This is a genomic window from Pseudomonas sp. MWU13-2862, from assembly GCF_023242495.1.
Taxonomy (GTDB): Bacteria; Pseudomonadota; Gammaproteobacteria; order Pseudomonadales; family Pseudomonadaceae; genus Aquipseudomonas; species Aquipseudomonas gingeri_D.
On the sequence record NZ_JALMEZ010000007.1, the window covers coordinates 230,687 to 286,723 of the forward strand.

Sequence of the window (56,037 nt, forward strand, 5' to 3'; positions counted from 1 at the left end):
CTCACATAAATGGATGAGTGAAATCCAATTATGCCATCTAGTCCGGTAATAGAGAGCAATCCATACTGCGTCGCAACTGGCCCGGGAGCGCGTTTGCATTGATTGCCGTCCCGGGATTTATCCGATCATTTTTCAGGAGCGTTCCCCATGCCGGCAAGTACCGCTATTGCCCGTACCCCGCAGCGGCGGGCCATTCTTCATCGGACCCACGGCAGTACCCACGGGGCGATTACGCGCCTGGTAAGTCCCGGCGACCTGGGCGCGTGGCTCAAACCGTTCGTCTTTCTCGATCGTTTCAGCTTCCAGACGAAAGCCGGTCAGCCGGGGTTTGGCATGCACCCGCATTCCGGCATCGCCACGTTGAGCTATTTGAGCGAAGGCGAGTTTTTCTATGAAGACAGCACCGGCGAAAAAGGCCGCTTGCTGGCCGGTGGTGTTGAATGGATGCAGGCCGGCAATGGTGTCTGGCACACCGGTTCGATCGTGCCTGAGGTCAGCCATGTGCGCGGCTTTCAGCTCTGGGTGGCGTTGCCGGCGGCCGATGAGAATGCTCCGGCACGCAGCCAGTACCTGACCCCGTCGCAGGTGCCACAGGAAGGACCGGCGCGGGTGCTGCTGGGGCGCTACGGTGCGGCGCAAAGCCTGATCGCGGCCCCCGCCCCGATGAACTACCTGGCCGTACACTTGAAAGACGGTGAACGCTGGACCTACACACCACCGGCCGGTCACAGCGTGGGTTGGCTGGCGGTCGATATCGGCCAGCTTGACGCCGGTGACGCTGGCGGGCCGCTCGGCGAGGGTGAATTGGCGATTTTCGAGGAGCGCGAGGAGGTCATCGATCTCGTGGCCCGGGGTGATACCACCTTCGTGCTAGGCTCAGCGTACAAGCATCCCCATGAACTGGTGCTGGGCAATTATTCGGTGCATACCAGCGCCGCGGCGCTGGCCCGGGGCGAGGCCGAGATTCTCCATATCGGTCGACGTCTGCGTGAGGAGGGGCGTCTGTAACCGATCGGGTACACGGCTTTCTGCTCTCTGTCAGACACTGGTCGCATTTTTCTGGATATTATTCGGTGCCCGCGCAATGATTAGCGGCAAAAGGCCATCTTCCCCGGCCGACTGAACGACTCGGATTGACGACAACAGGTACTGATGAAAAAACTCACGACAGTCGAGCAGATGTTGTTGCGTGATCGCGAAGAAGAGGAGCGGCTGGCCGCCCTGCATGCCTTCGACCTGATGGATGTTGCCCGCGAAGAGTGTTTCGAGCGGATCTGCCGGTTGGTCGCCTCGCGCTTTCAAGCGCCGGTGGCGATCGTCAGCCTGATCGACAAGGACCGCCAGTGGTTCCTCGCCACCACCGGCTTTTCCGCTCAGCAAGCGCCCGAGCTGGAGTTGTCGTTCTGTGCCCACACGATCCGCCAAAGCGGCGTGTTCGTGGTCGACAACGCCTGCCTGGACCCGCGTTTTGCCGACTTCCCCCTGGTCCAGGGCGACGGTGCGCTGACGTTTTATGCCGGCGCGCCCCTGCGTACCGACGGCGGCTATGCCATCGGCAGCGTGTGTATCCTCGATACGGTAGCCCACGACCTGACGCCGGAAGACCACGCGGCCCTGGAAGATTTCGCCGCGCTGATCATGCAGTTGATCGAGCGCCAGCACCTGCTCAAGCGTGTGGATGCGGTCAGCGGCCTGCCCAACCGTACGCAGTTTCTCTCCGACCTGCAGGGCTTGATCCAGGCCGGCGAGATCCGCAAGAGGGTTCTGGTGACGGTCGATGCCCTGGACACCGATTGGGCGCACCGTTTGACCGTGGCGGAGGGCATGGTGCCCTTCGAAGCGGTGCTGCGGGATATGGCCTCGCGGATCCAGGCGTTTATCGGCACCGGGATCAAGATCTATCACGTGATGGTCAAGGGCTTTGCCTTCACCATGCAGATGGACGCCGTCGAGGCGCGGGGCTTTTTACCGCGGCTGGTGGATTGGCTGCGCCGGGCGCCCATCAGCGAGAATCTGCCGATGGTACCCACGGTCTGCGCGGGGTTGCTGGAGTTCGAGGGGGGCTCGGAAACGGCCCGGGAGCTGCTGCGCAAGGGCTTGTTCGCCCTGGAGACCGCCCGGCAGAAAGCCCAGCCCTATGCCTATTACAACCATCAGGACGACGTTACCTTCCGCCGTCTGTTCAGCCTGTTGCCGGATATCACGCCGGCCCTGAAGGCCGATGATGTGTTCCTGGTCTATCAACCGCGCTTCTCGTTGCGCGATGGCGCGCACCTGAGTGCCGAGGCGCTGATTCGCTGGAACCATCGGTTACATGGCTTTATTTCGCCGGCGGAGTTCATTCCGATTGTCGAGAAAAGCTCGCTGATCCATTCGGTGACGGATTGGGTGATCGAGCGGGTTGTGACGCTGATTGCCAACACCGGTTATGCCCGGGACAAGAAAATATCCCTCAACCTGTCCTCGCGGGATTTTTACGGGCGCAATGTCGCCGATGTCATTGCCCAGCGCTGTGGGGCCCATGGGGTCGACCCGGCAATGCTCGAGGTTGAAATCACCGAAGGCGAGTGGCTGCGTTCCAGCGCCGGGGTGATCGAGCAACTTCAGCAACTGAGGGATATGGGCGTCGATGTGGCCATCGACGACTTCGGTACCGGCTACAGCAACTTCTCTTATCTGCACAAGATCCCGGCCAATATCCTCAAGCTCGATCAGTCGATGATTTTCGACCTGGAGCACAGTGCCCAGCATCAGCGGGTGGCCAAGTCGATCATCGGCGTGGCCCGCGACCTGGGCTACCGGACGGTGGCCGAGGGCGTGGAAAGTTTCGGCTGCCTGGAAATACTCAAGCACTTCGGCTGTGACGAGGCCCAAGGCTACTTTCTTTCCAGGCCGGTCGAAGAGGCACTGTATTTCCAGCAGGCGGCACTGGATCGGTTCCCCCTGAAGACGGGCTGAGGCCCGCCTTCAAACGCCCCGTGGCAGGCGTCCGGAGACAAAGTGACTGACATCGTTGAAACCCGGGGTGGACGCATGCCCCGGAGTCACCAGCGAGTCGACGAAGGCTTCGTCCTCGGCGCTGATCTTCACCGTCAGTGCCTTGGTGTAGCTGTCCCATTGCTCCTCGGTGCGCGGGCCGACAATCGCCGAGCTGACCGCCGTATTGTTCAGCACCCAGGCAATCGCGAACTCCACCAGGCCGACGCCACGCTGTTGGGTATACGCCTGCAACTGCTGGGCAATGCGCAATGATTCCACCCGCCATTCGGTCTCGAGGATGCGCTTGTCCTGGCGTCCGGCCCGGCTGTTGGCATCCGGCGCGACATCCGGGGCGTATTTGCCGCTGAGCACGCCACGGGCCAGCGGGCTGTAGGGCACCACGCCGAGGCCGTAGGCGGCAGCGGCGGTGATCTGCTCGGTCTCGGCCTGGCGGTTGACGATGTTGTACAGCGGTTGGCTGATCACCGGCTTGTCCACCCCCAGGCGCTCGGCCACGCGGATCACTTCGGCAATCCGCCAGCCGCGATAGTTGGACAGGCCCCAGTGGCGAATCTTGCCCTGGCGCAACAGGTCGCCGATGGCCGATATGGTGACCTCCAGCGGGGTGCTGTGGTCTTCGCGGTGCAGGTAGTAGATATCCAGGTAGTCGGTGCCCAGGCGCCCGAGGCTGGCTTCGATGGCATTGAACAGGTGCTTGCGGCTCAGGCCGCTGCGGTTCGGCTTGCCGTCCACCGGGCCGAAACCGGCCTTGGTCGCGAGGATCCACTCATGGCGATGGCGGGCAATCGCTTCGCCGACGATTTCCTCGGAGCGCCCGCCGGTGTAGACGTCGGCGGTGTCGATAAAGTTGATGCCCTGGTCCCAGGCCTTGTCGATGATGCGCAAGGAGGTTTCGGTGTCGGTTTGTTCACCGAACATCATGCTGCCCAGTGTCAAGGTGCTGACTTGCAATCCGGAATGGCCGAGGGTGCGGTAACTCATGAACAACATCCTTTTGCACGAAAGAGAAGGTGTTCATCAGATACCAGAATGCCGCTGTTGAGCAATCCCTCAATCAACTCACCGATATCCGACAGCCTTGTCAGGGGAAACTGCGCAAAAGTTTCACGTAGTCCGGTGCTCTCCAGGGAACGGGCACGGCAATGTCAACTACTTGACCGTTCGTCGGAACTGTCAATTCTGACAGGTTGTTACAGTAGCCCGAACTAAAGTCATATATAGCCAAGAGACCCGCTTGTCCGGCGGGTACAGTTGTAAAGGCCATCAGGACATAACCCCGTTCAATATGGAGAGAGATGATGCTTAATTCGAAACGTCTTAAGGCGCTGGCCATGGCGATCGTCGTTGCCCAGGCGGGAGTGGTCCCGATGGTGATGGCGCAGGCGCAGGTTGCGCCAACGACTCAGACCCAGAAGGTCACTTCCGAGAAGGCTGATATGCAGTTGGCAGCCAAGAAAAAGCACCACAAAAAGAAACACCACAAGAAAGCCATGACCTCCACGACTCAAAGCGTGAGTGTGAACGCTACCGCCTGATTTTATTCATTGGGGGGAGCGACGAGCCCGAGGGCGACAGTAATGTCGAGCCTCGGGCTTTTTTATGGCCGCTGTTTCACGCCGCCCGCAAGGTGCGGGTCATGCGCAGGGCCAGCAGGCTGCCGGCGACGATCACCGCGGCCAGCACATACAGGGCCGCATCGGTGGAGCCGCTGGCATCCTTGACCCAGCCCACCAGGTACGGGCTGAGGAAACCGGCCATCTGGCCCATGGAGTTGATCAACGCCAGGCCACCGGCGGCCGCGCCGGCGCTGAGCAGGGCGGTGGGCACCGGCCAGAACATCGGCAGGCCGGTGAGGGCACCCATGGTCGCAATCGTCAGGCCGAGAATGGCAATGGCCGGCGAAGTGGCGAAATTGACCGCGATCAACAGGCCGACGGCACCCATCAACATAGGTACCGCCAGGTGCCAGCGACGCTCCTTGCGCAGGTCGGCGGAGCGGCCCACCAGCAACATGAACACTGCCGCCAGCAGGTAGGGAATCGCACTGAGCCAGCCTATGACCAGGTTGTCGCTGAAACCCAGGTTCTTGATAATCGACGGCAACCAGAAGTTGATGGCGTAGACGCCGCTCTGGATGCAGAAATAGATCAGGCCAAAGGCCCAGATCGCCGGGTTCTTGAACACTTCACCCAGGGAGTCGCTGACAGCCTTGGGTTTGTTCGCGGCATCCTCGGCCTGGTCGTCTTCGAGTACGGCGCGTTCCTCGGTAGTCAGCCACTTGGCGTTGGCGAATTTGTCCGCCAGCAGGAAAAACGCCGCGATGCCCAGGGCAATGGTCGGGATCCCCTGCAACAGGAACATCCACTGCCAGCCGGCAAGGCCGCCCTGACCGGCGGCAAAGTGGTTGAGGATCCAGCCGGAGAAAGGACTGCCGAGCAGGCCCGAGACCGGGATCGCCGACATGAACAGGGCCATGATCCGCCCACGGCGGAAGCTCGGGAACCACTGCGAGAGGTACAGCACCACGCCGGGGAAGAAGCCGGCTTCGGCGGCCCCGGTGAACAGGCGCAAGGTATAGAACTGGATCGGCGTGCTGACGAACAGCAGGCAGGTCGACAACACGCCCCAGGTGATCATCATCAGGGCAATCCAGCGCCGCGGACCGAAGCGACTCAGCGCCAGGTTGCTCGGCACGCCGCAGAGCACGTAGCCGATAAAGAAAATCCCGGCCCCGAGGCCGTAGATGGTTTCGCTGAATTTCAACGCGTCGAGCATCTGCAGCTTGGCAAATCCAACATTGACCCGGTCGAGGTAGTTGAACAGGTAGCAGATGAAGATAAAGGGGATCAGGCGCAGGGTGATGCGCTTGTATACGGCGTTTTTCAAGTCAGCGGTGGCCTGGGATATTGCGGCGCTCTGTGACATGGCGGTCTCTCTTTATTATGATTTTTTGCGAGGCAAGGGTAACTTGATCGCCCTGTGAGTCTCGGTCACCCCGGTCTTGCTGTCTTTGTGCCAGTGCACAGGGTTTGCCGGTGTACCCTGTGCTGCTGAACAAACGTTCGTTGATCCCCCTGAACCAAGGACCCTACCGCTATGTTCGAACTGGACCATGACCTTGCGCAGGATATCGTCGATCGTACGATGGCCATTCTGCCGTACAACGTCAATGTCATGGACAGCCAGGGCCTGATCCTGGGCAGCGGCGAGCCGGGGCGGATCAATACCCGCCACGAGGGTGCGCAGTTGGTCTTGGCCAATGGCCGGGTGGTGGTGATCGACGAGCAGGCGGCCAAGTGCCTGAAGGGCGTGCAGCCAGGGATCAACCTGCCGCTGATGCACGATGAGCGGCTGATCGGCGTGCTGGGCATTACCGGTGAGCCGGAGCAATTGCGTACTTACGCCGAGCTGGTGCGCATGACCGCCGAAATGCTGGTCGGCCAGCGCCATCAGCAGGCTGAACAGCAGTGGCGGCGCCAGCGCTGTGATGATCTGCTGGCCTTGTTGCTCAGTGACGAGGGCGATTCGCCGCGTTTGATCGACGAGGCCCGGCAGATGGGGCTCAAGCCGCAGTTGTCACGGATTCCCTATCTGTTCGAGCTGGACCCGGGGCAGAGTGCCGAAGCGCTGATGGCCTGGTTGCAGTCGCGTTATCCCGACAGTTGGTGCGTGAGTGGGTCGACCGCCTCGCTGCTGTGGTGTCGGCCGGCGACGGCGATCCTCGACGATCAGCGTCTGCTGGAGAAGCTCGACAGCCTGGGTTGGAAGATCGCCCGAGTCGCCGCGGGTGGGCAGGCTGACGGTTTGCAGGGTTTGCGCCGCTGCTATCGTCGGGTCGGTGATTTGCTTGCTTATGGCCGGGAGGTCTTGCCCCACAGTCGTTTGTTGCACCTCAATCGCTATCGCCTGCCGGTGATGCTCTGGCGGCATCGCAGCGACGATGCGCTGGAAGAGTTGCTCAAGCCGCTGCGCAAGGTGATCGCCAAGGACAGCAACGGCCAGTTGCTCGCCACCTTGCGCAGTTGGTGCGAGCATGACGGTCAGAGCCAGGGCTGTGCCGAGGCGCTGGGGATTCACCGCAACAGCCTGCGCTATCGGATGGAGCGGATTGCCGAGATCAGTGGTGTCGACCCGCTGCGCCTGGACGGGATGCTGGCGTTGTACCTGGGGGTGCAATTGTTGCCCCACAGCGAATCGCCGGTGCCGGCCGCTGGGGGCGCTTTGTAGGAATGAACAATAAAGCCCTCCCGGGCTTGTGCAGCAGACCGGCGTCATTCCCTGTTTCAACTGGCAGCATGGACGCCACAAGAACTGGAGATCGTCCCCATGAAAATCATCATCGCCCCCGATTCGTTCAAGGACAGCCTCAGCGCCGAAGGTGTGGCCCGAGCGATTGCCGAAGGCCTGGCCCAGGTACTGCCCGAGGCGCAGCTGATTGAATGCCCGATGGCGGATGGCGGCGAGGGGACGGTGGCGGCGGTGTTGGCCGTGTGCAACGGCGAGTTGCGCCAGCAGCGGGTGCACGGCCCCCTGGGCACGCCGGTGGACGCGCATTGGGGCTGGTTGCCGGCCAGCGCCACGGCGATTATCGAGATGGCCGAGGCCAGCGGTTTGCAGCTGGTTCCGAGCGAACAGCGCAATGCCTGCATCACCAGCACCTTCGGCACCGGCGAGTTGATCCGCGCGGCCCTGGATGCCGGTGCGCAACGGATCATCCTGGCGATTGGCGGCAGTGCCACCAACGACGCCGGTGCCGGTGCCTTGCAGGCCTTGGGTGTAGGGCTGTTCGATGCCCGGGGACAGGTGGTGCAAGCGGGTGGCCTGGCCTTGGCCGGTGTCGCGCGGGTGACCCTTGAGGGGCTGGACCCGCGTCTCGACCGGGTGCGTTTCGAGATCGCCGCCGATGTAAACAATCCCTTGTGCGGCGAGCAGGGCGCTTCGGCGATCTTCGGCCCGCAGAAAGGCGCGACACCGGCCCAGGTGCGTGAACTGGACGCGGCCCTCGGGCATTTTGCCGATCTGTGCGCGCAGGTGCAGGGCCAGGATGTGCGTGATGAGCCGGGCAGCGGTGCGGCGGGCGGCTTGGGCTTTGCCGCCAAGGCCTTCTTCGGGGCGTGCTTTCGTCCCGGTGTGGAGGTGGTGGCGGAACTGGTGGGGCTGGCCGAGGCGGTGCGCGGCGCTGATCTGGTGATTACCGGCGAAGGTCGCTTCGACGCCCAGACCCTGCGCGGCAAGACCCCGTTCGGCGTGGCGCGGATTGCCCGGGAGCAGGGCGTGCCGGTGGTCGTGCTGGCAGGGACCCTCGGTGAAGGTTATGAGCAGATGTACGCCCATGGGGTCGACGCGGCCTTTGCCCTGGTGTCCGGGCCGATGAGCCTGGAGCAGGCCTGTCGTGACGCGCCACGGCTGTTGAGCGCGCGAGCCGGGGACATTGCCCGGGTCTGGAAGCTGGCGGCAGGGCCTGTCCGTGAAGAATGATAATGCGCGGTGTCTCCTCGGGCCATTCAGGGCTAAGCTTGCGATCAGTCCAGGTTTCGGACTTGTCTGCCCGGAGATGTTCAATGGCTCGTGCCCGCCCGCAACTGATCAGCGCAAAGCTTGCAAAACTGCACCCCACCCAAGTCACCGTCGGCCTGCAAGAGGTCGCCCTCAAGCAAGCCCAATGGCAGACCCTCAAGCGCAAGGAGCGCGAAGCCGCCCTCGATAATCACTGGTTTCCCTGCGTCCTCGGGCCTGAAGGCCGGCACTACATCGTCGATCACCACCACTTCGGCCTGGCGCTGATGCAGGAGGAGGTGAAGAAGGTCTCATTGGTGGTGCTCAAGGACCTCTCGTTCGTCGAACCCGCCAGCTTCTGGACCATCATGGACTTCCACCAGTGGGTCCATCCCTACGATGCCAAGGGCATTCGCCGCGGTTACGACAAAGTGCCCGGGTCTATCGGCGAACTGCAGGACGACCCCTATCGCAGCCTTGCCGGCGCCTTGCGCCGGGTCGGTGGGTTCGCCAAGGATGTCACGCCCTTCAGCGAGTTTCTCTGGGCCGACTTCTTCCGCACGCGGATCACCGTCGCTGAACTCAATGCGTCGAGCGAGCACCTGCAGGCAACCGCCCTCAAGCTGGCTCGCAGTCAGGCCGCGCGTTATCTGCCGGGTTGGAGTGGTCCGATCGATGCCTGAGCCGTCCGCACTGCCCACCCCGATGCCCGCCGCGCAACCGAAACGCGGCTGGGCGGATCTGATTGCCGGGCTGTCGATTGCCGGTTTGCTGTTACCCGAAGCGGTCGCCTATTCGAGCATCGCCAACGTGCCACCCCAGGCCGGGGTTATCGCGTTGTTTGCCGGGCTGTTCTGCTACGGCCTGTTCGGCACCAGCCGTTACGCCATCGTCTCCGCCACCTCCTCGTCGGCCGCGGTGCTGGCGGCGGCGACGGTCTCGGTGGCGGGGCCCGACATGGCGCTGCGCCTGACCATGGCCATCGGCCTGGTGATGATCACCGGCCTGATGTTCCTGCTCGCCGGTTTGTTCAAGCTGGGCAGCGTCACGTCCTTCATCGCCAAGCCGGTGCTACGCGGTTTTGCCTTCGGCCTGGCGGTGACCATCATCCTCAAGCAGGTCGCGAGCATCGTCCATGTGAGTCCCGCCCACAGCGACCTGATCCGCTTCGTGCCCGAATTGCTCAGCCAGTTGCCGCGCTGGAACTGGGCCGGGGTCGCGGTGGCGGTGGTCGCCCTGGTGCTGCTCTCGGTACTGGGCCGTTACCGGCGCCTGCCGGGCGGCTTGCTGGTGGTGATGCTCGGTGTGGCTGCCGGCAAATGGCTGGATTTGCCCGGCTATGGCGTCGACCTGATCGGTGTGATCGACCTGCAACTGACGGTGCCGTCGCTGCCGCGCCTGGCGTTCTCCGACTGGCTGAAGCTGGTGGAACTGGGCTTTGCCATGGTGATGATCCTCTACGCCGAGTCCTATGGTTCCATCAGCGCCTTTGCCCTCAAGCACGGCGATCGGGTGAACTCCAACCGCGACCTGCTGGTACTGGGCGGCGCCAACCTGTTGTCCGGCCTGTTCCATGGCATGCCCGCCGGTGCCGGCTACTCGGCGACCTCGGCCAATGATGCGGCGGGTGCCACCTCACGGTTGGCCGGGGTGGTCGCGGCGTTGGCGGTGCTGGTGATCGTGCTGACCCTGTTGCCGCTGATCGCCCTGACGCCGGAGCCGGTGCTGGCGGCCATCGTTATTCATGCGTTGACCCGGGCCCTGAGCCTGGAGCCCTTGCATCGCTACTTCGTCTGGCGCCGCGACCGTGTCCTGGCGATCTGCGCGGTGGCCGCGGTGCTGCTGCTCGGGGTGCTGGACGGTCTGCTGGCGGCGGTGGCGATCAGCCTGATGCTGATGTTGAGGCAGATGTCTTCAGCCTCGGTCCAGGTGCTCGGGCATATTGCCGAGGGCCATGATTTCGTCGACTGCCAGCTGCATCCCCAGGCACGGGAAGTCCCCGGGGTGCTGATCGTGCGCCCGGGCGAGCCGTTGTTCTTCGCCAACGCCGAACGCATCCTTGGCAGCGTCTCGCGGCGGGTTCGCGAGCAAGGTGAGGCCGTGCATTCGGTGATTCTCAGCCTGGAGGAGTCACCGGACCTGGACGGCACCAGCCTCGAAGCCCTGCAGGACTTCATCAAGCGTTTCCCGACCGAGGGCAAGCGGCTGCTGATCGCACGCTTGAAGCACGAGGCGCATCAGGCCCTGCTGGCGCTACCGACCGAGACGCTGGCACAGGTGACACTCAGTGACTTGAGCGTGTATGCGGTTGTGCAGGAGGTCAATCAGCCACAAGGTACGGGTGTCGCGAGCTGATCTTTGCGGGTTGGGTTGGAGGCCCTGTGCGCCCGCGCAGGGCCTCCAACCTGTTGGCTCAGGCCGCCAATGCCATCGAGTCGATGAGTTTCACCCCGGCGGTTTCCATCTCTCCCAGCGCACGCTGCAGTGAGCCGTCCAGGTCGATGGCCCGGCAGGCGTCGACGATCAGCAGGGTGCTGAAGCCCGCCGTCCGTGCATCCAGGGCCGACCAGGCGACGCAGTAGTCCAACGCCAGGCCGACCAGATAGACCGTATCGATACCGCGTTCCTTCAGATAACCGGAAAGGCCGGTGGGCGTACGCCGATCGGCTTCGACGAAGGCCGAGTAACTGTCGATCTCGCGGTTGCAGCCCTTGCGCACAATCAATTGCGCATGGGGCAGGTCCAGGTCCGCATGCAGCTGCGCGCCGTGGCTGCCTTGCACGCAGTGGTCCGGCCAGAGGGTTTGCGTGCCATAGGGTAGTTGCACGCTGTCGAAGGGCGCATGGCCCGGATGGCTGCTGGCGAACGAGACATGGCCGCGGGGATGCCAGTCCTGGGCGATGACCACATTGCGAAAGCGGGCGCCCAGGCGGTTGATCAGCGGCACGATCTCGTCGCCGCCCTGGACCGCCAGTTGGCCGCCGGGAATGAAGTCATTCTGCATATCGATCACGACCAGGGCGCAACGCGGGTCGTTCAGGGGCGGCAGGTTGTGAGACGGGGACATGGGACCTCCTTGGAAATTGGGTTCGGCCTCGAACAGTCTAGTCGTTGTGCTTGCGCCAGGCGCCGCCTCGGACCGTCGGTGGTCGGCCGCGAAGCGGGTAGGTTATTGGCCTGGCAGGCGCCCGGCCACATCGCCTGGTTCAACTGGCGAAACGCTGCCTGAGCAGGTCGGCCATATCGTTCAGCTCCGCCACCGAGTTGCGCCCGATCAACATGTAGGCATAGGTCGGCCCGGACCAGAACACCACATTCATGCCATGGCGCACTTCCTGGGCCATGGCCCGGGTCCCGGTTTTCGAGTGGGTGATGCACAACGCCAGCGGCCCATGTTGCGGGTCCAGGTAGTTGATCTGGGCAATCGGTACATGTTCGTACTCGAGCATCTGCGCGCGTTTGAGTTGCACAACCGGCAGTTGCACCTGGGCGGGGTCAAGCGCCAGCCCGAGGTACTGCTGGACACTTTGCAACTGGGCCCGGTGAGTTGCGTCGTCGCCGGGCAGGTTCTCCAGGGTCTGTGCCGTGTACAGCGCCATATAGTCGGCCACCAGCCCACGCCAGCTGATTTCGCCCGACGGCGCGGGTGTCTGCCAGACCTGGAACAGTCGATCCGCGGCAATCCCCGCGACCATGAAGCTGGCGGCCACGGCGAGGAAACGGCGTCGACTCATCGGCGTCGCGGCCTTTTTTTCTGTCGGCAGGCTGTGCAGCATGGTCTCCAGTCGAGCCTGGGGCGCCTGTTCGAGCAGTTCGTCATAGGCTTGCTGGAACGGCAGTTCGCTGCGCATCAGCCACTCGAGACGCTCGGCCACGCTTTCGTCACGGGCCAGAGCGGCTTCGATCCGGCTGCGCTCCTCGGCGTCCACTTCGTCGTCGAGAAAGGCCACCAACTGTTCATCGGTCGGGGTGTGGTGCGAGTGTTGGTCAGTCATCGCCGTTCTCCGCTGTTGGCGCTGGGCACGGCACGCAGGGGCGGATGTTCCGCCAACTTCACCCGTGCGGCGGCCAGCCGGCTCATGACCGTTCCGATGGGCACTTCGAGGATCTGGGCCACTTCCTTGTAGGACAGACCTTCGACATAGGCGAGAAATACGGTTTCGCGCTGGGCGTCGGGCAGGGCGTCGACGCGCCGGATCACCTGGGAGGCCAGTACGTGGGTCTGCGCCACCTGTTCGCCGTCGAAGCTCAAGGCTTCGTCGGCATCCACCAAGCCCTGGCCGCGGCGAACCCGTTGGGAGCGCACTTCATTGAGCCAGATCGAATGCAGGATACTCAGCAGCCAGCGGTCCATACGCGTGCCCGAGACGAACTGATCGCCTCGCTCCAGGGCGCGGACGCAGGTGGCCTGCACCAGGTCTTCGGCGATATGGCGTTGCCGGGACAGCACCAGCGCGTAACGCCACAGGCGCGGCAGGTGCTGTCCCATCTCGGTGCGTATTTCCTTGTCGCTGGCGATGACAACCTCCGTCTTTAACGGTGATCAGCTGGGAATCGGGTGCGCGATGGCGTCGGCCAGGTCTTCATATTCTTCGCAACCGGTGCCGCAGAGCGACTTGATGCTCTGCAACTGCACCTGGGCCAGGTCGAGGCGGCCCTTGATCACGTAGGCTTCACCGAGGTATTCGCGGACCTGGGCGTAGTTCGGGTCCAGCTCCAGGGCCTGCAGGTAGTAGCCGATGCCTTCGTCGGTACGGCCCAGTTTACGGGTGGCGTAACCGCGATAGTTCAGGGCCTTGGCGGTATTGGGCTGCTTGAGGGTGTCGAGCAGGTCCAGGGCGGCTTGATAGTCCCCGTTCTTGGCCAGGCGGTAAGCGTAGTCGGTGCGGTCTTCGTCTGGGGTCAGGCTGCTGACAAACGGCACGCAGGCCTTTTTGGCTTTGTTCCACACCTGCCCCTTGGGGCAGGTCGGCGGCATCGATTCCGGTTTTTCGCCCGAGGCGAATGCCGGCGTGCTCAACAGGGTCGCGGCCATGCAACTGGCCATCAGGAAAGGAACCGCGAAGGTGGCTTTGATGCTCATCGGTAATGCTCCGGTATCTGTTGGCTAGTAAACACTGATGCGTCGGGTTTTATTCGTGGCCACTGAAATTTATTTGCGACGCGTCGATCGCAATGCTTGTTATGGATTGAACACCTGATGTTGGGAATTTATTCAAGGCTGCAGAAAAAAATCGCCCATCAGGCGATTTTTTGCAAAGGCGATCATCCCCACCCGAGGCGGGAATGATCGAGGGAGAGGTTACAACCCCAGGTCGGAGAGACCTGGATGATCGTCCGGACGCCGCCCCAGCGGCCAATGGAACTTGCGCTCCTCGGCCTTGATCGGCATGTCGTTGATGCAGGCATGCCGGTTGGACATCAGGCCGTTCTGGTCGAATTCCCAGTTTTCGTTGCCGTAGGAACGGAACCAGTTGCCCGAGTCGTCATGCCACTCATAGGCATAACGTACGGCGATACGGTTGTCGGTAAAGGCCCAGAGTTCCTTGATCAGGCGGTAATCCAGTTCCTTGGCCCATTTGCGGGTCAGGAACGCCTTGGCTTCCTCACGGTTGTGGGCGAACTCGGCACGGTTACGCCATTGGGTGTCCAGGGTGTAGGCCAGGGACACGCGCTGCGGGTCACGGGAGTTCCAGCCGTCTTCGGCGAGGCGGATCTTCTGGATCGCCGATTCACGGGTGAAGGGGGGAAGCGGCGGGCGAACGTCAGCGTCAGATGACATGGCAATGTCTCCAATTGAGTAGGGTTCAGACAAGTTGTCGCGCTTGGGTCAAACGGTCGGTGGCCCGCCAGCCACTCGCTCATCCGGAGCGTAATGGCGGTTCGGGGCACGACTCAGAGCGCCAATAACGTTCGCGCCATGCATTGCGCATTATCGGCTGCACCGGGGTCGCCCATGACAAGTGCAACGGTAATGGCGCCGTCGATCAGGATCAGCAACTGTTTGCCAGTGGCCAGGGGATCGGCGATGCCATGTGCTTCACAGAGCTCGACCACATAGTCGAGCAACTTCTGTTTATGTTCCCGGGCCAATTGCCGCACCGGGTCCTGGGGGTCGCCGGTTTCGCCGGCGGTGTTGATAAAGGCGCAGCCGCGAAAGCCTTCGCTGGCGAACCAGCCGCCGAGCACGCTGAACAGGGCCAGCAGGCGGGCACCGGAGCTTTCGGCCTGGTCGACTTCGCCGCGGTACCACTGCATCCAGCGGATATCCCGGCGGCGCAAGGCTTCCAGGGTCAGATCGTCCTTGGTGCCGAAGTACTTGTAGAGGCTTTTACGTGCCACCCCGGAAGTGCGCACCAGAAGATCGATGCCGGTGGCATGGATGCCACCTTGATAGATCAACTGCTCGGCGGTATCCAGCAGGTTTTCGCGGGTCTGGTTCGGAGTGATTTCGTTCATGGGAAAGAGAGTAGAACGATCGTTCTCCATGGTCAATCGTCTTTTTCAAATAAATCCATGGCGGGTGACAGGAGGACGGGCAGGGGGCGCATCGGGGAACGACTCCAGGTTGGCAGCAAAGCCCTCTTCGAAGGCGCGTCCGAGAGCGGCGCATGGTGTAGACTCAGCGATCCTTCGCATTCGACCCTAGCGAGCCCTATGCCGTCGCTCTTCAAACGCTCCCTGTTGCCCAAACTGCGCAGCTTCCCGCTGGCTGCCGAGGCCTTGACCATCCTGCCTTCGGCCGCCGAGTTCCGGCGTTGCCTGCTGGAGAAGATCGCCGGTGCCCGGCAGCGCATCACGCTGGTGGCGTTGTACCTGCAGGAAGACGAAGCCGGCCAGGAAATCCTCGATGCCCTGCATGCGGCCAAGTCGGCCCATCCGCAGCTGGAGATTGTCGTCGTGGTCGACTGGCTACGGGCCCAGCGCGGTTTGATCGGTGCCGGCAAGCAGCCGGGCAACAGCGCCTGGTACCAGGCGCAAACCCGCGACCACACCACTGAAGTGCCGATCTACGGGGTGCCGGTGCAGACCCGCGAACTGTTCGGCGTGCTCCACCTCAAGGGTTTCGTGATCGACGACTGCGTGATCTACAGCGGCGCCAGCCTGAACAACGTCTATCTGCACAAGTTCGACAAATACCGCTTCGACCGTTACCACGTGCTGCAAAACGCCGCGCTGGCCGACTCGATGCAGGGGTTGATACGCAACGAGCTGCTGGCCTCCCGGGCGGTGCGCCGTCTCGATGTGCCGGAACTGCCGACGACCCGCAGCCTGCGCGGCGACATCGGCGATTTGCGCAGCCGCTTGAAGAAAGCCGGCTATGACACCACGGCCGGCAGTGAGCCGACCTTCGGCCTGTCGGTCAGCCCGGTGATGGGCCTGGGCAAGAACAACCCGCTGAACCGCCTGGTCTGCGAACTGATCGCCTCCAGCCAGCAGCAACTGACTATCTGCACGCCCTATTTCAACATGCCGCTGGCGGTGACCCGGGAAATCAACCGGGCCCTGGAGCGTGGGGTGAAGATCGATATCATCGTCGGCGACAAGACCGCCAACGACTTCTATATCCCGCCGAGCCAGCCGTTCAAGGTGATCGCCGCCTTGCCCTATCTCTACGAGATCAGCCTGCGGCGTTTCGCCAAGCGTCACCAGCCGGTGATCGACAGCAGGCAGTTGAACCTGCACCTGTGGCGTGACGGTGACAACACCTATCACCTCAAGGGCATGTGGGTCGACGAGCGTTATACCTTGCTGACGGGGAACAACCTCAATCCACGGGCGTTCCGGCTGGATCTGGAGAATGCCTTGCTGATCGACGATCCACGTCGCGAGTTGTGCGAGGTGCGGGCCAAGGAGTTGGCGCTGATCATGGAAAACACCCAGCGGATCGACAGCTTCAAGAGCCTGGAAACCCTGGTGGACTATCCGGAAGCGGTGGGCAAGTTCCTGCGGCGGGTCAGTCGGGTGCGGATCGAGCGGTTGTTGTATCGGATGTTGTAAAGCGCGGATGAGGTCATCCCGGGCGATCGCAATCCCCCGGGATAACCACCGGCCTCAGTTCAGGCCCAGCTTGCCACGCAGGGTGGACAGGTCTTCAGCCAGGGTCGTGACCGGACCCACCAGGGCCTTGCGGTCGGCATCCTTGACCTTGTCATAGGTTTCGAAACCACCATCCTTGGTCTTGTACTTGGCCAGGATCTTGTCCACGGCGGCGAAGTTCTTGTCCACCTTGGCGGCGAAAGCCTTGTCCTGCTTCTCGATCTGCGGACGGAACAGGTCGACGATTTTCTTCGCGCCGTCGATGTTGCCCTGGAAGTCATACAGGTCGGTGTGGCTGTAACGGTCTTCTTCACCGGAGATCTTGGTCGCGGCGACTTCTTCCAGCAGCGCGGCGGCACCGCCGACGACTTTCTCAGGAGGGAAGGTCAGGCCGGCAACGCGGGTCTGCAGGTCCTTGACGTCCTTGTTCAGGCCGTCGGCCAGGGCGCCCAGGCCGTCGGTGGTGTTTTCCGAGAACAGGCTGTATTCGATGCGGTGGAAGCCGGTGAAGTCTTCAGCCTTCACGCCTTTTTCATGGTCGTTGACGCGGGAGTCGATGGCGCCGTCCAGGTCATTGAACAGCTCGGCGATCGGCTCGATCTTCTCGTAGTGCACGCGAGTCGGTGCGTAGAGCTTCTTGGCGGTGGCCAGGTCGCCTTTTTTCACCGCGTCGGTGAACTGCTGGGTCTTGCTGACCAGATCATCGATCTCCGCGGTCACATAGATCTTGTAGTCGGACACCGGGCCCACCAGATCCAGCGGCGCGGTGGCCGCGAAAGCCGAAAGCGGCGTGTGGAGCAAGCCAAGGGCCAACAACAAAGCAAGAGGCGACTTCTTCATGGGGCGTTTCCTGGTGAGTTAAGGATTAAGCGGTGGTTTTTTGTTTTGCAGCTGAAAGCAGTGAGCGACCGATAAAGTCCTGATCGCCCGTGACCCCCGGCAAGGTGAAGAAATAACCGCCGCCGATAGGCTTGAGGTATTCCTCCAGGGGCTCGCCGTTGAGCCGGGTTTGTACGGCGATAAAGCCTTGCGCCAGGTCCGCCTGGTAGCAGATGAACAGCAGGCCCATTTCCAGCTGGCCGTTCTTGCTCACGCCATTGGAGTAGTTGAATGGGCGACGCAGGATCAGGTTGCGTTGGGTTTCGGTGGTGCGCGGGTTGGCCAGGCGGATATGCGCATCGAGCTTGGTCAGCTTGCCTTCCGGGTCCTTGCTGTAGTCGGGGATATCGCTTTCCTTCTGGCCGCCCATGGGCGCGCCTGTCGCCTTGACCCGGCCGATGATGCTTTGCTGTTCCTGCAACGGCGTGCGGTCCCAGCGCTCCACCAGGTTGCGGATGATCCGCACCGCCTGGTAGCTGCCGGCCACGGCCCAGGCCGGTTCGTTGGCCCCGGGCTGGACCCAGACGATACGGTCCATGGCGCTGCCATCGTTGGAGTCCGGGTTGGCCGAACCGTCACGGAAACCGAGGAAGTTGCGTGCGCTCTGGGCCGGTTCGCCGGCCTTGAGCGGTGCCTGGGCCGGTACCGTGCCTTCCTGTTTCCAGCGCACCAGCAGCAGGTCCGGGGTGTTCTTGACGATATCGCGCAGGGCGTGAATGTTGGTGTCCGGGGTGTTCGAGCAGAACTGGATGCTCAGGTCGCCGTGGCACAGTTCCGCTTGCAGCGCGTCGTTGGGGAAGCCGACCATGCGGATCAGGTGCTTGGGCTTGACGCCGGCCAGGCCGTAACGCTCGTCGAACAGCGACTCGCCCACCGCGACGGTGATGGTCAGGTTGTCCGGGGTGACCACCGGGCCGAGAATCCCGGAATCCAGGGGCGGCAGTTTTTCATCGACCTGTTTCACCGGGCCGCCGCTCATCAGGAACGCGATGCGCTTGTTCAGGGTGCGGAACAGGCGTTCGAGTTCCTCGCTGTCGCTGGCCAGGACGTCGAAGGAGACGATCATGCCGGCGGCCGGACGCGGGGTGACGATCCCGGTCTGGTGCTTGCCGTGGAAGTCGTGGCGGTCCTCGGTCTTGTCGCTGCTCGGGGCTTCGGTGACCTGGGCCTGGCTGGCGGCCATGGCCGGGCAGCTCAGGGCGCTGCCGGCGAGAGCGGCGCCGGCCACCCCCATGCCCAGCAGGACGCGACGGCGCTGGGCGGAGAATTCGGCGTTGTTGTGTTCTGAATCGCTCATGTTCGTATCGTCTGCTTGGTTACAGGCCGGAAAGGCCGAGGGCGGGATCGATTCCATCGAGTGCATCGGCCAGGTCCTTGGCCTTGTTGCTGATCTGCTGGCGTTGCACGGCACTTACGGTGTCGTAGGTGACATAGCCGTCGGCGTTGCGCAGGCCGTTGAATTCGGCGTCGAGGGCCGTGGCGGCGCTGTCGATCTTCACCAATAGCTCGCCGGACGACTTGAGCAGCAGCGGTCGCATCAGGTCGATGACCTTTTGTGCGGCTTGCAGGTTGGCGGCGAAGCCGTCCAGGTCGACGTGGCTGTAGCGCTCTTCTTCGCCGCCGCTGGCGCGGGTATCGGCCATGCTGCGCAGGCTGCGCACGACGATGCTGACCAATTGTTCCGGCGGCAGCGATTGGGCCAGCAGTTGCTGCTTGAGGTTGGCGACATCGGCTTGCAGGTGCTGGGCGACCGGCACCAGGCCGTCGACGCTGCGTTGCTGGAACAGACCGTACTCGATGCGGTGGAAGCCGCCGAAGCCGGGGTCCTGTTCGCGTTTTTCGTAATAGTCGGCGCGGGCATTGATCGCGTTATCCAGTTCGGCGAGCCGCTGGGCGGCCGGGGCCAGGCGCTGATAGGCGGCACGGGCCGGGGCATAGAGCACCTGGGCCTGGGTCAGGTCACCGGCGGCAATCGCCTGTTCCAGTGCATCGACGGCCTTGATCAGTGCGTTGCCCTGGCTGCTCAGGTAGACGCGGAACTCCGACAACAGCCCGATAAAGGCGGTCATTGACGGACGCGCCTTGGCCGCGGCCTCGGAAGCCGCCGTAGGCGTGACGTGCAGGGTGCCGCGCGGATTGCTCAGCAGGCCGCAGGTAATGGCGTAGTCGCCGGGTTGCAGGTTGGCATTGATCACCTGGCTCAGGCCCGGGGCGATGTTCTCGCGCTCCTCGAGCACCAGTACGCCGTCGAGGATCTCCCACTCGACCGCGCGTTGCGAACTGTTGAGGATGCGGAAGCTGTTCTGCCCAGCCGGCACGCTCAGGGCATTTGGCTCGCAGCCGTGGGCCTGGATGGTCACGGTGATTTCGTTGTGATGGGCCTGGCGTTTGCTCGCGGCCAGTTGCGAGGCGTAATAGAACAGTCCACCGGCCGCGATCATCACGATCACCGAGCCGGCTACCGCCCAGCGCAGGGCCTGGGGCGGTTTGCCAGTTGCAGGGTTGGACATGGGTAACCTTACTGGTTGGGAACGGAAGAAGTGTGCTTGGGTGCCGGTGCCGTGCTCGGCAGGAAGAACAGCACCAGGGTGAACGCCAGGTACAGCAGGTAGGCGCCGAGGACGCTGACCGTCGGCGCATCCTGGTAACCGAACATGCCGGCCAGGACCGAGCCCGCCGGGCCGTCCATCGGCAGCGTGGCGCTGATATCGAAGACCACGGTTTGCAGGTGGTTCCACAGGCCGGCTTCATGCAGGGCCTGGACCGAATTGGCGAGGATGCCGGCGGCGACCACCAGGATGAACAGGCCGGTCCAGCGGAAGAACAGACCCAGGTTCAGGCGCATGCTGCCGCTGTAGATGGCGAAACCGATGAAAATCGCCAGGATCAGGCCGAGCAGGGCGCCGATGGGCGCGCCCGGACCGTCACTCTGCTGGAACACCGCCAGCAGGAAGAACACGGTTTCCAGGCCTTCGCGGGCCACGGCGAAAAACACCATGGCAATCAGCGCCCAGACCTGATGTTTGGAACCGGCGAGTGCCTGGTCGAGGGATTCGTGCAGCGCGTGCTTGATGGAGCGGGCGACCTTGCGCATCCAGAACACCATCGAACTGAGGATGCCGACGGCGACCAGCCCGACCAGGCCTTCGAAGAGTTCCTGCTGTTTCTGCGGGAACTCGGCACTGACCAGCTCCAGGCCACCACCGACCAGCAGGGCAAGGGCGGCGGCGAGAAACACGCCGATCCACACCGCCGGCATCCACTGACCCCGGCCGGTCTGCTTGAGGTAACTGGCGATAATGCCAACGATAAGCGCGGCTTCAATGCCTTCGCGCAGCATGATCAGGAAGGGAACCAGCATTCGGCAACGCACCACTGTTAGAGAAGATGGTAATTTGTAACATAATGATACTCATTACTAAACAGTTTTGATTACCAATTGCTGAATGGTGTCTGAACGAGAGGGGTAGAAGAGGGAATGCCGTGTATGCAGCAAGTGATTGCTGTCCAGCGGTCGTGCCCTATGTCAGAGCAGGAGTTGACGCGACTCCGTGGGCCGGGCTTGTCTGCGGAAGCGATTGCCTGGCGCCGCAGTCTATGGTGAATGGCCGTTTGCAGCGGCTCGCGGGCAAGCCCTGCTCCTACAGGCCTATGTCGGACACAAGCTTTGTATTCGACGTCGCACTGTAGGAGCAGGGCTTGCCCGCGAAGCTTGTGGCGTCTTCAAGGCCACCTTTGCAGGCGGAATCAGTTATTGAAGTTACAGGCGTCCGACAGCTTGAGGTAGCTGACGTTCTCGGGCCTGCCGGCAGTGTCGATGAACTTCATATCGGCGGTAACCACTTTGCAGTCCTGGCTCGGTTGCTCGGTCATCGAGGTGACCTTGGCGATGTTCAGGGGCATGCCGTAGTGATAAGGCACGGGTTGTCTGGTGCTGGAGGTGTCGGCCTGGGCCAGGCCGGCGAAGGTCGAGAGGGCCAGGGCACCCATCACCAACAGGGTTCGTAGTTTCATGGTGTTTCTCCTGAGCGGCTTGAGCGTTCACCCCGGCACCACGAGTGGCGCGGGGTATGCCGCGGAGGGCGTCAGGGCAAGCCTGCGCGAGCGCGGTCAATTTCACTTTCCGTCTGCAGGATTAACGCGGAATTAAGTGCTGGGCTTTCTATTAGCTTGCTAACGGAACTGCCAAAGGCCGCCCCCAAATCACCCACCCCCGCACCGCCTTGGGGCCTTCACACCCACACCCTCGTAGCCTTCCGTAGCACCATGCTGTGCTACCGCCTGTGACATTGCTTTTTCGGAAAATTTTATCTCATTGATTTTTATTGAGTTTATAGCCTCGATTGCAGTGCGCTGAATCTGCTGGCACAGATTCTGCTGTCTATTCCGTTGTTACATACTAGGTTCCGTTATAGCGGAATACACATCATCGGAGTGCAACGTCATGCAGCGTGGACTTTCCTTGTTTAAAGCCTGTGTTTTTCTTCTGGCGGCTTCGGCGGCGGTTGCTGCGCAAGCGGCGGACAGCAAGCTCGATAGCGTGCTCAAACGCGGTCACTTGATTGTAGGCACCGGCAGCACCAACGCGCCGTGGCACTTCCAGGGCGCCGACGGCAAGTTGCAGGGGTTCGATATCGATATCGGCGGCATGATCGCCAAGGGGCTGTTCAACGACGCCAGCAAAGTCGAATACGTGGTGCAGTCTTCCGATGCGCGGATTCCCAACCTGCTGACCGACAAGGTCGATATCAGCTGCCAGTTCATCACCGTCACCGCGAGCCGTGCCCAGCAGGTTGCTTTCACCCTGCCGTACTACCGCGAGGGTGTCGCGCTGCTGCTGCCGGCCAATAGCAAGTACAAGGAAATCGACAGCCTGCGTGCCGCCGGCGACGGCGTTACCGTGGCCGTGCTGCAGAACGTCTACGCCGAGGAACTGGTGCACCAGGCATTGCCCAAGGCCAAGGTCGACCAGTACGACAGCGTTGACCTGATGTACCAGGCCATGAGCACCGGTCGCGCCGATGCCGCCGCCACCGACCAGTCCTCGGTCAAGTACCTGATGGTGCAGAAACCTGGCATGTATCGCAGCCCGGCCTTTGCCTGGAGCCCACAGACCTATGCCTGCGCGGTCAAGCGCGGCGACCAGGACTGGCTGAACTTCGTCAACACCGCGCTGCATGAGGCCATGACCGGCGTCGAGTTCCCCACCTACGCAGCCTCCTTCAAGAAATGGTTCGGCGTCGATCTTCCTTCGCCGGAAATCGGTTTCCCTGTCGAATTCAAGTGATCCGTTAAGGGCAGGGCGCCGCACTCGGCGCCCCGTCGAAGGTACTGCGAACCATGAACTATCAGTTGAACTTTGCCGCCGTCTGGCGCGATTTCGACACCTTGCTGGCGGGACTGGGCCTGGGCCTGGAACTGGCCCTGGTGTCCATCGCCATCGGTTGTATGATCGGCCTGATGATGGCGTTTGCCTTGCTCAGCAAGCATCGCGCATTGCGGGCACTGGCCTCGGTGTATGTGACGGTGATCCGTAATACGCCGATCCTGGTGTTGATCCTGTTGATCTACTTCGCCATGCCGAGCCTGGGCATCCGGCTGGACAAGATTCCCTCGTTTATCGTCACGCTGTCGCTGTATGCCGGGGCCTACCTGACCGAGGTGTTCCGCGCCGGCCTGCTGAGCATTCCCAAGGGCCAGCGCGAAGCCGGGCTGGCCATCGGCCTCGGCGAATGGCAGGTGCGGGCCTATGTCACCGTGCCGGTGATGTTGCGCAACGTGCTGCCAGCGCTGTCCAACAACTTTATTTCCCTGTTCAAGGACACCTCCCTGGCGGCGGCCATCGCCGTGCCGGAGCTGACCTATCACGCCCGCAAGATCAACGTGGAAAGCTACCGGGTGATCGAAACCTGGATGGTCACCACGGCGCTCTATGTGGTCGCCTGTTACCTCATTGCCCTGATGCTGCGTTACCTCGAGCAGCGTCTGGCGATCCGCCGATAGGAGGCACTCATGTACGAATCGCAAAGTTGGTGGCATGAGTTGTGGATCGCCCGGGAAACCCTCTGGGAGGGATTCCAGACCAGTGTCGCGGTCTCGCTCCTGGCGATTGTCTGCGGCACCCTGATCGGCATTGTCGCCGGGCTGGTGCTGACCTACGGCAAGTTCTGGATGCGCGCGCCGTTTCGTCTGTATGTCGACCTGATCCGCGGCACCCCGGTGTTCGTTCTGGTCCTCGCCTGCTTCTACATGGCCCCGGCCCTGGGCTGGCAGATCAGCGCCTTCCAGGCCGGTGCCCTGGGCCTGACGCTGTTCTGTGGTTCCCACGTGGCGGAGATCGTGCGCGGCTCGATGCAGGCCATCCCCCGCGGGCAGATGGAAGCGAGCAAGGCCATCGGCCTGACCTTCCACCAGGCCCTCGGCTATGTGCTGCTACCCCAGGCGCTGCGGCAGATCCTGCCGACCTGGGTCAACTCGTCCACCGAGATCGTCAAGGCTTCGACCCTGCTTTCGGTGATCGGTGTCGCCGAGCTGCTGCTCAGCACCCAGCAGGTGATCGCCCGGACCTTCATGACCCTGGAGTTCTATCTGTTCGCCGGTTTCTTGTTCTTCATCATCAACTACTCGATCGAGTTGCTCGGTCGGCATATTGAAAAGCGGGTGGCCTTGCCATGACGACTGATTCCCAAGCACTGCTCAGCATTCGCGGGCTGCACAAACAATACGGCAAGCTCGAAGTGCTCAAGGGCGTCGACCTGGACATGCAGCGCGGCAACGTGGTCACGCTGATCGGCTCCAGCGGCTCGGGCAAGACCACGCTGCTGCGCTGCGTAAACCTGCTGGAAGAGTTCCAGGGCGGCCAGATCACCCTGGACGGCGAGTCCATCGGCTACAGCGAAGTGAACGGCAAGCGTGTCCGTCACCCGGAAAAAGTCATTGCCCAGCACCGGGCCATGACCGGCATGGCGTTCCAGCAGTTCAACCTGTTTCCGCACTTGACGGCCTTGCAGAACGTGACCCTGGGCCTGCTCAAGGTCAAGAAGCTACCCAAGGACCAGGCCGTCGCGCTGGCCGAGAAGTGGCTGGAGCGGGTCGGCCTGCTGGAGCGGCGTAATCACTTTCCGGGGCAGTTGTCCGGCGGCCAGCAGCAGCGGGTGGCAATTGCCCGGGCCATTGCGATGAACCCCAGCCTGATGCTGTTCGACGAAGTGACTTCGGCCCTCGACCCGGAGCTGGTGGGTGAGGTGCTGGCGGTGATCAAGGGCCTGGCGGAAGAGGGCATGACCATGTTGCTGGTCACCCACGAGATGCGCTTTGCCTTTGAGGTCTCGGACAAGATCGTATTCATGAACCAGGGGCGTATTGAAGAACAGGGACCACCCAAAGAACTGTTCGAACGCCCGCAGTCGCCGCGTCTCGCGGAATTTCTGAAAAACACCCGCTTTTAATTTTTTATTCAAGGAGAACAGTATGAGCATTACTCGTTATGGCACCGGCAGCACCGCGGGTGGCGGTCAGCCGCGTCCTTTCGCCCGGGCCGTCGAAGCCGACGGTTGGTTGCATGTGTCCGGCCAGGTACCGGCGCTGGATGGCGAAATCATTGTTGGTGGTATCGTCGAGCAGACTCACCAGACCATGAAGAACCTGATCGCGATTCTCGAAGAGGCCGGTTATGGCCTGGAAGATGTGGTCCGCGCCGGTGTCTGGCTGGAAGATCCGCGGGATTTCTGGAGCTTCAACAAGGTGTTTTCCGAGTACTTCACGCCCGAGCACGCTCCGGCGCGGGCCTGTGTCCAGGCGAATATGATGGTCGACTGCAAGGTCGAGATCGATTGCATCGCGTACAAGAAGAAGTGATGAATGGGTAAACTCCCCGGCAATTTTTCCAATGGGATGGCACTGACATGACCGAAGACACCATCAAGCGCCGGGCCAAAGGGCTGGACCGGGCGTTCGATATCCTCGATTACCTCAAGGAGGTCGGCCAGCCGCTGCGTCCCAACGACATTGCCAGCGGTATCGGCAGCCCCAAATCCACGGTCTACGAGCTGGTGGCATCACTGCTGGAGCGGCGCATCCTCGAGTCGGTCGGCAAGGAGGGCCATGTCTACCTGGGCCGCCAGCTGTATTTTCTCGGCCAGGCGCACCTGCGGCACTTCGACCTGACCCGCGAGGCCGACCACGCCTTGCAGGAAATCGTCAGCCAGACCCGGGAAACCGCGCAGATGTGCCTGCTCAACGGGCGCAAGTACACCGTGGCGCTGATGAAGGAGGGGGAGCGGCATTTCCGGATTTCCTCGGATATCGGCGAAAACGCGCCGATCCCCTGGACCGCTTCCGGGCGCCTGCTGCTGGCGCACCTGAGCGACCAGCAGATCATCGACCTGATCGACCACGATGACTTTATCCTGCCGGACGGCCAGCGCCTGCCGCTGGAGGTGTTCCTCAAGGAAATCCGCCAGGCCGGGATCGACGGGTTCTTTTCCTTCGACAGCGTCGCCGACACCTTTACTCATTGCTTCGCCGCGCCCGTCAAGGACGAGCGGGGCATTTGCATCGCGACCCTGTGCATCGTTGCCCCAAGGGCCGATGCCAAGACCAACTACAACGACTATCGCCGGGTGCTGATCGAGAGCGCGAACAACCTGGCCCGTCGCATCAACGACTAGCGCGGCCGCCAAGGGCGCCGCCGATAAGGAGTTTGGAATGTCTACTGCCTTGAACTTCGCCGCCGTGGAAAAAGGCGCCGCCAACGTCGGCGCGCAACTGGTGAGCGATGTCAGCCTGCCGGCGCTGGTGCTCCACCGCGACGCCCTGGAGCACAATATCCGCTGGATGCAGAACTTCGTCAGCCGTAGCGGTGCCGAACTGGCGCCCCATGGCAAGACCAGCATGGTCCCGGCGCTGTTCGCTCGGCAACTGGCCGCCGGGGCCTGGGGCATCACCCTGGCGACCGCCGTGCAGACCCGTGCCGCCTACGCGGCGGGTGTCCGCCGGGTGCTGATGGCCAACCAACTGGTGGGCGCGCCGAACATGGCGCTGATCGCCGAGTTGTTGGCCGATGCCCAGTTCGAGTTTTACTGCATGGTCGATCACCCGGACAACGTTGCGGCCCTGGGGGCTTTCTTCGCCGAACGCGGCCTGCGTTTGAACGTGATGATCGAGTATGGCGTGGTCGGCGGTCGTTGCGGTTGCCGCAGCGAACAGGAGGTGCTGGACCTGGCCCGGGCGATCAAGGCCCAGCCGGCACTGGCCCTGACCGGTATCGAAGGTTACGAAGGGGTGATTCACGGCGACCAGGCCGAGAGCGGGATCCGGGCTTTCGCCGGTTCCCTGGTGCGGCTGGCGGTGGATCTGCAGAACAGCGGCGCGTTTGATATCGGCAAGCCGATCATCACCGCCTCGGGGTCGGCCTGGTATGACCTGATCGCCGAGGAGTTCGAGGCCCAGGACGCCGATGGGCGTTTTCTCAGTGTATTGCGCCCGGGCAGTTATGTTGCCCACGACCATGGCATCTACAAGGATGCCCAGTGCTGCGTGCTGCATCGCCGGGGTGATCTGAGCGGAGGCTTGCGTCCGGCGCTGGAGGTCTGGGCCCATGTGCAATCGATGCCGGAGCCGGGGTTTGCGGTGATCGCCCTGGGCAAGCGCGATGTGGCGTTCGATGCCGGGTTGCCGGTGCCGTTGCTGCGTTATCAGCCGGGGGTGTTGCCGGCGGTGGGCGAGGATCTCAGCGCCTGCAAGGTCACGGCGGTGATGGACCAGCATGCGTTCATGACGGTGGCGCCGGGTTGTGAGCTGAAGGTCGGGGATATCGTCTCGTTTGGTACTTCGCATCCGTGCCTGACCTTCGACAAGTGGCGGGTCGGCTGCATTGTCGATGAGCAGATGAGCGTTATTGAAACCTTCGAGACCTGTTTCTAAGCGGATATTGCTTTCGCGGGCAAGCCCTGCTCCCACAGGTTTTCGGTTGTTCGCAACATTGCGGCTCAACCTGGATTTAATGTGGGAGCGGAGCTTGCCCGCGAAGAGGCCCGCCCTGACACCACGAGACTTTCCGAATGACCACCCTGAACCTGCCCCCACCGCGCATCGCCCTGATCGGCGAATGCATGATCGAACTGCAACAACACACCGACGGCAGCCTGCACCAGAGCTTCGGCGGCGACACCCTGAACACCGCCGTCTATCTGTCCCGCGAACTGGGCGGATGGGCTTCGGTGGACTATGTCACCGCCCTGGGCGATGACAGCTTCAGCGACAGCATGTGCCGGATCTGGCGCGAGGAAGGCATCGGCCTGGACCTGGTGCAACGCCTGCCGGGGCGCTTGCCCGGGTTGTATTGCATCCAGACCGACGCCAAGGGCGAGCGACGCTTTCTCTACTGGCGCAACGAAGCGGCCGTGTGCGACTGCTTCACCGCGCCGACAGCGGCCCCGGTGCTGGCGGCTTTGCCGGATTACGACGTGCTGTATTTCAGCGGTATCACCCTGGCGGTGCTGGGCGAGCTCGGGCGGAAAAAGCTGATTGCCGTGCTGCAAGAGGCCCGTCGGGGCGATACTCGGGTGGTTTTCGACAACAACTATCGGCCGCGTCTCTGGGCGGATGTCGAGCAGGCGCGCGAGGCGTATCGCTCGGTATTGCCCTATGTCGACCTGGCCTTGTTGACCCTGGAGGACGAGCAGGCGCTGTTCGACTATGCCGATGGCGAGGCGGTGTTCCGTGCCTATGAGGATATCGGCATCCCGGAAGTGGTGATCAAGCGGGGAGCGGAGAGTTGTCTGATTCACTGCGAGGGCGCGGCGTTCGAGGTGCCGTCGCAGAAGGTCGAGACAGTGGTGGACACCACGGCGGCGGGGGATTCGTTCAGTGCGGCGTATCTGGCCAGTCGTCTGATGGGCGGTGATCCACAAAAAGCGGCGTTGGCCGGGCATCGGCTGGCGAGTCGGGTGATTCAGGTGCGTGGGGCGCTGATTCCAAGGGTTTGAAAGCAGCGCTCTGCCACTATCAGTCGCGATAGAAAACCTGCACCAGGTGATACCCGAACTTGCTCTTGATCGGCCCATGCACGGTACGTAGCGGCTTCTTGAAAATCACCTGGTCGATAGCCCCGACCATCTGCCCCGGACGGACTTCCCCCAGATCCCCACCGCGCTTGCCGGACGGGCAAGTGGAGTACTTCTTGGCCAGCACATCAAAGGCTTCGCCCTTGACGATACGTAGCCTGAGTTGTTCGGCTTCCTCGGCGGTCTTGACCAGGATATGACGGGCTTGGGCTTTCATCGATTCGTTACCTTGAAACCTTGGGGCATGCGGCGGGCGCGGGATTATGCCCGAAGATCAGGACGTTTGCCCGATCATGTCGCGCACCCGGTTCGCCAGTGCATCCAGGGTAAAAGGCTTGGCGATCAGATCCATGCCCGGTTCAAGAAAACCCTGGCGCTCGGCGGCCTTCTCGGCATAACCGGTCATAAACAACACCTTGAGCCCCGGACGGTGCTGACGGGCAACTTCCGCCAATTGCCGGCCGTTCATCCCCGGCAGGCCGACATCGGTCACCAGCAGGTCGATGCGCAAGCTCGACTCCAGCAGCGGCAAGGCGGTCCGCGCGTCCGCCGCCGGGTGCACGGTATAACCCAGCTCGTCGAGGACATTGAGCACCAGCATCCGTACCGCCGGATCATCCTCCACCACCATCACCGACTCGTCGACCTCGGCCAGCGGCGATTCCGCGGGTTGCAGCGCCGGTCGCGGCGTCTCGGTTTGCGGCGCGTGATAGCGCGGCAGGTACAAGCGTACGCAGGTGCCTTTGCCCGGCTCGCTTTCCAGGGTGACGTGACCGCCGGACTGCTGGGCAAAGCCATAGATCATCGACAAACCCAGGCCCGTGCCCTGGCCGATGGGTTTGGTGGTGAAGAACGGGTCGAACGCCTTGGCCAGGATCAACGGGCTCATGCCGGTGCCGTTGTCGCTGACGCCGATCATCACATAGTCACCGGCCTTGACCGGTTCCAGGGTGCTGATATCGCCGCCGTCGAGGTAGCTGTTGCTGGTCACGACGCGCAGCTCGCCGCCGTCGGGCATGGCGTCGCGGGCATTGATCACCAGGTTGAGCAGGGCGCTTTCCAGTTGCCCGGTGTCGGTGTTGACCGGCCACACGTCCTGGCCCAACTCGACTTTCAGGGTGATATGGGCCCCTTTGGTACGACTGAACAGCTCTTCCAGCGAGCGCACCAGTTGGTTGGGGTCGATACGTTTGCGGTCCAGCGATTGCCGCCGGGAAAACGCCAGCAGCCGGTGGGTGAGGGCCGCGGCCCGTTGCGCCGAGCTCACGGCGGCGTCGGCAAAACGGCCGATTTCGTCGCTACGTCCGGCGGCGATGTAACGTTGCATCAAATCCAGGCTGCCGATTATGCCGGTGAGCATATTGTTGAAATCATGGGCGATGCCGCCGGTGAGTTGTCCCACCGCTTCCATTTTCTGCGCATGACGCAAGGCTTCTTCGGCCCGCTCGCGCTCGAACATCTCGTTCTGCAAGCGCTGGTTGGACTCGGCCAGCGCCCGGGTGCGCTGGGCGACGCGCTCTTCCAGGGTCTCGTTGAGATTGCGCAGGGCCTCTTCGGTGCGTTTGTGTTCGGTGATATCCAGCGCGGCACCGACAAAGCGCTGTGCCCGACCATGGGGGTCGAGGTGGCAGCGGCCCCGGGCAAAGACCCAGCGCACCTGGCCGTCGGCCTGCAATACCCGGTATTCTTCTGCGTGCTCGGTGTGCTGCTCCAGGCACTGCTTGATGCCGTGGGCCACCAGGGCACGGTCCTCAGGGTGCACACTGTCCAAGTAGACATTGATGGGCGTCTGGCTGGCCAGCGCCGGGTCGACTCCGTGCAATTGGGCGAAGTGGGCATCGGCGACAAAAAGATCCTGGTCGATATCCCAGTCCCAGGTACCGAGTCGGGTGGCGGTGTCGCCTTGAGATCCGTTCATAAACCTGCCTTGAAGGTGAAGCTTTGGGTTGCGCCGCGGCTTATTATCCCGCCAAGCTGTAGACATTCGTCACATTGAAATGACACAAGCTTAATCGCTAAACCTCTTTTTGACTGTATTGCGGACACCTTTGCCATGGATATCCACGCACTGCTGAAAACCCTGGCCGCCCAGGACGGTTCGGACCTGTACCTGTCCACCGGTGCGCCGCCCTGCGCCAAATTCAACGGCGTGCTCAAGCCGCTGGGCGGTGAATCGCTGAAACTCGGGGAAGTGGCGGCCATTGCCGACGGTATCATGGACGCCGAACAACGCCTGCAGTTCGAGCGCGAACTGGAAATGAACCTGGCGCTGTCCTTGCCGGGTGTCGGCCGTTTCCGGATCAATATCTTCAAGCAACGCAACGAAGTGTCCATCGTCGCGCGCAATATCAAGCTGGAAATCCCTCGTTTCGAAGACCTCAAGCTGCCGCCGATCCTGCTCGATACCATCATGGAAAAACGCGGGTTGGTGCTGTTCGTCGGCGCCACCGGTTCGGGCAAGTCGACGTCGCTGGCGGCGTTGATCGATTACCGCAACCGCCACAGCAGTGGCCATATCATCACCATCGAAGACCCGGTGGAGTATATCCATCGGCACAAGAAGTCGATCATCAACCAGCGCGAAGTCGGGGTCGACACCCGCAGTTTCCACGCGGCGCTGAAAAACACCCTGCGCCAGGCCCCGGACGTGATCCTGATCGGCGAGATCCGCGACCGCGAAACCATGGAACACGCCCTGGCCTTCGCCGATACCGGGCACCTGGCGATCTCCACCCTGCACGCCAACAACGCCAACCAGGCGCTGGACCGCATCATCAACTTCTTCCCGGAAGACCGCCGGCCGCAGTTGCTCAACGACCTGGGCAACAACCTCAAGGCCTTCGTTTCACAGCGTCTGGTCGCTACCCTGGACGGCAAGCGCCGGGCGGCGGTGGAAGTGATGCTGGGCACGCCGACGGTGCGTGATTTTATCAAGCGCAACGAGTTCTCCGAGCTCAAGGGCATCATGGAGAAGTCCGAGCTGATCGGCATGCGCACCTTCGATACGGCGTTGTTCGAGCTGGTGGTGGAAGGGGCGATCGATGAGGAAGAAGCGCTGAAGAACGCCGACTCGGTGAACAACCTGCGCCTGCGCCTGAAACTGCATCAGGATACCGCGGCCCTCACCGTGCAGAAGACGCCTCCCGCGCCGCCGGTCGCGGCGAAGGAGCTGGACGCCAAGGATTGGGGGTTGGTGGAGGATGGCAACTCTCCGCGCGGTTGAATCTGTTGCCGGATTGGAATGCTTTGTCCCGACGTGACTGACAGGTTTCGGCAGCCCCCGTTATTGCTGGTCACGAGGGCGGCAGTCTTGGGCAGGGGCGTTGTTACACCACCTGATGGCGATAGGGCAGGTCCGGTCCGGTGCGGCTGCAGGTAACGGCCGCGGCGCTGACGGCGAAGTTCAGCATCGCGTCGATCTGGGGCTTGTCCAGGCGTTCCAGACCTTGCACCGAGTCCAACTGCTGCTCGGTCAACCAGGCGATCAGGGCCGCCTGGAAGGTATCGCCGGCACCGACGGTGTCGGCGGTGATGACTTCACGGGCCGGCACCGACCAGTGGCCATGCCGGCGACTGTAGACGCTGGCGCCCTGGGTGCCACGGGTCAGGAACACCAGTTGGCAGCGCTGGGCCAGCCATTCCTGGGCGATGCTCTGCGGGTCGCGATCCGGGTAGAGCAGGCCCAGGTCCTCGTCGCTGACCTTGATCATGTCGGCATGTTCGGCCAGGGCCGCGATACGTTGGCGCCACAGCTCGATATTCGGTTCCGGGTTGAGCCTGACGTTGGGATCGAGGGTGATCAGCCTGCGCCCGCTTTCCCGGCGTACCAGGGTCAGCAGGGTGTCGGCAATCGGTTGCACCACCAGCGAGAACGAGCCGATATGCAACCCACGCACCTCGTCGCCGAGTTTCGGCAGGTGGCCCGGTAGCAACTGGCGGTCGGCGCAGCCCTCACCACGGAAACTGTAATGGGGCGAGCCGTCGGCGCCCACGGCGACCATCGCCAGGGTGGTGGGGGCGTCGAAGTCCAGCAGGTAATCCGCGCGTACACCTTCTTCCTGCAGGACTTGCTGCAGGCGGCGCCCGAGGTAGTCGGTGGACAGCCCGGCAAACAATGCCGCATCGACCCCCAGACGGCGCAGGCCGACCGCGACGTTGAACGGCGAACCGCCGGCAATCGCCTTGAAATTCACTTTCGAGGTTTGCCCGCTCGCATCAGGCTCACTAAAAAAATCGAACAGCGCTTCACCACAGACCAGATACATGGGTACTCACTCTTGAAGGGCCGCTACCTGTTGGCGGTAGTGCTGATAAACGGGTTGGTAGGCGGCGACGTTGGCCGCGATTGGCCGGGTTTCGCTCGTCAGATCGAGACTGACGCAACGTTCGCACAGTTCGGCCAGATTTTGCACGCCGGCGGACTCGCACCAGGCCGCCTGGATCGCCGCACCGAGGGCCGCGGCTTCACTCTGGCGGGTGCAGACCACCGGGGTGTCCATGATATCGGCGACCATCTGCCGCCACACCGGACTTTTCGAACCGCCACCGGTCAGGCGGATGCCGTGGCTCCGCAGGCCGGCTTCGCGTAGCAGGTCCAATCCGTAACGCAGGCCGAAGGTGGTGCCCTCGACCACCGCGCGACAGAGATTGGCCTGGGTCAGGTTGGTCAGGGTCAGGCCTGACAGGCTGCCCGTGGCCTGTGGCAGGGCGGGGACTCGTTCGCCGTTGAGAAACGGCAGCATGCTGACCCCTTCGGCGCCGATCGGAGCTTGCTCGACCCGGGCATTGAAGTCGTCGAGCCCGATATCGAACAGCTCACGCACGGCGCCGGTGGCGTTGGTCAGGTTCATGGTGCAGATCAGCGGCAGCCAGCCGCCGCTGGAGGAGCAGAAGGCCGCGACCGAGGCGTGGGGGCTGATCAGCGGCTGGTCGGCATAGGCATAGACCGTACCGGACGAGCCCAGGCTCATGGTGATGATCCCTGCCTGGATATTGCCGGTGCCGATGGCGCCCATCATGTTGTCGCCACCACCGCTGGAGACCAGGGCGTTGGGGTTGATGCCCAGCAGCCCGGCGATCTCGGGAAGGATCCGGCCCACCGGCTGATGGGCTTCGATCAGCTCCGGCAAGGCCGCTTGCAGGCGCCCGCTGGGGTCGATCTCGTGCAGCAGCGGCAGATCCCAGCAGCGCTTGCGCACATCGAAATAGCCGCTGCCCGAGGCGTCGCCGTATTCCGCGCAGCTACGGCCGGTAAGCCAGTAGTTGAGGTAGTCGTGGGGCAGCAGTATATGGGCGATCCGGGCGAACAGGTGCGGGTGCTGCTCTTGGGTCCAGAGCAACTTGGACACGGTATAACCGGGCGCGATGACCAGGCCTAGGCGTTCGAGTGAACCCTGTTCGCCTCCCAGTTGTTCCAGCAGGCGCTGGTTTTCCAGGGTGGTTTCGGTGTCGCACCAGAGCTTGGCCGGGCGCAGGACATGGCCTTGTTCATCGAGCAGGACCAGGCCGTGTTGCTGGCCGGAGACGCCGATAGCGAGGATTGCCTGGCCGTCGACGCTGGCCGCGGCCAGTGCTTGCCGGGTGGATTGGACGAAAGCGTCCAGCCATTGCCCGGTGTCCTGTTCACGGCGGCCGTTGGCACCGCTGATCATCGTATGAGGTGCCGAGCCCTGGCCCAGCACCTGACCGCTGACGCTGTCGAGGACGATGGCCTTGGTGCCTTGGGTACCGCAATCGATACCGAGATAGAGTTTCTGATTCATGACGGTGCCCGGAGTTGGAACTGGATCACTGCATCGTTGTGGGAGCTGAGCTTGCTCGCGAAGGCGTCCGTGAGACCGCCAAAAGCTTCGCGGGCAAGCTCCGCTCCCACAGGTTCATGTTTCGATCTCTAGGCCGTAATCTTGGCCAACAAACGCTCCAGCGTCTTGCTTACGCCCACTTCCCGCAAGCTGTTGAAGCAGCGTTCGAAAGCGGCGATAAACTCGGCGGACTGGGGAATCGCGGTGCCGAAAATCTCCTCGACAGCGAACAGCCGCTGCACGATCAAGGTGTCATCCGCCACCAGCGCCTGGCAGAATTCGGCCCGTGGGTCCGGAATGCTGTAGGTCGTGCCGTTTTCATCGACACCCTTGAGGTACAGGGCCCAGGCCGCCACCACCAGCGCCGCGCGCTCGGTCTCGCGACCGTCGGCGATCAGCCGGTTGATGGTCGGGATGGTGAACTTGGGAAACTTCGACGAACCGTCGGAACAGACCCGCTCCAACTGGTCGGCAATCGCCTGGTTGGAGAAGCGCTGCACCAGGGTGTCCTTGTACTCGGTCAGGTCGATACCCGGCACCGGCGCCAGCTGCGGGGTAACGTCCAGGTCCATGTAGGCACGCATGTACTTGACGAACAGCGGGTCGTTCATGGTCTCGTGGACAAACCGGTAACCCTTGAGGAAACCCAGGTAGGTCAGGGCCAGGTGGCTGCCGTTGAGCAGCTTGATCTTCATCTCTTCATAGGGTGTGACGTCGTCGGTGAACTGCACGCCGACCTTTTCCCAAGCCGGGCGGCCGTTGACGAACTTGTCTTCCAGCACCCATTGCACAAAAGGTTCGCAAACTACCGGCCAGGCGTCGTCGACGGCGTGTTCGTCGTGCAGTTGCAGGCGGTGGGCGGTGCTGGTCATCGGCGTGATGCGATCGACCATGGCATTGGGAAAGCTCACATGGGTGGCGATCCAGTCATGCAGGTCGGCGTCGCGCAAGGCGGCGAAGGCCAGCAGGGCCTTGCGGGCCACCGCGCCGTTGTGGGGCAGGTTGTCGCAGGACATCAGGGTGAAGGCCGGGATACCGGCGGCCCGGCGCTTGGCCAGGGCCGCGCAGAGAAAGCCGAAGACGGTCTGCGGCGCCTCGGGGTGGCTGAGGTCGTGCTGGATCTGCGGCAGGTGCGTCATGAATTCGCCGTTGCTGTCGTCGATGCAGTAACCACCTTCGGTGATGGTCAGCGAAACAATGCGGATCTCTGCCGAGGCCAGCTTGTCGATCAGCGCCTGGCGGTCGTCCTCGGCCAGCAGCATATCGCTGATGGCGCCGATCACCCGGACTTCGGTGTCGTCGCTGTCGCCCAGCTCAAACAAGGTGAAGAGGTAGTCCTGCCCGGCCAGGTCATCCCGGGCGCGGCGGTCTTCGCTGCGCAGGCCGGCCCCGCAGATGGCCCAGTCCAGGCCCTCGCCGGTGTTCATCAGGGCATCGGTGTAGTACGCCTGGTGGGCGCGATGGAAACCGCCGACGCCGATATGGACGATGCCCTGGCGGGTATCGGCCAGGTTGTAGAGGGGCAGGCGCACTTCAGGGGCCAGTCGATGCAGATTCTGCTTGTTCAGTTTCATGGCTAAGGCTCTCGGCAATCAGGCGGCAGCGCGCAACGGACGGGCGACCGCTACACCGTTGGCATCGAATAAATGGCAGTGGCTGCTGTCCAGGTGCAGCTTGAGGGTTTCCCCGTACTGGCTGGCCATGTCCCCGCGGATACGCATGGTCAGGGCTTCGCCGGAGGCGGTGCGCACATGGCAGAAGGTGTCGCTGCCCAGGCGCTCGCCGACATCGGCGGTGACCTGCAAGGTGCAGTCGCCGGGCTTCGCGAGTTCCAGGTGCTCCGGGCGAATCCCCAGGGTCACCGGGCTGCCGACGCTGAGGCCGGGGTCGCTCAGCGGCAGGCTGATGCGGGTGCCGGCCTCCAGTTCGACTTCACAGCCCTGGCCGTCGAGGCGACTGACCTTGCCCTTGAGAAAGCCCATTTTCGGCGTGCCGAGGAAGCCGGCGACAAACAGGTTGGCCGGTGCGTGATAGAGCTCCAGGGGCGAACCGACCTGCTCGACGCGCCCGGCATTGAGCACCACCACCTTGTCGGCCAGGGTCATGGCTTCGACCTGGTCGTGGGTCACGTAGATCATGGTGGCCTGCAACTCTTTGTGCAGGCGCGCCAGTTCCAGGCGCATCTGTACCCGCAGGGCGGCGTCGAGGTTGGACAGCGGTTCGTCGAACAAGAAAATCTTCGGGTTGCGCACAATGGCGCGGCCGATGGCGACGCGCTGGCGCTGGCCGCCGGAGAGTTGCTTGGGTTTGCGCTCCAGCAGCGGGCCGAGCTCCAGGATCCGCGCGGCTTCATTGACCTTGCGTTCCACCTCGGTCTTGGCCTCGCCGGCCAGGTCGAGGGCGAAGGACATGTTCTTGCGTACGCTCATATGCGGGTACAGAGCGTAGGTCTGGAACACCATCGCCAGGTCGCGCTTGGCCGGGCTGACTTCGGTGATATCGCGACCGTCCAGCTCGATGGTGCCGGAGGTGACCTCCTCGAGCCCCGCGATCAGTCGTAGCAGGGTCGATTTACCGCAGCCCGACGGGCCGACGAAGACCACGAACTCGCGGTCGTTCACTTGCAGGTCGATGCCCTTGATGATGGACAGGCCTTCGAAGCCCTTTTGCAGATTCTTGATTTTCAGGTTGGCCATGGTGAGGCTCCTTTTAAGTATTTATTTCACAGCGCCGAAGGACAAACCGCGCACCAATTGCTTCTGGCTGATCCAGCCGAAGATCAGGATCGGCGCACAGGCCAGGGTCGAAACGGCCGATAATTTGGCCCAGAACAAACCTTCGGGGCTTGAGTAGGAGGCGATCAATGCGGTCAGCGGCGCGGCCTGGGAGGAGGTCAGGTTCAATGACCAGAAAGCCTCGTTCCAGCACAGGATCAGCGACAGCAGCAGGGTCGAGGCCAGTCCGCCCTTGCTGATCGGCAGCAGCACCCGGACCATTTCCTGCCACAGGGTCGCGCCGTCGAGGCGAGCGGCCTCGAGGATGTCCTTGGGGATGTCCTTGAAGTAGGTGTAAATCATCCAGACCACGATCGGCAGGTTGATCAGGGTGTAGATCACGATCAGCGCCAGGCGCGTGTCCAACAGGCCGAAGGATTTGGCCAGCAGGTAGATCGGCATCAGCACGCCCACCGGCGGCAGCATCTTGGTGGAGAGCATCCACAGCAGGGTGCGTTTGGTCCTTTGGGTTTCATAGAACGCCATGGAGTAGGCCGCCGGCACCGCGATCAGCATGCACAGCAAGGTGGCGCTGAAGGAGATCACCACCGAGTTCCAGGCGAAGTGGAAGTAGTCGCTGCGCTCCTGGATATGCAGGTAGTTTTCCAGCGTCGGGGTGAAGAAGAACTGCGGCGGCGTGGCGAACGCGTCGATCTCGGTCTTGAAGCTGGTCAGCACCATCCAGAAGATCGGGAAGAAGATCAGGATCGCGATGGCCCAGGCCAGGGTGCCGAGCAGAACGCTTTGCAGGCGCCGGGATTGTTTGAGTGTGAGGGTCATGGCGCGGGCCTCAAGGCTTGTCTGTCAGGTTTTTGCCGATCATCCGGACCAGGATGATCGCGGCGATATTGGCAATGATCACCGCGATCAGGCCGCCGGCCGAAGCCATGCCGACATCGAACTGCACCAGGGCCTGGTTGTAGATCAGGTAGGCCAGGTTGGTCGAGGCGTAGCCCGGACCACCGTTGGTGGTGGTGAAAATCTCCGCGAACACCGAGAGCAGGAAGATGGTTTCGATCATCACCACCACGGCAATCGGCCGGGCCAGGTGCGGCAGGGTCAGGTGCCAGAAGATCGCCACCGGACCTGCTCCGTCGAGGCGCGCGGCTTCTTTCTGTTCCTGATCGAGGGACTGCATGGCGGTCATCAGGATCAGGATGGCGAAGGGCAGCCACTGCCAGGAGGCGATGATGATGATCGACAGCAGCGGGTAATGGGCCAGCCAGTCCACCGGCTGTGCGCCGAATACTCGCCACAGCGCGGCGAGAATCCCCGAGACCGGGTGGAAAATCAGGTTTTTCCAGATCAGCGCACCGACGGTGGGCATGATGAAGAAGGGCGAAATCAACAGGACCCGGACAATGCCGCGGCCGAAGAACTCACTGGCTTCCAGCAGCGCCGAGATCAGCACGCCGAACACCACGCTGATCAGCAGCACGCTGCCCACCAGGAGCAGGGTGTTGGTGGCGCCCGGGAGAAAGCCCGAGTCGGTCAGGAAGTAGGTGTAGTTTTCCAGGCCGACAAACTGGTTCTCGCCCGGATAGAGCAGGTTGTAGCGGATCAGCGAAAAGTAAACGGTCATGCCCAGGGGCACGATCATCCACAGCAGCAACAGGCCGACTGATGGTGAGACCAGAAACCAGCCGGGGTTGCGCAAACGGCTTTTGCGCAGCGGCTGGGGTATATCCATATGGGCTTTGGCAGTGGAGGTATTCATGGTGATCAGAACCAATGGAAGGCAAATAGCGAACAGGTATTGCGCGGGTTCGGGAGGACGGGCTTGCTGGCGATGACGGCTTTGAGGCCGTCAAAAGCTTCGCGAGCAAGCTCTGCTCCTACAGGGACGATGTGTTGTCCCTGAATGGGGTTACTTCGGATAACCCGCGCGTTTCATTTCGCGTTCGGTGAAGGTCTGGGCATCGGCCAGGGCCTTGTCGACGGTGGTCTGGCCGGTCAGTGCGGCGGAGAACTGCTTGCCGACCTGGGTGCCGATGGCCTGGAACTCGGGAATGGTCACCAGCTGGATCCCGACATAAGGCACGGGCTTGGCGCTCGGGTCTTTCGGGTTGGCAGCCTTCAGTGATTCCAGAGTGATCTTGGCGAACGGCGCGGCCTTCATGTAGGCATCGCTGTAGGTCGAGGCGCGAGTGCCTGGCGGTACGTTGGCAATGCCGTCTTCCTTGGCCACCAGCGCGCCGTATTCCTTGGAGGTGGCCCAGCTGCTGAAGACTTTCGCCGCGTCCTTGGCCTTGGAACTGGTCGGGATCGCCAGGGCCCAGGAGTAGAGCCAGGCCGAGCCTTTCTCGGTGACCTGATGCGGCGCGTAGGTAAAGCCGACGTGGTCGGCGACCTTGCTCTGGGTCTTGTCGGTGACGAAGGAACCGGCCACGCTGGCGTCGACCCACATGGCGCACTTGCCGCTGTTGAACAGCGCCAGGTTTTCGTTGAAACCGTTACTTGAAGCGCCCGGCGGGCCGGCTTTTTTCATGGTGTCGACGTAGAAGTTCAGGGCGTTCTTCCACTCCGGACCGTTGAATTCCGGCTGCCACTTCTCATCGAACCAGCGCGCGCCGTAGGCATTGGCCACGGTGGTGATCAGGGCCATGTTCTCGCCCCAGCCGGCCTTGCCCCGCAGGCAGATACCGTATTGCTCCTTGTCGGGGTGGTTGAGCTTGCCGGCGAACTCGCCGATCTGTTCCCAGGTCGGGCGCTCGGGCATGGTCAGGCCGGCGTCCTTGAACAGGTCGGTGCGGTAGTAGGTCATGGAGCTTTCGGCGTAGAACGGCAGGGCGAACAGGGTGCCCTTGACGGAAAGACCGTCACGTACCGACGGGAATACGTCATCGATATCGTAGGCGGCAGGCAGGTTGTTCATCGGTTCCAGCCAGCCTTTGGCGCCCCAGAGTGCAGCTTCGTACATGCCGATGGTCAGCACGTCGAACTGGCCGCCCTGGGTGGCGATATCGGTGGTCAGGCGTTGGCGCAGGACGTTTTCTTCCAGAACCACCCAGTTGAGCTTGATGTCCGGGTGCTCGGCTTCGAAGGTTTTCGACAGCTTCTGCATGCGAATCATGTCGCTGTTGTTGACGGTGGCGATGGTCAGGGTCTGGGCGGCAAGACTGACGCCGCTGAGGGTGAGACCGGTGGTGACAAGCAGTGCGGTGGCAATGGCTTTCATCGAACACTCCTCTTCATTGCGCACGGAGGCGCTGAAGGTCAGTTTATTGTTGTTGTGTCTTCCGGTGTCCAGGAAGAATCTGGCATTGATTACAGCCTTCAAACGCCGTCCTGACAAATCCTTGACGACACTTCGTTCGGTACTTTTTTGCACTGGGGCAGAATGTCGCAGGTCGGCGAAACCGCTGATCGAGATAGGGGAGTGGGGATTTGCGGGGGGATGAGGGGGTGAATCCGTATAGATTCGCGAGGATACGGCTTCTTGTTGAGGCCGTATCGCCAGTCGGGCTACAGGGGGGCGTGAAGCTCTTTCAGTGCGGTTTCGGATTCAGCCAGCTTGCGTTCAAGCGCTTGGCTTCGTCCCTGCTGATCCGTCAGTTCAAGCTTTAGCGACTCACTTTCCGCCAAGGCCACCCGCAGGCGTTCCTGAAGCAGGGTGCCGGCATTCTCCAGCGTTCGCGCCTGTTGAAGCTGCCGCTCCGTGCGCTGCTGCTCTTTATCCAACTGCTCCTGCGCCAGCTTGAGGGCCTTCGCGGTTCCCCGGCTCTCGGCCAGCAGCCGCTCATTGTCACGATTCAGTTGAGTGATCTCGTCCTGGCGCACCAGCGCACTTTGCTGAGCCTGGCGTAGCTCCATCTGTACCTGTTGGATCTGCGTCTCATGTCGGCGCTGTTCCTGGTCGCGCTGATCGCGGGCTGCACTGCGGAAGTGCTCCAGTGCTTCGCGGGCGTGCAGATGCTTGTCCTCCAGCGAGCGGATCTGCTGGTCCTTGTCCTTGAGGCGCAATTCGTAATCGCTACAGGCCTGGCTCAGCCCGGCGTTGCGGGTCTGTTCGGTCTGCAGCATCGAGCGGGTGGTTTGCAGGTTGCGCGACTCATCGGCCAGGGCCACGGCCTGGATCTCGAACTGGCGCTGCTGTTGCTCCATCTGCCGGGCCATCTCGGCCAATTGTGCCTGCCATTCGGCTTTTTCCGCCGCCAGTTGTGCCCGGGCCTGCTCGACAGGTTCCCGAGCCTGTTCCTGGAGGCGTTGTGCCAGACGCGAAACCAGTTCGCCCAGCTCTTCGTCGACTGACTCCATGGGCGCCACACGGCGCAGATCACCGTCATCCAGCTCCTTGAGATAGCGATGGATGGTGGTTTTGGACCCGGTATTGCCCATTTCGATACGTACCGCATCGATGCTCGGGTGCTCGCCGCGGGCGAGGATCGCCAAGCGTGCCGTTTGCACCACTGCCTTGTTTACGCCGCCGCGAGCCATGTTCTCTCCTACGATTTCGTACTGTGGTACGTACCATGTATTTACATAGCATATAGGTAAAAACAAAAAGCCGATATTTGAAATTGTTCACGCGGGATATACTGGTATTACCCCGTGTGATAAACCGCTTTCGCGATTTTGCCCGGGGAATCAGTACGAATGCCGGGAATCGAGGTCATGAACGAGCTGGACCGCTACCTGCAGGCGGCGACGCGGGACAACACCCGTCGCAGCTATCAGGCCGCCATAGAGCATTTCGAAGTGAGTTGGGGCGGTTTCCTGCCGGCCACCAGTGACAGCGTGGTGCGCTACCTGATGGCCCATGCCGGCGTACTGTCGATCAACACGCTGAAGTTGCGGCTGTCAGCCCTGGCGCAATGGCACAACAGCCAGGGTTTCGCCGATCCGACCAAGGCGCCTCTGGTACGCAAGGTGTTCAAGGGCATTCGCGCCCTGCACCCGGCGCGGGAGAAACAGGCCGAACCGCTGCAGTTGCAGCATCTGGAGCAAGTCGTCGCCAGTCTTGATGGGCAAGCGACCCTGGCCCTGGCCGCCGATGATCGGCCGATGCTGCTGCGCGCCCGACGGGACAAGGCGCTGATCCTGCTGGGCTTCTGGCGGGGCTTTCGCAGCGACGAGCTCTGTCGCCTGGAAATCGAGCATGTCCGAGCTGTCGCAGGCTCCGGCATGACGCTGTATTTGCCGCGCAGCAAAAGCGACCGCGACAACCTCGGCCAGACCTACCAGGCCCCGGCCTTGCAGCGCCTGTGCCCGGTGCAGGCCTATATCGACTGGATCAACAGCGCCGCGCTGGTGCGTGGCCCGGTGTTTCGCGCCATTGACCGTTGGGGGCACCTGGGCGAGGAGGGCTTGCACGCCAATAGCATCATCCCCTTGCTGCGCCAGGCCCTGGAGCGCGCCGGGATTGCCGCCGAGCACTACACCAGCCATTCCTTGCGCCGTGGCTTTGCCACCTGGGCCCACCGCAGCGGCTGGGACCTGAAGTCGCTGATGAGTTATGTCGGTTGGAAGGACATGAAATCGGCCATGCGCTATATCGAGGCCAGCCCGTTTCCAGGCATGGGGCTCATCGTCGAAAAGCCGGTGGATCAAGGAGCATAAGATTTCTTCTATTAATAGTGTCTGCTCATAGCGAAAACCAATCGCGAGCATCAGCTTTGCCAATGAGCCAGAACGCAAAAGAATGGCTAGGATTCTCCCATCAACTTCTTAACCCCTGACGGAGAGTCAACGATGCCTATCATCAACAGCCAAGTTAAACCGTTCAAAGCAACCGCTTTCAAAAACGGCGCATTTGTCGAAGTCTCGGACGCTGACCTGAAAGGCAAGTGGTCGGTCGTGTTCTTCTACCCAGCGGACTTCACCTTCGTTTGCCCAACCGAACTGGAAGACCTGGCTGACAACTACGCCGAGTTCCAGAAACTGGGTGTTGAAATCTACAGCGTGTCGACCGACACCCACTTTGCCCACGCTGCCTGGCACAACACTTCGCCAGCCATCGGCAAAATCCAGTACACCATGATCGGCGACCCGACCCTGACCATTTCCCGCAACTTTGACGTCCTGATCGAAGAAGCTGGCCTGGCCGACCGCGGTACTTTCGTGATCAACCCGGAAGGCCAGGTCAAAATCGTTGAACTCAACGATGGCGGTGTCGGCCGTGACGCTTCCGAGCTGCTGCGCAAGATCAAGGCCGCTCAGTACGTTGCCGCTCACCCAGGCGAAGTCTGCCCAGCCAAGTGGAAAGAAGGCGAGGCCACCCTGGCTCCGTCTCTGGACCTGGTCGGCAAGATCTAAGTCCGTGAGTCATTCAAGGGCGGTCATCCGCACTTCATAAGTCAGCCGCACCGCCCCATAACGCCCGGGTGGTAATCACCTGGGCGTTGTTATTTCTACAGTATTGAAAAAGGGAAATCGCCCGCATGTTGGACGCCAATCTTAAAGCCCAGTTGAAGTCGTACCTGGAACGGGTTACGCAACCGATCGAGATCGTCGCCTCCCTTGATGACGGCGCGAAATCTCAGGAAATGCTCGCACTGCTCAAAGAAGTCGCCAGCCTTTCCACCCAGATCACCTTGTTGGACAACGGCCTTGATGCGCGCAAGCCATCGTTCTCGTTGAATCGCCCGGGAGCTGATATCAGCCTGCGTTTCGCCGGTATCCCCATGGGCCACGAATTCACTTCGCTGGTGCTGGCCCTGCTGCAAGTCGGCGGCCACCCTTCGAAGGCCAGTGTCGAAGTGATCGAACAGATCCGCTCGCTCAAGGGTGAGTTCAACTTCGAGACTTACTTCTCGCTGTCCTGCCAGAACTGCCCGGACGTGGTCCAGGCGCTGAACCTGATGGCGGTGCTGAACCCGAACATCCGCCACGTCGCCATCGACGGCGCGCTGTTCCAGGACGAAGTCAACGATCGCAAGATCATGGCTGTACCCAGTGTCTACCTCAACGGTGTGAACTTCGGCCAGGGCCGCATGGGCCTCGAGGAAATCCTCGGCAAGCTCGACACCGGCGCCATCGAGAAACAGGCGGAAAAAATCAGCGCCAAGGACGCCTTTGATGTCCTGGTGGTCGGCGGTGGCCCGGCCGGTGCCGCGGCGGCGATCTACGCTGCGCGCAAAGGTATTCGTACCGGTGTCGCGGCGGAGCGTTTCGGTGGCCAGGTGCTGGACACCATGGCGATCGAGAACTTTATCTCGGTCCAGGAAACCGAAGGGCCGAAACTGGCCAGCGCCCTGGAAGAGCATGTTCGCCAGTACGATGTCGATATCATGAACCTGCAACGGGCCAGTGCCCTGGTGCCGGCGAAGAATGCCGGTGAACTACACGAGGTGCGTTTTGAAAGCGGTGCCAGCCTCAAGGCGAAGACCGTGATCCTTGCCACCGGCGCCCGCTGGCGAGAAATGGGGGTGCCGGGCGAGCAGGAATACAAGGCCAAGGGCGTGTGCTTCTGCCCGCACTGTGACGGCCCGCTGTTCAAGGGCAAGCGTGTCGCGGTGATCGGTGGCGGCAACTCCGGTGTCGAGGCGGCCATCGACCTGGCCGGTATCGTCAGCCATGTAACGCTGCTGGAGTTCGACAGCAAGCTGCGCGCCGATGCCGTGCTGCAACGCAAGCTCTACAGCCTGCCGAACGTCAACGTTGTGACCAGCGCGCTGACCAGTGAAGTCAAGGGCGACGGGCAGAAGGTCACCGGCCTGGTCTACAAGGACCGTGATTCGGGTGAGTTCCACACCGTCGAGCTGGAAGGCATTTTTGTGCAGATCGGCCTGTTGCCGAACACCGACTGGCTCAAGGGCAGTGTCGAGCTGTCGCCGCGCGGCGAGATCATCGTCGATGCCCGTGGTGAAACCTCGTTGCCTGGCATTTTCGCGGCCGGTGACGTAACTACGGTGCCGTACAAGCAGATCGTGATCGCGGTGGGCGAGGGTGCCAAGGCCTCCCTGAGCGCCTTTGACCATCTGATCCGCAGCTCCGCTCCGGCTTGATATGGAAGCGTATTAAAAAGCCCCATGAATCCTTGATTCATGGGGCTTTTTCTTGACCGGGCGCTATCAGATGTCTTGCAGCGGCGCCGGCTGGATGATTTCCACCCAGTAGGCGTCCGGGTCCTTGACGAAGGCCAGGCTTTTCATGCGACCGTCGGTCAGGCGTTTCTGGAATTCGACGCCCAATTCTTCGAAGCGCGCGCAGGCCGCACGAATATCCGGCACCGAAATGCAGATATGGCCGAAGCCCCGTGGATCGGTATTGCCGTTGTGGTAGGCAAAATCAGGATCGCTTTCGGTGCCGTGGTTGTGGGTCAGTTCCAGGATGCCGGGAATCGACTTCATCCACTGGGTCCGTTCGGCAGCGTCGGCCGGGATCTGCGCCTTGTCCACCAGGGCAAGGAAATACAGGCTGAATTCGGCTTCCGGGAAATCACGTTTCTCCACCAGGGAGAAGCCCAGCACGCGGGTGTAGAAGTCCAGGGACCGGGTGGCATCCTTGACCCGCAGCATGGTGTGGTTGAACACGAAGCCCTGGGTGGCGGCGTCGGGTTGGGCGGTAACGCCGGGGAAGGTGTTCAGGTCTTGCAGGCTCATGGGCTCTCCGCAAAGCAGGTGAAAAAAAGCGGGCGATCATGGACGCGGCAGGCAGACTCGCCGATTCCGATCCTGTGGGACAGGATCATACTGAAGCGGGGCGCGGGCGCCAAATTCGGACGGACGGATTTTAGACTCGGGCACAGATATGCCGGGTAATAGCGGGCTACTTCGATTTTGTCGGGAAGTTATAGCGAAGTGTATAAAACTTGCCGAAGAGGCATAAAGAAGCCCGCCGAAGCGGGCATGGGGCGCTAATCCTTTAGCAGTCTGCATCCTGTAAGAATCGATGTGAAAAATGTGTGAAGAACGTGAATGGCTTGTTTTTCATCCGACAGACGTAATAGAGGTAGCGCATTCCCTCCGCTGGCTGTGAGAGATTTTTTACATGCAATTAAGAACAGTCGGAACGCTTGGGGTCGGTGAATAACGGGCGCGGTGTCGTTTTTGAGTGCTGCATTTCCGACGTTTGTCGCCGAGTAGGAACTCTTGCCTGAAAGAGTTGTCCCCGACAGACGCCGATTGTCGCCATCATGATACCGGGCGGTATGATTTTTGGGCTGCAAGGAAAAGCCCTGCCTGGGCAGGGCTTTCGCGTTCAAGCGTGAAGTCAGCCGCGCAGCCAGGAATCAACGGTCGCTGCCCCGTATTGTTCTTTCCAGGCTTTCAGGCCACGGTGATTGCCGCCCTTGGTCTCGATCAGTTCGCCAGTATGCGGGTTCTGGTAAACCTTGACCACGCGGGCGCGCCGCTGTTTGGGCGCCGCGGCGCCGGTTCTGCTTGGGTTCGGGTCGAGGATCGCGACGATGTCGCGCAGGCTCTTGTCGTAGGTTTTCATCAGGCCCTTGAGTTTTTCCTCGAACTCGATCTCCTTTTTGAGTCCGGCGTCATTCTTCAGGGCTTCCAGCTGGGCGAGTTGTTCTTTAAGGGCCTGTTCTGCGGCACGAAATACGGCGAGTTTGGACAAGATGTTTATCTCCACGAGTTGTATTCGGCTGCCAACCACCTAAAACAAAACGACAAGCCAATGCTTGCAACGGCTTTCGTCACGCGTATGCACCTGGGTGTGGCAGTGCGGAAAGTTACTTATAAGCCTGGGGGCTTCCTATCAATTTACTGCAGGCATGAAAAAGTGTAGTAGTTATCAGGCCAAGAGTAAATAACGAGGGTTAGACGTTGAAGAAATACCGATAGACAAGTGTCAGTGACTTATTCTGACAGCGCGACTTTATCCTCTTGCACGCTGATCTGTCGTTTGAAATTGTTAAGAAAGTCTTCCGCCGGCAATGGTTTACCAAACAAGTAGCCCTGGAGAAACTCGACGCCTCGGGCGCTCAGGTAGTCGCGTTGTAGTGGCGTTTCGACACCTTCGGCAACGATGCCCAGTTCGAGCTTGGCGCTCAATTCGATAATGCTCTCCAGGATATGCCCGGACAACGCGTCGGCGCCGATCATGGCGACGAAGCTCTGGTCGATTTTCAGGTAGTCGACATTGAACTGGCGCAAATAACTGAGGCTTGAATGCCCGGTGCCGAAGTCGTCAATGGCAATCATCACGCCCATCTCACGCAACTGGGCGAACAATTGCCGGGCAACGTCGCTGGGTTCGATCAGTTCCCGTTCCGTCAATTCCAATACCAGGCGCACCCGGCCCGGAGCAAAGGCGGCAAGAAAGTCACGGCAGTCGTCCAGCAGTGCGAGATCCTGGCAATGTCGGGCGGTGATATTCACGCCGACGTGAAAGCCGGGTTCAAAGGCCGCCGCGTGCGGGGCGAGGAGGGTGGCGGTCTGTTGCAGCAATGAACGGGTCATCGGTACGATCAGGCCGGAGTCTTCGGCCAGGGGAATGAACAGGTCCGGGCGCACCAACCCCTCACGGGGATGCTGCCAGCGCATCAGCACTTCCGCCCCGGCCCATTGGCGGCTATCGCTGCGCACCACCGGCTGGAAATAAGGAATGAATTCGCGGGCTTCGAGGGCTCGCCGCAGCTCGTGGGTCGGTGCGTTGGAGCGATTTTGCAACCAGCGCGTCGTGGCCGCGGCCAGCACTCCAAATACCAGCAGCAAGGCCATCAGGGCCGGGTATTCCTTGCCGACGTAACGCCAGGCTTCTCCCGCCGGGAAGCCTGAACTGACGCTGAAGGGGAAGCGACTGGAGGACAAGCTCGCCTGACCGACGGCAAACCCGGGGGCTTCACCCTCGCGTACCTGGCCCTGGCCGGAGATCCAGACATTGCCGACCTGCAGGCGCAAGCCGGCCTCACGCCCGATCAGGCGCAGGATATTGGCCAGGTGATAACCGTCGATACTGACCATGGCAGCGCCTTTGCCGTCCTGCAGGCGGTAGACCAGCAGTGAGGACTTGGGGGTGACCGGATTACCGTTCATCAGCCAGAGCGTGCCGTCGACATAGTCCGCCGGGTCGACCGCTTCCTGATAAGGCCCGAACAAGGAAGTGCAATACAGGTTGTTGTTCCAGGCCAGGTTCGCGGCCCGGACAAAGGGCCGCCGGGTGACCTGTTCGCGCAGGGCCAGTTTGACGTCGTCGCAGGGCTGGCCGGCCAGGGGCAGGATGACATTGGCGGACTCGGCGGCATTGTCGAGCATCAGGTCGAACTGTTTCAGGGCCTCGCCGGCGGTTTTCCCGGCGTTCTGGCTCAAGGTCCGACCGGCTTGCCAATGCAGGATGGCGATCCCGGAGAGAATCGGCAGCAGGCCGATCAGCAGGCTCAAGGCGTAACGGGCGATCCAGGAGCGAGAACCTTTGGCGGTCAATGGCATTGAAGGGAACCTATAGGGGCAAGGGCGCCTGGAAGAGTAATGCTGCTCACTTACTTAATCTTGAGTACCTACCTTGTGGGAGCTGGCTTGCCGGCGATGGCGTCCGTAAGAGCGCCAAAAGTTTTGCAGGCAAGCACCGCTCCCACAGGCTATCTATATTCGAATCGACTGGCCAGGTCGATAAAAGCCTGGGTTGCCGGTGAGACCTGGCGTCGGTCGAGCACGGCGATACCAATCTGACGTATCACCCGTGGCGACAACGGCCGGCTGACGTAACCGGGGGCCGGGTGTTCCGGCAGGGATTGTTCGGCCACCACGGTCACGCCTTCACCACGGGCAACGGTCGCCAGGGTGCTGAGCAGTTGCGCGGTACGGTAGCGAATGTCCGGAACCAGTCGCTGGGCCGCGAACAGCTGGGACACCAACTCCCCGGAACCGGCCCCGGTGAGAATGAACGGATCCTGGCACAGCGCCTTGAGTTCAATGGCCGGCTGCTCGCACAACGGGTGGCCGACAGGGAGCAGGGCGACCATCTGGTCTTCCACCAGGGCAAAGGTGTCGAAGCGCTCCTGCGGCAGCACCACGAAACCCACGTCGATCCGCCGCTCTTCCAGCCATTGCAGTACCTGTCGATCAGGACCTTCGTCGACCTGCACCTGGATACCCGGATGTGCCTGCCGGTAGCGGGCCAGCAGCGTCGGCAGCAGCTTGGTCGAGGAAGTGGGCCCGAACGAGCCGATACGCAGGGTCCCGCGTTTCATGCCTCGGGCATCGGCGGCCTCCTGGCGCAAGGTGTCCGCCAGGCCCAGCATGGCCCGGGCCCGTTGCAGCAACTGTGCGCCGATATCCGTCAGTTCCACCTGGCCCTGGTGCCGACGCAGCAACTCGACACCCAACTCCTGCTCAAGCCCCTTGAGGGCATGGGAAACCGCCGACTGGCTGATCCCCAGGCGCAGGGCCGCACTGGTAAAGCCGCGCAGTTCGGCGACCTGGGAAAACACTTCCAGCTGGGTCAGGGTCATGAGCTTTTACTCATTTTACGATGAGTCGACATAAATAAAATAATGCAGCCAGTTTGACAACCCTCGTAATCGATCAGCAGGAGAAACCATGCACACACAGGTGTCCACCTTCGCCGCAGGCAGCGACCTGCGGGTCTACTTCAAGCTTGCCGGAGTCTCGATGATCTGGGGCGGGACCTTTGTCGCCGGGCGCTTCCTGTCCAGCGATATCGCGCCGTTGTTGCTGGCCAGCCTGCGCTTTCTCCTGGCCAGTGTGATCCTGCTGGTGTTTATCGTGGCGACGCGTATTACGCTGGTGCTGCCGGACAGGAAACAATTGGCTCAATTGGCGCTGCTGGGATTTTTCGGCATTTTTCTCTACAACCTCTGCTTCTTTTATGGCCTGCACTACATCAATGCTTCGCGGGCGTCATTGATCGTCGTGCTGAATCCGGCGGTATTCGGGCTGGCTTCATGGCTGTTCTTCAAGGAGCGGCTGAACGTAGCGAAGGTGCTCGGCATCCTGGTCTGCATGGGTGGTGCGGGGCTGGTGATTATCAGCGGCAACCGCAGCCTGTTCGATGGCGCGGCCCAGACCTGGATCGGTGACCTGCTGATCTTCGGCTGCGTGCTGTCCTGGGCGGTCTACTCGCTGTTCTCGCGTAACCTGACCCGGGTGCTGGGCCCGCTGACCACCGTGACCTATTCGATCTGGCTCGGTACGGCCATGCTCTGGCTGGCGACCTGGCTGCGCGGGGAGGCGAGTCTTGCGGTCATCGAAACCTTGAGTCCGCAACAGCTGATGAGCTTGGTCTACCTCGGCGGGCTGGGTTCGGCGCTGGCCTATATCTGGTATTACGACGGCATCCAGCATATCGGTGCAACGCGTGCTGGCGTGTTTATCGGCCTCAATCCGCTGACCGCGGTGATCTGCGGCGCGCTATTGCTGGGCGAGCAGTTGACGCTGATCATGTGCCTGGGCGGCGGGCTGATCCTGGCGGGGATCTACCTGTGCAACCGGCCGGCTTTGCGGCTGCCCGGAGCGAAATGAAAAAGGGATACGGACAAACTGGGTTACGCGATGTAGAATCTGGTTACGCATATAAGAATAACGTCTTCTGGCAGCAGAAGCCTCGCCCTGAGAGACTGGGTCGACATGAAGATATTTGGGTTCCAACTGATCTACGGCGATTTCCTGGCCCGCAGTGTGCGGGGCATCTCCTGTGCGCCACCCGCCAACGTCCGCATTGATAGCAACTAACTGACCGTTACTTGATAAAAATGATGAGGCGTCACCATGACCGATATCTTCGAAAACCCGATGGGCCTGATGGGCTTCGAGTTCATTGAATTCGCATCGCCGACCCCGAACACCCTGGAGCCGATCTTCGAGATCATGGGCTTCAGCAAGGTCGCGACCCACCGCTCCAAGAACGTGCACCTGTATCGCCAGGGCGCGATCAACCTGATCCTCAACAACGAACCCCACAGCGTGGCGTCGTACTTTGCCGCCGAGCACGGTCCTTCGGTGTGTGGCATGGCCTTCCGCGTGAAAAACGCCCAGCAAGCCTATGCCCGTGCCCTGGAGCTGGGTGCCCAGCCGATCCATATCGCCACCGGCCCGATGGAGCTGAACCTGCCGGCGATCAAGGGCATCGGCGGCGCGCCGCTGTACCTGATCGACCGTTACGGCGAAGGCAGCTCGATCTATGACATCGACTTCGTCTACCTTGATGGCGTCGACCGCAATCCTCCAGGCGCGGGCCTGAAGATCATCGACCACCTGACCCACAACGTCTATCGCGGGCGCATGGCCTACTGGGCGAACTTCTACGAGAAGCTGTTCAGCTTCCGCGAGATCCGTTACTTCGATATCAAGGGCGAATACACCGGCCTGACCTCCAAGGCCATGACCGCGCCGGACGGCATGATCCGCATCCCGTTGAACGAAGAATCGTCCAAGGGCGCGGGCCAGATCGAAGAGTTCCTGATGCAGTTCAACGGCGAGGGCATCCAGCACGTGGCCTTCCTCACCGACGACCTGGTCAAGACCTGGGATCAGTTGAAGAAGATCGGCATGCGCTTCATGACCGCGCCGCCGGAGACTTACTACGAGATGCTCGAAGGTCGTCTGCCGAACCATGGCGAACCGGTCGACGAACTGAAGTCGCGCGGGATCCTGCTGGACGGCTCCTCGCAGGACGGCGACAAGCGCCTGCTGCTGCAGATCTTCTCGGAAACCCTGATGGGGCCGGTGTTCTTCGAATTCATCCAGCGTAAAGGCGACGATGGTTTCGGCGAGGGCAACTTCAAGGCGCTGTTCGAGTCGATCGAGCGAGACCAGGTTCGCCGTGGTGTACTCGCGACCGAGTAACGCCCCGTTTTCTAAAGGCATACGCAACCCCTGTAGGAGCAGGGCTTGCCCGCGAAGGCGTTCTCAAGGACGCTAAAAGCTTCGCGGGCAAGCCCAGCTCCTACAGGACGGTGTGCTCTGGCTCAGCCAAACAACCCCGCCGCAATATTGATCGAAAACCCCAGAATTGCCGTATTGAACAGAAAGCCGATCAACGATTGCGCCAGCACCACCTTGCGCAATGCCTTGGTGGCTACGCCCACGTCCGAAGTCTGTACCGCCACGCTGATGGTGAAAGAGAAGTACAGGAAGTCCCAATAGTCCGGATGTTTCTCGCCATCGGCAAAGCGCAGGGGAGACTCTTCAGGCTCGCCCAGATAAAACTGCCGCGCGTAGTGCACGCTGAAGATCACCCCGATCAGCAGCCACGAGCCCATCACCGTCAGCCCGGTAAAGCCGTAATGCAGCAGGCGCGTGTGCATCTCCAGGTCCTTGCTGCCCGCCAGTTCGACGGTGATCGCCGCCAGGCTGGCAATCGCGGCAATCGACACCATCAGCAAGACTGTCCCGGCATTTTCGTCTTCGCGTTCGACGAAGCGTTGCACATCTTCGGGTCGGGAGCGCACGGTCAGCCACAGCATCATGGCCAGATAGGCCCAGACGCCGGCATTCCAGCCGATCAGGATCTTGGTCAGTACCGGACTGACCGGAGCCAGTGCACCGACGGCCAGGCCGAGGAGGGCGGAGAGGGTCAAGCGTGGATGGGTTCGGGCGAGATGGGGCATTGGTGCGCTCTGTTTTCAAGTATTCGCGCACCTTAACATGGACCTCGTCATACAGAATCGCCGCGCCCCCGTGCAGTGAGTTCGAAGAACTCGGGTTCCTCGTTCTGTCATATCCCGGCGACCCGGCCCCGTGTCTCGCCGCCTCCAGCGCAAGGCTCTTTGCCACTCCCGTAAAAGTGCCGGTATTACGTGGCGAAAGCGTCGCGAACACCCGAGAATTTATTTAAAAATCAATAAGATTCACCCGAGGTTTTTTCCTTTATCTGTCACCGGAACTTGAGAAGTTCTCATTCATGGCCTCACCCCTCAAGTCGTCTGGAACTAAGGCGACGCCTCGAGCGCCATGGCGTCAAGAACGAGCAAGTCACTCAACGTACGAACACGACGAAAGGAGATTCTTCATGTTTAAGCGCAATGTTCTCGCGGTATCCCTGACCCTCGCTGCCCTGTGCTCCGCCCAGGCAGCCATGGCCGCTGTCAACGGCGGTGGCGGTACCCTCGCGGCTCCGTTCTACAACACTTCCGGTGTTCTGCCTTCCGGTTTTGCCGCTTACATCGGTGTTGGTAGCGGCGCGGGTAAACTCGCGTTTCTGAACAACGATGCAACCCAGTTCGGCCTGCCCGCCACCACCAACGTGCACTGGGCTGGTAGCGACTCGAAACTCGCGACTACCGATATCTCCACTTACAACACCAACCACGGCGCGGCCTGGGGCCCACTGATTCAGGTGCCTGCAATGGCGACTGCGGTGACGATTCCGTTCAACAAGGCCGGTGGCAACCTGAACCTGACCACTGACCAACTGTGCGGTATTTTCTCTGGTCGTCTGGCGGACTGGAGCAACGTTACAGGTTCTGGTCGTACCGGCACCATCACCGTGGCCTATCGCAGTGACAGCAGTGGTACCACTGAACTGTTCACCCGTTACCTGAACGCCAAGTGCACCAATCCGCTTGATGGTTCTTTCGCAATCACCACGACCTTTGCTGGCAGCCACACCGCCGCCAAAGGCGTCAACCCTCCAACCGTCATCACCGCCAAGGGCAGCCCGGCTGTCATGTCCCTGGTAAACAGCACCGATGGCGCCATTACTTACATGAGCCCAGACGTTGCAGTGACCACCACGGCCGGTCTGGACGATGCGACCAAAATCGCCACCATCAACAGCGTTGCCCCCAACCTCGCCAACGTCGGTACCGCCGTCTCCGGTGTCACTCCACCTCCAGCGGCCAACCGTGCCGATCCTAACGCTTGGGCACCGATTTTCGCTGCAACGACCAACCCTAGCGATCCAAGCGTTTTTGCTTTCCCAACGACCGGCTACCCGATCATCGGCTTCACCAACATGATCTTCAGCCAGTGCTATGCCGATCCAACCCAGACTGGTCTGGTGCGTTCGTTCCTGACTCAGCAATATGGCGCTGGTACCAGTGCCAACGATGCAGCTGTAACGGCCAACCGTTTCGTTCCGCTGTCGTCGGGTTTCAAGCTGGCCTTGCGTGGCAGTTTCCTGACCTCCACCAGCCCTCAGTACGTAGGTAACACCAGCGTCTGCAACGCTATCGGCCGTCCGCTGTAACCCTCGCGTCAACGTAGCGCAATACCCGGTCAGCAACGGTGCAAGCCGTTGCTGATTTTTTGCATATGCCTACAACTCGATATCGCCCAGATGAATATTCCATGACAAAGGTTCGGTCCTGATCCCCGGTATCCGCCTTAGTCATATAAGCGACACCGGCCTGCGACAGGCTGGTGTGGCAGCCCACTGTGCAACAGACTAAGGAAGGGTAGTGATGCTCCGCTGCAAACCTCCGGCAAGACTTAATGCTCAAGCGCGCCATGGCGAACCGTCGATATTGGCGCTCAAGCCCGTGGCCCAGGCGATTGCCCTGTTGCTGGTGGCCGGCAGTGCCCAGGCGCAGACTGCATTCAGTGCCAGTTGGTTTGCCGACAAGGGCGCCGCCCAGGCGGCAAACGCTGGCCAGCCGGGTGTGCAGTTGCCGGGCATGCCGCCGCCGCTGGCGCAACAGCAGCAGGCCAATCAGCAGTTGCAACAATCGCTGGCCAACTTCAATAACAGCGTTGCGGCGATTGCCGCACAACAGGCCGCGCAGGCGGCCGGGCGCCAAGCTGCCTTGGCTCGGCTGCCAACGGTGCCGGACGGCCTGGGGGAGGGCGGCCTGAAGGTCGATACCGGACTGACCCAGGGCTGGCTCAATGCCAAGGCGCCGGTGCAGACCCAGGCCGATGGCAAGACCACCGTGACCATCACCCAGACTGCCGACAAGGCCATTCTCAACTGGGAAACCTTCAACGTCGGGCGCAATACCACCGTCGATTTCTCCCAGCAGTCGAACTGGGCCGTGCTCAACCGGATCAATGACCCCCAGGCCCGACCGAGCCAGATCCAGGGCCAGATCCAGGGCAATGGCACGGTCATGCTGGTCAACCGCAACGGGGTAATCTTCAGCGGTACCAGCCAGGTCAACGTGCGTAACCTGGTGGCCGCCGCCGCAAACATCAGCGACTCCCAGTTCAGCAAGGGGTTGTATGTCGACAGCACCGGCACACAACCGACCTTTACCGATGCCGTGGGGCAGATCCAGGTAGAGCGCGGGGCGCAGGTCCAGACCTTGAATCCCGCGACATCCACCGACTCGGGCGGTTATGCCTTGCTGCTGGGCAGCGAGGTGCTCAACGACGGCAGCCTGGTTACCCCGAACGGCCAGGTCACCCTGGCGGCGGGCGACAACTTCTATATTCGCCAAGGGCTATCCACTGCCGGCAACCCGCGTTCGACCACCCGGGGCAACGAGGTGGTCAGCACCCTGAACAGCGGCAGCCGTTCAGGGACGGTGATCAACAGCGGCTTGATCACCGCGTCCACCGGCGATATCACCTTGACTGGCCACCAGGTGCTGCAAAACGGCGTGATCGCCAGCAGCACCTCGACCAATACCCGTGGCACGGTGCACTTGCTCAACTCGGCGGGTGACAGCACCGGCAGCATCACCCTGGGCACGGGCAGCACCACCGCTATCCTGCTCGATGCCAGCACGACCGGCCTGGACAGCCAGCGTGCCGCCGCACTGGCCGCACTCAACGGCAGCCCGAGCAACCTGATCACCGGCAAGTTCGATAACCTGAGCAGCGTGGTCGACCGCATCGAGCAGTCTCGGGTGGAGATCGTCAGCGGCGGTACCGTGGATTTCCAGAACGGTTCGCTGACCCTCGCCACCGGCGGCCAGGTTGCGGTCAACGCAGGGCAGCGCAGCCTGGTGCGCGACGGCTCGATCATCGATGTATCCGGTGCGGTCGGAGTCAAGGTGGCCATGGAGGCCAACTCGATCAAGGTCAATGTGCAGGGCAACGAGCTGCGTGACGCTTCTGGCAACCGTGATGCAGGCAAGCTGAGCAGCAGCGATGTCTGGGTCGATGTGCGTGACCTGGTCTATGTACCGGCCGGCACCGACGGTTACCCCACGGCGCGTTGGTACACCGCCGGCGGCTTGTTGGA

The 56,037-nt window shown here is 61.8% G+C and carries 52 protein-coding genes (1 of these 52 running past the window's edge); 24 read left to right on the forward strand and 28 right to left on the reverse strand.

Translation table 11 applies throughout. The features are described 5' to 3' along the window. The first annotated feature begins 147 nt into the window (after positions 1–147). Complete coding sequence (locus M5C56_RS14860; protein WP_103499087.1) at positions 148–1,008, forward strand: pirin family protein; 861 nt, start codon at positions 148–150, stop codon at positions 1,006–1,008. 144 nt (positions 1,009–1,152) lie between these two features. Then, a complete protein-coding gene (locus M5C56_RS14865; protein WP_247263187.1) occupies positions 1,153–2,958 on the forward strand; it encodes a sensor domain-containing phosphodiesterase in 1,806 nt (601 codons plus the stop codon). Positions 2,959–2,967: 9 nt separating this feature from the next. On the opposite strand, the gene M5C56_RS14870 is transcribed toward M5C56_RS14865, so the two are convergent. Continuing rightward, the gene (locus tag M5C56_RS14870; protein WP_103499088.1) at positions 2,968–3,981 is read right to left on the reverse strand and encodes an aldo/keto reductase; all 1,014 of its coding nucleotides are present in this window, start codon (positions 3,979–3,981) and stop codon (positions 2,968–2,970) included. A gap of 317 nt (positions 3,982–4,298) precedes the next feature. Between M5C56_RS14870 and M5C56_RS14875 the strand changes: the two genes are divergently transcribed. After that, a complete protein-coding gene (locus M5C56_RS14875; protein ID WP_103499089.1) occupies positions 4,299–4,535 on the forward strand; it encodes a hypothetical protein in 237 nt (78 codons plus the stop codon). Positions 4,536–4,611: 76 nt separating this feature from the next. Here M5C56_RS14875 and M5C56_RS14880 read toward each other — a convergent pair whose 3' ends face one another. Beyond that, positions 4,612–5,925, reverse strand: a complete 1,314-nt coding sequence (locus M5C56_RS14880; RefSeq protein ID WP_103499090.1) for an MFS transporter — start codon at positions 5,923–5,925, stop codon at positions 4,612–4,614. A 171-nt stretch (positions 5,926–6,096) separates the two neighbouring features. On the opposite strand from M5C56_RS14880, the gene M5C56_RS14885 reads away from it, so the two are divergent. The 4 genes from M5C56_RS14885 to M5C56_RS14900 all read left to right on the forward strand — a co-directional run bounded on the left by M5C56_RS14885 (position 6,097) and on the right by M5C56_RS14900 (position 10,851). After that, the gene (locus M5C56_RS14885) at positions 6,097–7,227 is read left to right on the forward strand and encodes a sugar diacid recognition domain-containing protein (RefSeq protein WP_103499091.1); all 1,131 of its coding nucleotides are present in this window, start codon (positions 6,097–6,099) and stop codon (positions 7,225–7,227) included. Between the two features lie 99 nt (positions 7,228–7,326). After that, positions 7,327–8,478 (forward strand): glycerate kinase, encoded by a 1,152-nt coding sequence (locus M5C56_RS14890; RefSeq protein ID WP_103499092.1) that lies wholly within the window; start codon positions 7,327–7,329, stop codon positions 8,476–8,478. A gap of 83 nt (positions 8,479–8,561) precedes the next feature. Next, entirely contained in the window at positions 8,562–9,179 is a 618-nt protein-coding gene (locus M5C56_RS14895; RefSeq protein WP_103499093.1) for a ParB-like protein, read from the forward strand. A gap of 22 nt (positions 9,180–9,201) precedes the next feature. Continuing rightward, entirely contained in the window at positions 9,202–10,851 is a 1,650-nt protein-coding gene (locus M5C56_RS14900; RefSeq protein WP_247263201.1) for a SulP family inorganic anion transporter, read from the forward strand. 58 nt (positions 10,852–10,909) lie between these two features. Here M5C56_RS14900 and pncA read toward each other — a convergent pair whose 3' ends face one another. From pncA to M5C56_RS14930, 6 genes are all read right to left on the reverse strand, one after another. Continuing rightward, a complete protein-coding gene (pncA, locus tag M5C56_RS14905; protein ID WP_103499095.1) occupies positions 10,910–11,563 on the reverse strand; it encodes a bifunctional nicotinamidase/pyrazinamidase in 654 nt (217 codons plus the stop codon). Positions 11,564–11,702: 139 nt separating this feature from the next. Further along, positions 11,703–12,491, reverse strand: a complete 789-nt coding sequence (locus M5C56_RS14910; RefSeq protein WP_103499096.1) for a transcriptional regulator — start codon at positions 12,489–12,491, stop codon at positions 11,703–11,705. After that, positions 12,488–12,985 (reverse strand): RNA polymerase sigma factor, encoded by a 498-nt coding sequence (locus M5C56_RS14915; protein ID WP_103499097.1) that lies wholly within the window; start codon positions 12,983–12,985, stop codon positions 12,488–12,490. Before M5C56_RS14915 ends, M5C56_RS14910 begins: the two co-directional genes overlap by 4 nt. A gap of 54 nt (positions 12,986–13,039) precedes the next feature. Continuing rightward, on the reverse strand, positions 13,040–13,579 hold the full coding sequence (locus tag M5C56_RS14920) for a tetratricopeptide repeat protein (RefSeq protein WP_103499098.1): 540 nt from the start codon (positions 13,577–13,579) through the stop codon (positions 13,040–13,042). A gap of 219 nt (positions 13,580–13,798) precedes the next feature. Beyond that, positions 13,799–14,278, reverse strand: a complete 480-nt coding sequence (locus tag M5C56_RS14925) for a nuclear transport factor 2 family protein (RefSeq protein WP_103499099.1) — start codon at positions 14,276–14,278, stop codon at positions 13,799–13,801. A gap of 113 nt (positions 14,279–14,391) precedes the next feature. Next, entirely contained in the window at positions 14,392–14,955 is a 564-nt protein-coding gene (locus M5C56_RS14930) for a TetR/AcrR family transcriptional regulator (protein WP_103499100.1), read from the reverse strand. A gap of 198 nt (positions 14,956–15,153) precedes the next feature. On the opposite strand from M5C56_RS14930, the gene pssA reads away from it, so the two are divergent. Then, on the forward strand, positions 15,154–16,497 hold the full coding sequence (gene pssA, locus M5C56_RS14935; RefSeq protein WP_103499101.1) for a CDP-diacylglycerol--serine O-phosphatidyltransferase: 1,344 nt from the start codon (positions 15,154–15,156) through the stop codon (positions 16,495–16,497). A 54-nt stretch (positions 16,498–16,551) separates the two neighbouring features. On the opposite strand, the gene efeO (M5C56_RS14940) is transcribed toward pssA, so the two are convergent. The 5 genes from efeO (M5C56_RS14940) to M5C56_RS14960 all read right to left on the reverse strand — a co-directional run bounded on the left by efeO (M5C56_RS14940) (position 16,552) and on the right by M5C56_RS14960 (position 21,429). Next, entirely contained in the window at positions 16,552–17,376 is an 825-nt protein-coding gene (gene efeO, locus M5C56_RS14940; protein ID WP_103499102.1) for an iron uptake system protein EfeO, read from the reverse strand. 25 nt (positions 17,377–17,401) lie between these two features. Then, positions 17,402–18,712: an iron uptake transporter deferrochelatase/peroxidase subunit gene (gene efeB / locus M5C56_RS14945; RefSeq protein WP_103499114.1), complete on the reverse strand. Its 1,311-nt coding sequence runs from the start codon at positions 18,710–18,712 to the stop codon at positions 17,402–17,404. Between the two features lie 19 nt (positions 18,713–18,731). Further along, on the reverse strand, positions 18,732–19,925 hold the full coding sequence (efeO, locus tag M5C56_RS14950; protein ID WP_103499103.1) for an iron uptake system protein EfeO: 1,194 nt from the start codon (positions 19,923–19,925) through the stop codon (positions 18,732–18,734). 8 nt (positions 19,926–19,933) lie between these two features. After that, on the reverse strand, positions 19,934–20,776 hold the full coding sequence (efeU, locus tag M5C56_RS14955; RefSeq protein WP_103499104.1) for an iron uptake transporter permease EfeU: 843 nt from the start codon (positions 20,774–20,776) through the stop codon (positions 19,934–19,936). A gap of 386 nt (positions 20,777–21,162) precedes the next feature. Then, on the reverse strand, positions 21,163–21,429 hold the full coding sequence (locus tag M5C56_RS14960) for a DUF2790 domain-containing protein (protein WP_103499105.1): 267 nt from the start codon (positions 21,427–21,429) through the stop codon (positions 21,163–21,165). Positions 21,430–21,859: 430 nt separating this feature from the next. Here M5C56_RS14960 and M5C56_RS14965 point away from each other — a divergent pair, with 430 nt between their 5' ends. The 8 genes from M5C56_RS14965 (at position 21,860) to M5C56_RS15000 (ending at position 28,403) form a co-directional block, all read left to right on the forward strand. After that, positions 21,860–22,702, forward strand: a complete 843-nt coding sequence (locus tag M5C56_RS14965; protein ID WP_103499106.1) for a transporter substrate-binding domain-containing protein — start codon at positions 21,860–21,862, stop codon at positions 22,700–22,702. A 53-nt stretch (positions 22,703–22,755) separates the two neighbouring features. Next, positions 22,756–23,418 carry an amino acid ABC transporter permease gene (locus tag M5C56_RS14970; protein WP_103499107.1) on the forward strand — a complete coding sequence of 221 codons (663 nt, stop codon included), beginning with the start codon at positions 22,756–22,758 and terminating at the stop codon, positions 23,416–23,418. A 9-nt stretch (positions 23,419–23,427) separates the two neighbouring features. Further along, on the forward strand, positions 23,428–24,090 hold the full coding sequence (locus M5C56_RS14975) for an amino acid ABC transporter permease (protein WP_100941151.1): 663 nt from the start codon (positions 23,428–23,430) through the stop codon (positions 24,088–24,090). Then, positions 24,087–24,863 (forward strand): amino acid ABC transporter ATP-binding protein, encoded by a 777-nt coding sequence (locus M5C56_RS14980; protein WP_100941152.1) that lies wholly within the window; start codon positions 24,087–24,089, stop codon positions 24,861–24,863. The genes M5C56_RS14975 and M5C56_RS14980 overlap by 4 nt, the downstream gene beginning before the upstream one ends. A gap of 22 nt (positions 24,864–24,885) precedes the next feature. After that, positions 24,886–25,272, forward strand: a complete 387-nt coding sequence (locus tag M5C56_RS14985; protein WP_103499108.1) for a RidA family protein — start codon at positions 24,886–24,888, stop codon at positions 25,270–25,272. A gap of 47 nt (positions 25,273–25,319) precedes the next feature. After that, entirely contained in the window at positions 25,320–26,084 is a 765-nt protein-coding gene (locus tag M5C56_RS14990) for an IclR family transcriptional regulator (protein WP_100941154.1), read from the forward strand. A gap of 37 nt (positions 26,085–26,121) precedes the next feature. Beyond that, positions 26,122–27,339, forward strand: a complete 1,218-nt coding sequence (locus M5C56_RS14995) for an amino acid deaminase (protein ID WP_103499109.1) — start codon at positions 26,122–26,124, stop codon at positions 27,337–27,339. A gap of 137 nt (positions 27,340–27,476) precedes the next feature. After that, on the forward strand, positions 27,477–28,403 hold the full coding sequence (locus M5C56_RS15000) for a sugar kinase (RefSeq protein ID WP_103499110.1): 927 nt from the start codon (positions 27,477–27,479) through the stop codon (positions 28,401–28,403). A gap of 19 nt (positions 28,404–28,422) precedes the next feature. Here the strand turns inward: M5C56_RS15000 and M5C56_RS15005 are convergent, their stop codons facing one another. Then, entirely contained in the window at positions 28,423–28,698 is a 276-nt protein-coding gene (locus M5C56_RS15005) for a peptidylprolyl isomerase (protein ID WP_103499111.1), read from the reverse strand. Positions 28,699–28,755: 57 nt separating this feature from the next. Further along, positions 28,756–30,399 (reverse strand): ATP-binding protein, encoded by a 1,644-nt coding sequence (locus M5C56_RS15010; RefSeq protein ID WP_247263186.1) that lies wholly within the window; start codon positions 30,397–30,399, stop codon positions 28,756–28,758. A 135-nt stretch (positions 30,400–30,534) separates the two neighbouring features. Here M5C56_RS15010 and M5C56_RS15015 point away from each other — a divergent pair, with 135 nt between their 5' ends. Further along, positions 30,535–31,704, forward strand: coding sequence for a PilT/PilU family type 4a pilus ATPase (locus tag M5C56_RS15015; RefSeq protein WP_103495651.1), 1,170 nt, complete (start codon positions 30,535–30,537; stop codon positions 31,702–31,704). A 103-nt stretch (positions 31,705–31,807) separates the two neighbouring features. Here M5C56_RS15015 and M5C56_RS15020 read toward each other — a convergent pair whose 3' ends face one another. The 8 genes from M5C56_RS15020 to M5C56_RS15055 all read right to left on the reverse strand — a co-directional run bounded on the left by M5C56_RS15020 (position 31,808) and on the right by M5C56_RS15055 (position 41,493). Continuing rightward, entirely contained in the window at positions 31,808–32,746 is a 939-nt protein-coding gene (locus M5C56_RS15020) for a carbohydrate kinase (RefSeq protein WP_103495650.1), read from the reverse strand. Between the two features lie 6 nt (positions 32,747–32,752). Continuing rightward, positions 32,753–34,243, reverse strand: coding sequence for a xylulokinase (gene xylB, locus M5C56_RS15025; RefSeq protein WP_103495649.1), 1,491 nt, complete (start codon positions 34,241–34,243; stop codon positions 32,753–32,755). A gap of 128 nt (positions 34,244–34,371) precedes the next feature. After that, a complete protein-coding gene (locus tag M5C56_RS15030) occupies positions 34,372–35,856 on the reverse strand; it encodes a mannitol dehydrogenase family protein (protein WP_103495648.1) in 1,485 nt (494 codons plus the stop codon). Between the two features lie 18 nt (positions 35,857–35,874). After that, a complete protein-coding gene (ugpC, locus tag M5C56_RS15035; RefSeq protein WP_103495647.1) occupies positions 35,875–36,978 on the reverse strand; it encodes a sn-glycerol-3-phosphate ABC transporter ATP-binding protein UgpC in 1,104 nt (367 codons plus the stop codon). 21 nt (positions 36,979–36,999) lie between these two features. Beyond that, positions 37,000–37,836, reverse strand: coding sequence for a carbohydrate ABC transporter permease (locus M5C56_RS15040; RefSeq protein ID WP_100941163.1), 837 nt, complete (start codon positions 37,834–37,836; stop codon positions 37,000–37,002). A 10-nt stretch (positions 37,837–37,846) separates the two neighbouring features. Next, entirely contained in the window at positions 37,847–38,746 is a 900-nt protein-coding gene (locus tag M5C56_RS15045) for a sugar ABC transporter permease (protein ID WP_247263200.1), read from the reverse strand. Positions 38,747–38,923: 177 nt separating this feature from the next. Continuing rightward, positions 38,924–40,234, reverse strand: a complete 1,311-nt coding sequence (locus M5C56_RS15050) for a sugar ABC transporter substrate-binding protein (protein ID WP_103495653.1) — start codon at positions 40,232–40,234, stop codon at positions 38,924–38,926. Between the two features lie 287 nt (positions 40,235–40,521). Continuing rightward, positions 40,522–41,493 (reverse strand): DNA-binding protein, encoded by a 972-nt coding sequence (locus M5C56_RS15055; RefSeq protein ID WP_103495645.1) that lies wholly within the window; start codon positions 41,491–41,493, stop codon positions 40,522–40,524. 177 nt (positions 41,494–41,670) lie between these two features. Here M5C56_RS15055 and M5C56_RS15060 point away from each other — a divergent pair, with 177 nt between their 5' ends. The 3 genes from M5C56_RS15060 (at position 41,671) to ahpF (ending at position 45,002) form a co-directional block, all read left to right on the forward strand. Continuing rightward, the gene (locus M5C56_RS15060; protein ID WP_103495644.1) at positions 41,671–42,615 is read left to right on the forward strand and encodes a site-specific integrase; all 945 of its coding nucleotides are present in this window, start codon (positions 41,671–41,673) and stop codon (positions 42,613–42,615) included. A gap of 132 nt (positions 42,616–42,747) precedes the next feature. Continuing rightward, positions 42,748–43,311, forward strand: coding sequence for an alkyl hydroperoxide reductase subunit C (ahpC, locus tag M5C56_RS15065; RefSeq protein WP_103495643.1), 564 nt, complete (start codon positions 42,748–42,750; stop codon positions 43,309–43,311). Between the two features lie 125 nt (positions 43,312–43,436). Continuing rightward, on the forward strand, positions 43,437–45,002 hold the full coding sequence (ahpF, locus tag M5C56_RS15070; protein ID WP_103495642.1) for an alkyl hydroperoxide reductase subunit F: 1,566 nt from the start codon (positions 43,437–43,439) through the stop codon (positions 45,000–45,002). 66 nt (positions 45,003–45,068) lie between these two features. On the opposite strand, the gene gloA is transcribed toward ahpF, so the two are convergent. The 4 genes from gloA to M5C56_RS15090 form a co-directional block, all read right to left on the reverse strand. Then, positions 45,069–45,599, reverse strand: coding sequence for a lactoylglutathione lyase (gene gloA, locus M5C56_RS15075; protein WP_103495641.1), 531 nt, complete (start codon positions 45,597–45,599; stop codon positions 45,069–45,071). Positions 45,600–46,209: 610 nt separating this feature from the next. Then, the gene (locus M5C56_RS15080; RefSeq protein ID WP_103495640.1) at positions 46,210–46,566 is read right to left on the reverse strand and encodes a histone-like nucleoid-structuring protein, MvaT/MvaU family; all 357 of its coding nucleotides are present in this window, start codon (positions 46,564–46,566) and stop codon (positions 46,210–46,212) included. A gap of 242 nt (positions 46,567–46,808) precedes the next feature. Further along, complete coding sequence (locus M5C56_RS15085; RefSeq protein ID WP_103495639.1) at positions 46,809–48,380, reverse strand: EAL domain-containing protein; 1,572 nt, start codon at positions 48,378–48,380, stop codon at positions 46,809–46,811. Between the two features lie 149 nt (positions 48,381–48,529). After that, positions 48,530–49,402 (reverse strand): LysR family transcriptional regulator, encoded by an 873-nt coding sequence (locus tag M5C56_RS15090; RefSeq protein ID WP_103495638.1) that lies wholly within the window; start codon positions 49,400–49,402, stop codon positions 48,530–48,532. Positions 49,403–49,490: 88 nt separating this feature from the next. On the opposite strand from M5C56_RS15090, the gene M5C56_RS15095 reads away from it, so the two are divergent. Both M5C56_RS15095 and hppD read left to right on the forward strand, forming a co-directional pair. Continuing rightward, entirely contained in the window at positions 49,491–50,432 is a 942-nt protein-coding gene (locus M5C56_RS15095; protein WP_103495637.1) for an EamA family transporter, read from the forward strand. A gap of 246 nt (positions 50,433–50,678) precedes the next feature. After that, positions 50,679–51,755: a 4-hydroxyphenylpyruvate dioxygenase gene (gene hppD / locus M5C56_RS15100; protein ID WP_103495636.1), complete on the forward strand. Its 1,077-nt coding sequence runs from the start codon at positions 50,679–50,681 to the stop codon at positions 51,753–51,755. 122 nt (positions 51,756–51,877) lie between these two features. On the opposite strand, the gene M5C56_RS15105 is transcribed toward hppD, so the two are convergent. Next, a complete protein-coding gene (locus M5C56_RS15105; protein WP_103495635.1) occupies positions 51,878–52,519 on the reverse strand; it encodes a DUF1345 domain-containing protein in 642 nt (213 codons plus the stop codon). A gap of 401 nt (positions 52,520–52,920) precedes the next feature. Here M5C56_RS15105 and M5C56_RS15110 point away from each other — a divergent pair, with 401 nt between their 5' ends. Further along, a complete protein-coding gene (locus M5C56_RS15110; RefSeq protein WP_103495634.1) occupies positions 52,921–54,099 on the forward strand; it encodes a substrate-binding domain-containing protein in 1,179 nt (392 codons plus the stop codon). 214 nt (positions 54,100–54,313) lie between these two features. Next, positions 54,314–56,037, forward strand: partial view of a filamentous haemagglutinin family protein gene (locus M5C56_RS15115; protein ID WP_103495633.1) — the 5' end (the start) only. 10,672 nt of this gene lie beyond the right edge of the window; the window shows 1,724 of its 12,396 coding nt (coding positions 1–1,724); it begins with the start codon at positions 54,314–54,316; its stop codon lies beyond the right edge, outside the window.

Excerpts from the sequence above, each read along its gene's own strand:
- M5C56_RS14860 (WP_103499087.1), top strand. The coding sequence starts at position 148 with ATGCCGGCAAGTACCGCTATTGCCCGTACCCCGCAGCGGCGGGCCATT.
- M5C56_RS14865 (WP_247263187.1), top strand. The coding sequence starts at position 1,153 with ATGAAAAAACTCACGACAGTCGAGCAGATGTTGTTGCGTGATCGCGAA.
- M5C56_RS14870 (WP_103499088.1), bottom strand. The coding sequence starts at position 3,981 with ATGAGTTACCGCACCCTCGGCCATTCCGGATTGCAAGTCAGCACCTTG.
- M5C56_RS14875 (WP_103499089.1), top strand. The coding sequence starts at position 4,299 with ATGCTTAATTCGAAACGTCTTAAGGCGCTGGCCATGGCGATCGTCGTT.
- M5C56_RS14880 (WP_103499090.1), bottom strand. The coding sequence starts at position 5,925 with ATGTCACAGAGCGCCGCAATATCCCAGGCCACCGCTGACTTGAAAAAC.
- M5C56_RS14885 (WP_103499091.1), top strand. The coding sequence starts at position 6,097 with ATGTTCGAACTGGACCATGACCTTGCGCAGGATATCGTCGATCGTACG.
- M5C56_RS14890 (WP_103499092.1), top strand. The coding sequence starts at position 7,327 with ATGAAAATCATCATCGCCCCCGATTCGTTCAAGGACAGCCTCAGCGCC.
- M5C56_RS14895 (WP_103499093.1), top strand. The coding sequence starts at position 8,562 with ATGGCTCGTGCCCGCCCGCAACTGATCAGCGCAAAGCTTGCAAAACTG.
- M5C56_RS14900 (WP_247263201.1), top strand. The coding sequence starts at position 9,202 with ATGCCCGCCGCGCAACCGAAACGCGGCTGGGCGGATCTGATTGCCGGG.
- pncA (WP_103499095.1), bottom strand. The coding sequence starts at position 11,563 with ATGTCCCCGTCTCACAACCTGCCGCCCCTGAACGACCCGCGTTGCGCC.
- M5C56_RS14910 (WP_103499096.1), bottom strand. The coding sequence starts at position 12,491 with ATGACTGACCAACACTCGCACCACACCCCGACCGATGAACAGTTGGTG.
- M5C56_RS14915 (WP_103499097.1), bottom strand. The coding sequence starts at position 12,985 with ATGGGACAGCACCTGCCGCGCCTGTGGCGTTACGCGCTGGTGCTGTCC.
- M5C56_RS14920 (WP_103499098.1), bottom strand. The coding sequence starts at position 13,579 with ATGAGCATCAAAGCCACCTTCGCGGTTCCTTTCCTGATGGCCAGTTGC.
- M5C56_RS14925 (WP_103499099.1), bottom strand. The coding sequence starts at position 14,278 with ATGTCATCTGACGCTGACGTTCGCCCGCCGCTTCCCCCCTTCACCCGT.
- M5C56_RS14930 (WP_103499100.1), bottom strand. The coding sequence starts at position 14,955 with ATGAACGAAATCACTCCGAACCAGACCCGCGAAAACCTGCTGGATACC.
- pssA (WP_103499101.1), top strand. The coding sequence starts at position 15,154 with ATGCCGTCGCTCTTCAAACGCTCCCTGTTGCCCAAACTGCGCAGCTTC.
- efeO (WP_103499102.1), bottom strand. The coding sequence starts at position 17,376 with ATGAAGAAGTCGCCTCTTGCTTTGTTGTTGGCCCTTGGCTTGCTCCAC.
- efeB (WP_103499114.1), bottom strand. The coding sequence starts at position 18,712 with ATGAGCGATTCAGAACACAACAACGCCGAATTCTCCGCCCAGCGCCGT.
- efeO (WP_103499103.1), bottom strand. The coding sequence starts at position 19,925 with ATGTCCAACCCTGCAACTGGCAAACCGCCCCAGGCCCTGCGCTGGGCG.
- efeU (WP_103499104.1), bottom strand. The coding sequence starts at position 20,776 with ATGCTGGTTCCCTTCCTGATCATGCTGCGCGAAGGCATTGAAGCCGCG.
- M5C56_RS14960 (WP_103499105.1), bottom strand. The coding sequence starts at position 21,429 with ATGAAACTACGAACCCTGTTGGTGATGGGTGCCCTGGCCCTCTCGACC.
- M5C56_RS14965 (WP_103499106.1), top strand. The coding sequence starts at position 21,860 with ATGCAGCGTGGACTTTCCTTGTTTAAAGCCTGTGTTTTTCTTCTGGCG.
- M5C56_RS14970 (WP_103499107.1), top strand. The coding sequence starts at position 22,756 with ATGAACTATCAGTTGAACTTTGCCGCCGTCTGGCGCGATTTCGACACC.
- M5C56_RS14975 (WP_100941151.1), top strand. The coding sequence starts at position 23,428 with ATGTACGAATCGCAAAGTTGGTGGCATGAGTTGTGGATCGCCCGGGAA.
- M5C56_RS14980 (WP_100941152.1), top strand. The coding sequence starts at position 24,087 with ATGACGACTGATTCCCAAGCACTGCTCAGCATTCGCGGGCTGCACAAA.
- M5C56_RS14985 (WP_103499108.1), top strand. The coding sequence starts at position 24,886 with ATGAGCATTACTCGTTATGGCACCGGCAGCACCGCGGGTGGCGGTCAG.
- M5C56_RS14990 (WP_100941154.1), top strand. The coding sequence starts at position 25,320 with ATGACCGAAGACACCATCAAGCGCCGGGCCAAAGGGCTGGACCGGGCG.
- M5C56_RS14995 (WP_103499109.1), top strand. The coding sequence starts at position 26,122 with ATGTCTACTGCCTTGAACTTCGCCGCCGTGGAAAAAGGCGCCGCCAAC.
- M5C56_RS15000 (WP_103499110.1), top strand. The coding sequence starts at position 27,477 with ATGACCACCCTGAACCTGCCCCCACCGCGCATCGCCCTGATCGGCGAA.
- M5C56_RS15005 (WP_103499111.1), bottom strand. The coding sequence starts at position 28,698 with ATGAAAGCCCAAGCCCGTCATATCCTGGTCAAGACCGCCGAGGAAGCC.
- M5C56_RS15010 (WP_247263186.1), bottom strand. The coding sequence starts at position 30,399 with ATGAACGGATCTCAAGGCGACACCGCCACCCGACTCGGTACCTGGGAC.
- M5C56_RS15015 (WP_103495651.1), top strand. The coding sequence starts at position 30,535 with ATGGATATCCACGCACTGCTGAAAACCCTGGCCGCCCAGGACGGTTCG.
- M5C56_RS15020 (WP_103495650.1), bottom strand. The coding sequence starts at position 32,746 with ATGTATCTGGTCTGTGGTGAAGCGCTGTTCGATTTTTTTAGTGAGCCT.
- xylB (WP_103495649.1), bottom strand. The coding sequence starts at position 34,243 with ATGAATCAGAAACTCTATCTCGGTATCGATTGCGGTACCCAAGGCACC.
- M5C56_RS15030 (WP_103495648.1), bottom strand. The coding sequence starts at position 35,856 with ATGAAACTGAACAAGCAGAATCTGCATCGACTGGCCCCTGAAGTGCGC.
- ugpC (WP_103495647.1), bottom strand. The coding sequence starts at position 36,978 with ATGGCCAACCTGAAAATCAAGAATCTGCAAAAGGGCTTCGAAGGCCTG.
- M5C56_RS15040 (WP_100941163.1), bottom strand. The coding sequence starts at position 37,836 with ATGACCCTCACACTCAAACAATCCCGGCGCCTGCAAAGCGTTCTGCTC.
- M5C56_RS15045 (WP_247263200.1), bottom strand. The coding sequence starts at position 38,746 with ATGGATATACCCCAGCCGCTGCGCAAAAGCCGTTTGCGCAACCCCGGC.
- M5C56_RS15050 (WP_103495653.1), bottom strand. The coding sequence starts at position 40,234 with ATGAAAGCCATTGCCACCGCACTGCTTGTCACCACCGGTCTCACCCTC.
- M5C56_RS15055 (WP_103495645.1), bottom strand. The coding sequence starts at position 41,493 with ATGGCTCGCGGCGGCGTAAACAAGGCAGTGGTGCAAACGGCACGCTTG.
- M5C56_RS15060 (WP_103495644.1), top strand. The coding sequence starts at position 41,671 with ATGAACGAGCTGGACCGCTACCTGCAGGCGGCGACGCGGGACAACACC.
- ahpC (WP_103495643.1), top strand. The coding sequence starts at position 42,748 with ATGCCTATCATCAACAGCCAAGTTAAACCGTTCAAAGCAACCGCTTTC.
- ahpF (WP_103495642.1), top strand. The coding sequence starts at position 43,437 with ATGTTGGACGCCAATCTTAAAGCCCAGTTGAAGTCGTACCTGGAACGG.
- gloA (WP_103495641.1), bottom strand. The coding sequence starts at position 45,599 with ATGAGCCTGCAAGACCTGAACACCTTCCCCGGCGTTACCGCCCAACCC.
- M5C56_RS15085 (WP_103495639.1), bottom strand. The coding sequence starts at position 48,380 with ATGCCATTGACCGCCAAAGGTTCTCGCTCCTGGATCGCCCGTTACGCC.
- M5C56_RS15090 (WP_103495638.1), bottom strand. The coding sequence starts at position 49,402 with ATGACCCTGACCCAGCTGGAAGTGTTTTCCCAGGTCGCCGAACTGCGC.
- M5C56_RS15095 (WP_103495637.1), top strand. The coding sequence starts at position 49,491 with ATGCACACACAGGTGTCCACCTTCGCCGCAGGCAGCGACCTGCGGGTC.
- hppD (WP_103495636.1), top strand. The coding sequence starts at position 50,679 with ATGACCGATATCTTCGAAAACCCGATGGGCCTGATGGGCTTCGAGTTC.
- M5C56_RS15105 (WP_103495635.1), bottom strand. The coding sequence starts at position 52,519 with ATGCCCCATCTCGCCCGAACCCATCCACGCTTGACCCTCTCCGCCCTC.
- M5C56_RS15110 (WP_103495634.1), top strand. The coding sequence starts at position 52,921 with ATGTTTAAGCGCAATGTTCTCGCGGTATCCCTGACCCTCGCTGCCCTG.